At 69.5% G+C, this 57152-nt stretch carries 48 protein-coding genes and 6 pseudogenes (1 of these 54 running past the window's edge); 29 read left to right on the top strand and 25 right to left on the bottom strand.

The annotated features are described in order from the left end of the window. From JW592_RS25975 to JW592_RS25960, 4 genes are all read left to right on the top strand, one after another. A protein-coding gene (locus tag JW592_RS25975; RefSeq protein WP_209267661.1) for a hypothetical protein crosses the window boundary here: on the top strand, positions 1 to 586 show its 3' portion. Its footprint begins 782 nt before the window's first position; the window shows 586 of its 1368 coding nt (coding positions 783-1368); its start codon lies off the left edge, out of view; it ends in the stop codon at positions 584 to 586. Beyond that, the gene (locus tag JW592_RS25970; protein ID WP_209267660.1) at positions 573 to 2072 is read left to right on the top strand and encodes an SCO6880 family protein; all 1500 of its coding nucleotides are present in this window, start codon (positions 573 to 575) and stop codon (positions 2070 to 2072) included. The genes JW592_RS25975 and JW592_RS25970 overlap by 14 nt, the downstream gene beginning before the upstream one ends. 134 nt (positions 2073 to 2206) lie before the next feature. Then, entirely contained in the window at positions 2207 to 3691 is a 1485-nt protein-coding gene (locus JW592_RS25965) for a putative type IV secretion/conjugal transfer ATPase (protein WP_209267659.1), read from the top strand. Between the two features lie 97 nt (positions 3692 to 3788). Continuing rightward, positions 3789 to 5321: an RICIN domain-containing protein gene (locus JW592_RS25960; protein ID WP_209267658.1), complete on the top strand. Its 1533-nt coding sequence runs from the start codon at positions 3789 to 3791 to the stop codon at positions 5319 to 5321. 28 nt (positions 5322 to 5349) lie between these two features. Here JW592_RS25960 and JW592_RS25955 read toward each other — a convergent pair whose 3' ends face one another. Continuing rightward, a complete protein-coding gene (locus JW592_RS25955; RefSeq protein ID WP_209267657.1) occupies positions 5350 to 8241 on the bottom strand; it encodes an AfsR/SARP family transcriptional regulator in 2892 nt (963 codons plus the stop codon). 222 nt (positions 8242 to 8463) lie between these two features. Beyond that, positions 8464 to 8793, bottom strand: a complete 330-nt coding sequence (locus JW592_RS32970) for a DUF4913 domain-containing protein (protein WP_229376886.1) — start codon at positions 8791 to 8793, stop codon at positions 8464 to 8466. A gap of 421 nt (positions 8794 to 9214) precedes the next feature. On the opposite strand from JW592_RS32970, the gene JW592_RS25945 reads away from it, so the two are divergent. Continuing rightward, positions 9215 to 10657 carry a hypothetical protein gene (locus JW592_RS25945; protein WP_209267656.1) on the top strand — a complete coding sequence of 481 codons (1443 nt, stop codon included), beginning with the start codon at positions 9215 to 9217 and terminating at the stop codon, positions 10655 to 10657. A 124-nt stretch (positions 10658 to 10781) separates the two neighbouring features. On the opposite strand, the gene JW592_RS25940 is transcribed toward JW592_RS25945, so the two are convergent. Next, complete coding sequence (locus JW592_RS25940; protein WP_209267655.1) at positions 10782 to 12101, bottom strand: hypothetical protein; 1320 nt, start codon at positions 12099 to 12101, stop codon at positions 10782 to 10784. A 174-nt stretch (positions 12102 to 12275) separates the two neighbouring features. Between JW592_RS25940 and JW592_RS25935 the strand changes: the two genes are divergently transcribed. After that, on the top strand, positions 12276 to 13472 hold the full coding sequence (locus JW592_RS25935) for a DUF418 domain-containing protein (protein WP_209267654.1): 1197 nt from the start codon (positions 12276 to 12278) through the stop codon (positions 13470 to 13472). A gap of 21 nt (positions 13473 to 13493) precedes the next feature. Here JW592_RS25935 and JW592_RS25930 read toward each other — a convergent pair whose 3' ends face one another. The 8 genes from JW592_RS25930 to JW592_RS32965 all read right to left on the bottom strand — a co-directional run bounded on the left by JW592_RS25930 (position 13494) and on the right by JW592_RS32965 (position 22096). Further along, complete coding sequence (locus tag JW592_RS25930) at positions 13494 to 15524, bottom strand: type IV secretory system conjugative DNA transfer family protein (protein ID WP_229376872.1); 2031 nt, start codon at positions 15522 to 15524, stop codon at positions 13494 to 13496. Continuing rightward, on the bottom strand, positions 15521 to 16957 hold the full coding sequence (locus JW592_RS25925) for a putative type IV secretion/conjugal transfer ATPase (protein ID WP_372446578.1): 1437 nt from the start codon (positions 16955 to 16957) through the stop codon (positions 15521 to 15523). Before JW592_RS25925 ends, JW592_RS25930 begins: the two co-directional genes overlap by 4 nt. Positions 16958 to 17091: 134 nt before the next feature. Then, positions 17092 to 18588 carry an SCO6880 family protein gene (locus JW592_RS25920; RefSeq protein ID WP_209267652.1) on the bottom strand — a complete coding sequence of 499 codons (1497 nt, stop codon included), beginning with the start codon at positions 18586 to 18588 and terminating at the stop codon, positions 17092 to 17094. A 204-nt stretch (positions 18589 to 18792) separates the two neighbouring features. Continuing rightward, positions 18793 to 20109, bottom strand: a complete 1317-nt coding sequence (locus JW592_RS25915) for a hypothetical protein (RefSeq protein ID WP_229376869.1) — start codon at positions 20107 to 20109, stop codon at positions 18793 to 18795. After that, positions 20109 to 20978 carry a DUF8175 domain-containg protein gene (locus JW592_RS25910; RefSeq protein WP_209267650.1) on the bottom strand — a complete coding sequence of 290 codons (870 nt, stop codon included), beginning with the start codon at positions 20976 to 20978 and terminating at the stop codon, positions 20109 to 20111. The genes JW592_RS25915 and JW592_RS25910 overlap by 1 nt, the downstream gene beginning before the upstream one ends. 53 nt (positions 20979 to 21031) lie before the next feature. Continuing rightward, positions 21032 to 21304: a hypothetical protein gene (locus JW592_RS25905; RefSeq protein ID WP_209267649.1), complete on the bottom strand. Its 273-nt coding sequence runs from the start codon at positions 21302 to 21304 to the stop codon at positions 21032 to 21034. Positions 21305 to 21380: 76 nt separating this feature from the next. Then, on the bottom strand, positions 21381 to 21656 hold the full coding sequence (locus tag JW592_RS25900) for a hypothetical protein (protein ID WP_229376868.1): 276 nt from the start codon (positions 21654 to 21656) through the stop codon (positions 21381 to 21383). A 5-nt stretch (positions 21657 to 21661) separates the two neighbouring features. Next, a complete protein-coding gene (locus JW592_RS32965; protein ID WP_307805549.1) occupies positions 21662 to 22096 on the bottom strand; it encodes a DUF6668 family protein in 435 nt (144 codons plus the stop codon). Between the two features lie 644 nt (positions 22097 to 22740). On the opposite strand from JW592_RS32965, the gene JW592_RS25890 reads away from it, so the two are divergent. The 3 genes from JW592_RS25890 (at position 22741) to JW592_RS25880 (ending at position 25499) form a co-directional block, all read left to right on the top strand. Beyond that, positions 22741 to 23526: a transglycosylase SLT domain-containing protein gene (locus JW592_RS25890; protein WP_209267646.1), complete on the top strand. Its 786-nt coding sequence runs from the start codon at positions 22741 to 22743 to the stop codon at positions 23524 to 23526. 82 nt (positions 23527 to 23608) lie between these two features. After that, positions 23609 to 24559, top strand: coding sequence for a hypothetical protein (locus JW592_RS25885; protein WP_209267645.1), 951 nt, complete (start codon positions 23609 to 23611; stop codon positions 24557 to 24559). 367 nt (positions 24560 to 24926) lie between these two features. Then, positions 24927 to 25499: a sigma-70 family RNA polymerase sigma factor gene (locus tag JW592_RS25880; protein WP_209267644.1), complete on the top strand. Its 573-nt coding sequence runs from the start codon at positions 24927 to 24929 to the stop codon at positions 25497 to 25499. A 546-nt stretch (positions 25500 to 26045) separates the two neighbouring features. On the opposite strand, the gene JW592_RS25875 is transcribed toward JW592_RS25880, so the two are convergent. Beyond that, on the bottom strand, positions 26046 to 26894 hold the full coding sequence (locus JW592_RS25875; RefSeq protein WP_209267643.1) for a helix-turn-helix transcriptional regulator: 849 nt from the start codon (positions 26892 to 26894) through the stop codon (positions 26046 to 26048). A gap of 139 nt (positions 26895 to 27033) precedes the next feature. Here JW592_RS25875 and JW592_RS25870 point away from each other — a divergent pair, with 139 nt between their 5' ends. From JW592_RS25870 to JW592_RS25860, 3 genes are all read left to right on the top strand, one after another. Next, on the top strand, positions 27034 to 27300 hold the full coding sequence (locus JW592_RS25870) for an Atu4866 domain-containing protein (protein ID WP_209267642.1): 267 nt from the start codon (positions 27034 to 27036) through the stop codon (positions 27298 to 27300). Positions 27301 to 27419: 119 nt separating this feature from the next. Then, positions 27420 to 28178, top strand: coding sequence for an SDR family NAD(P)-dependent oxidoreductase (locus JW592_RS25865; protein ID WP_209267641.1), 759 nt, complete (start codon positions 27420 to 27422; stop codon positions 28176 to 28178). Between the two features lie 143 nt (positions 28179 to 28321). Next, on the top strand, positions 28322 to 29098 hold the full coding sequence (locus JW592_RS25860) for an SDR family NAD(P)-dependent oxidoreductase (protein WP_209267640.1): 777 nt from the start codon (positions 28322 to 28324) through the stop codon (positions 29096 to 29098). Positions 29099 to 29428: 330 nt separating this feature from the next. On the opposite strand, the gene JW592_RS25855 is transcribed toward JW592_RS25860, so the two are convergent. After that, positions 29429 to 30346, bottom strand: coding sequence for a carbohydrate kinase family protein (locus tag JW592_RS25855; RefSeq protein WP_307805548.1), 918 nt, complete (start codon positions 30344 to 30346; stop codon positions 29429 to 29431). A gap of 494 nt (positions 30347 to 30840) precedes the next feature. On the opposite strand from JW592_RS25855, the gene JW592_RS25850 reads away from it, so the two are divergent. The 7 genes from JW592_RS25850 (at position 30841) to JW592_RS25820 (ending at position 37948) form a co-directional block, all read left to right on the top strand. After that, entirely contained in the window at positions 30841 to 32190 is a 1350-nt protein-coding gene (locus tag JW592_RS25850; protein ID WP_209267639.1) for an ABC transporter substrate-binding protein, read from the top strand. A gap of 123 nt (positions 32191 to 32313) precedes the next feature. Continuing rightward, a complete protein-coding gene (locus JW592_RS25845) occupies positions 32314 to 33279 on the top strand; it encodes a carbohydrate ABC transporter permease (RefSeq protein WP_209267638.1) in 966 nt (321 codons plus the stop codon). After that, positions 33276 to 34172, top strand: a complete 897-nt coding sequence (locus tag JW592_RS25840; protein WP_209267637.1) for a carbohydrate ABC transporter permease — start codon at positions 33276 to 33278, stop codon at positions 34170 to 34172. Before JW592_RS25845 ends, JW592_RS25840 begins: the two co-directional genes overlap by 4 nt. Beyond that, positions 34169 to 35176 (top strand): zinc-dependent alcohol dehydrogenase family protein, encoded by a 1008-nt coding sequence (locus JW592_RS25835; protein WP_209267636.1) that lies wholly within the window; start codon positions 34169 to 34171, stop codon positions 35174 to 35176. The genes JW592_RS25840 and JW592_RS25835 overlap by 4 nt, the downstream gene beginning before the upstream one ends. Before the next feature lie 26 nt (positions 35177 to 35202). Next, entirely contained in the window at positions 35203 to 36237 is a 1035-nt protein-coding gene (locus tag JW592_RS25830; protein ID WP_209267635.1) for a zinc-dependent alcohol dehydrogenase, read from the top strand. A 170-nt stretch (positions 36238 to 36407) separates the two neighbouring features. Continuing rightward, positions 36408 to 37214, top strand: a complete 807-nt coding sequence (locus JW592_RS25825) for a DeoR/GlpR family DNA-binding transcription regulator (RefSeq protein WP_209267634.1) — start codon at positions 36408 to 36410, stop codon at positions 37212 to 37214. Beyond that, entirely contained in the window at positions 37211 to 37948 is a 738-nt protein-coding gene (locus JW592_RS25820; protein WP_209267633.1) for an HAD family hydrolase, read from the top strand. The genes JW592_RS25825 and JW592_RS25820 overlap by 4 nt, the downstream gene beginning before the upstream one ends. 205 nt (positions 37949 to 38153) lie before the next feature. Here the strand turns inward: JW592_RS25820 and JW592_RS25815 are convergent, their stop codons facing one another. From JW592_RS25815 to JW592_RS25800, 4 genes are all read right to left on the bottom strand, one after another. Then, entirely contained in the window at positions 38154 to 39785 is a 1632-nt protein-coding gene (locus tag JW592_RS25815) for a glycoside hydrolase family 13 protein (RefSeq protein ID WP_209267632.1), read from the bottom strand. Positions 39786 to 39830: 45 nt separating this feature from the next. After that, entirely contained in the window at positions 39831 to 40664 is an 834-nt protein-coding gene (locus JW592_RS25810; RefSeq protein ID WP_209267631.1) for a carbohydrate ABC transporter permease, read from the bottom strand. Beyond that, complete coding sequence (locus tag JW592_RS25805) at positions 40661 to 41578, bottom strand: carbohydrate ABC transporter permease (RefSeq protein WP_229376867.1); 918 nt, start codon at positions 41576 to 41578, stop codon at positions 40661 to 40663. The genes JW592_RS25810 and JW592_RS25805 overlap by 4 nt, the downstream gene beginning before the upstream one ends. Positions 41579 to 41738: 160 nt before the next feature. Then, entirely contained in the window at positions 41739 to 43040 is a 1302-nt protein-coding gene (locus tag JW592_RS25800; RefSeq protein ID WP_209267629.1) for an ABC transporter substrate-binding protein, read from the bottom strand. 600 nt (positions 43041 to 43640) lie between these two features. Between JW592_RS25800 and JW592_RS25795 the strand changes: the two genes are divergently transcribed. Beyond that, a complete protein-coding gene (locus JW592_RS25795) occupies positions 43641 to 44687 on the top strand; it encodes a LacI family DNA-binding transcriptional regulator (RefSeq protein WP_307805547.1) in 1047 nt (348 codons plus the stop codon). A gap of 337 nt (positions 44688 to 45024) precedes the next feature. On the opposite strand, the gene JW592_RS33650 is transcribed toward JW592_RS25795, so the two are convergent. Beyond that, positions 45025 to 45267: a DUF6126 family protein gene (locus JW592_RS33650; RefSeq protein ID WP_209267628.1), complete on the bottom strand. Its 243-nt coding sequence runs from the start codon at positions 45265 to 45267 to the stop codon at positions 45025 to 45027. Positions 45268 to 45347: 80 nt separating this feature from the next. Then, the gene (locus JW592_RS25785) at positions 45348 to 45998 is read right to left on the bottom strand and encodes a helix-turn-helix domain-containing protein (protein ID WP_209267627.1); all 651 of its coding nucleotides are present in this window, start codon (positions 45996 to 45998) and stop codon (positions 45348 to 45350) included. Positions 45999 to 46201: 203 nt separating this feature from the next. Between JW592_RS25785 and JW592_RS25780 the strand changes: the two are divergent. Further along, positions 46202 to 46511: pseudogene (locus tag JW592_RS25780) on the top strand (transposase family protein); the annotation flags it as partial. 126 nt (positions 46512 to 46637) lie between these two features. Here JW592_RS25780 and JW592_RS33700 read toward each other — a convergent pair. Next, a pseudogene (locus JW592_RS33700) lies at positions 46638 to 46786 on the bottom strand (ATP-binding protein); the annotation flags it as partial. Between the two features lie 183 nt (positions 46787 to 46969). Here JW592_RS33700 and JW592_RS25775 point away from each other — a divergent pair. The 3 genes and pseudogenes from JW592_RS25775 to JW592_RS25765 all read left to right on the top strand — a co-directional run. Further along, positions 46970 to 47581, top strand: coding sequence for an acyl-CoA-like ligand-binding transcription factor (locus tag JW592_RS25775; RefSeq protein WP_209267626.1), 612 nt, complete (start codon positions 46970 to 46972; stop codon positions 47579 to 47581). A gap of 81 nt (positions 47582 to 47662) precedes the next feature. Beyond that, on the top strand, positions 47663 to 49150 hold the full coding sequence (locus JW592_RS25770; protein ID WP_209267625.1) for an FAD-dependent monooxygenase: 1488 nt from the start codon (positions 47663 to 47665) through the stop codon (positions 49148 to 49150). Positions 49151 to 49482: 332 nt separating this feature from the next. Beyond that, positions 49483 to 49884 (top strand): annotated as a pseudogene (locus tag JW592_RS25765) (transposase); the annotation flags it as partial. Between the two features lie 285 nt (positions 49885 to 50169). Here JW592_RS25765 and JW592_RS25760 read toward each other — a convergent pair. After that, on the bottom strand, positions 50170 to 50682 hold the full coding sequence (locus JW592_RS25760; RefSeq protein ID WP_209267714.1) for a beta/gamma crystallin family protein: 513 nt from the start codon (positions 50680 to 50682) through the stop codon (positions 50170 to 50172). A gap of 326 nt (positions 50683 to 51008) precedes the next feature. On the opposite strand from JW592_RS25760, the gene JW592_RS25755 reads away from it, so the two are divergent. The 3 genes and pseudogenes from JW592_RS25755 to JW592_RS25745 form a co-directional block, all read left to right on the top strand. Then, positions 51009 to 51215 (top strand): class I SAM-dependent methyltransferase, encoded by a 207-nt coding sequence (locus tag JW592_RS25755; RefSeq protein ID WP_209267624.1) that lies wholly within the window; start codon positions 51009 to 51011, stop codon positions 51213 to 51215. Between the two features lie 34 nt (positions 51216 to 51249). Further along, positions 51250 to 51585: a class I SAM-dependent methyltransferase gene (locus JW592_RS25750; protein WP_209267623.1), complete on the top strand. Its 336-nt coding sequence runs from the start codon at positions 51250 to 51252 to the stop codon at positions 51583 to 51585. Further along, positions 51566 to 52058, top strand: a pseudogene (locus JW592_RS25745) (transposase); the annotation flags it as partial. The gene JW592_RS25750 and the pseudogene JW592_RS25745, both read left to right, overlap by 20 nt. A gap of 51 nt (positions 52059 to 52109) precedes the next feature. On the opposite strand, the gene JW592_RS25740 reads toward JW592_RS25745, so the two are convergent. The 3 genes from JW592_RS25740 to JW592_RS33645 form a co-directional block, all read right to left on the bottom strand. Further along, a complete protein-coding gene (locus tag JW592_RS25740; protein ID WP_209267622.1) occupies positions 52110 to 53087 on the bottom strand; it encodes a LysR family transcriptional regulator in 978 nt (325 codons plus the stop codon). 957 nt (positions 53088 to 54044) lie between these two features. Beyond that, the gene (locus JW592_RS25735; protein ID WP_209267621.1) at positions 54045 to 54539 is read right to left on the bottom strand and encodes a hypothetical protein; all 495 of its coding nucleotides are present in this window, start codon (positions 54537 to 54539) and stop codon (positions 54045 to 54047) included. Between the two features lie 34 nt (positions 54540 to 54573). After that, the gene (locus JW592_RS33645) at positions 54574 to 54972 is read right to left on the bottom strand and encodes a transposase (protein ID WP_209267703.1); all 399 of its coding nucleotides are present in this window, start codon (positions 54970 to 54972) and stop codon (positions 54574 to 54576) included. 153 nt (positions 54973 to 55125) lie between these two features. On the opposite strand from JW592_RS33645, the pseudogene JW592_RS25725 reads away from it, so the two are divergent. Next, positions 55126 to 55914, top strand: a pseudogene (locus JW592_RS25725) (IS110 family RNA-guided transposase); the annotation flags it as partial. A gap of 23 nt (positions 55915 to 55937) precedes the next feature. After that, a pseudogene (locus JW592_RS25720) lies at positions 55938 to 56223 on the top strand (transposase); the annotation flags it as partial. Between the two features lie 344 nt (positions 56224 to 56567). Here the strand turns inward: JW592_RS25720 and JW592_RS25715 are convergent. After that, a complete protein-coding gene (locus tag JW592_RS25715) occupies positions 56568 to 56936 on the bottom strand; it encodes a DUF6461 domain-containing protein (RefSeq protein WP_229376878.1) in 369 nt (122 codons plus the stop codon). Between the last annotated feature and the right edge of the window lie 216 nt (positions 56937 to 57152).

The following is a 57152-nucleotide window of genomic DNA, read 5'->3' as shown; positions in this document are numbered from 1 at the left end:
CGGTGTCGTCCTGCTGGTGCTGGCCTGCTTCACCCTTCCCGCGCTGCTGCGGCTGGCGGCCCCTGCCGTGCAGGCGACGGCCGCGGGCCTCGGCCGTGGCACCAGGTCCGGCGCCGGTGGCGGCCGGACCGTGGCCACCGGGGCGCAGGCCGTGCCGCAGTTGCGGGGGCCCGCCGCCGGCCGCTCGGTGTCCGGAGCGGCCCTGAGCCGGGAGCGGGCGGAAGCCACCGGCGCGTACAACAGGCCCCGCACTGCCGCGGGCGGCCGCCCGCCCGCGGGGAGCGCCGGCCTCCACGGCAGGACGTCGGGCTCCGAACACGCCCCCGCCGACGGACGACGGGCGGGCGCGGGGCAACCACCCCCGACGGCCTCGCGGACCCGGCCCGACGAGCCGCCACCGTCCGCGGTCTCCGCCGCCCCGGTCGATGCCGACCCCGCCCGAGCGGTCGCCCCGGCTCGTCCCGCCGACCCCGCCGACCCCGCCGACCCCGCCGACCCCGCCGAGGAGTTGATCTCCTCCGCGCTGTCGAAGACCGACCCGCACCGTTACGACGACCAGCGAGGAACATCCCGTGGCAGCGACTGAAACACACAGCCCGCGCACCTACGGCAACTTCCGTAAACCGCGCGCCTCCGGACTGCGGGGCCTGTCCCTGGGGGCGACCCTGCTGCTGTTCGGCGGCCTGATCGGCGTCGTCCTCAGCACGCTGATCTCTCTGTGGGTCGCGCTGGCACTGGCCGTGTTCCTCGCGGTGGTCATGGCCCCGCTGGCGCTGCGTGACCGGCACGGCCGAACGGTGATGCAGCGCGCTGCCGTCCGCCTGGCCTGGTGGCGCACCACGTCCTCGGGGGGCAATCTCTACCGGTCGGGCCCGTTGGGCCGGGCCGGAGGCGGTACGTGCCGCCTGCCGGGGCTGGCCTCGCAGTCCTCACTCAGCGAGGCGCAGGACGGCTACGGCCGCCCGTTCGCCATGATCACTGTTCCGGCGACCAACCACCACACGGTCGTCGTCTCCTGCGACGCCGACGGTGCGGCGCTGGTCGACGAGCGGCAGGTCGACAACTGGGTGGCCCACTGGGGCCAGTGGCTGTCGGCGCTGGGCACCGAGCCGGGGCTCGTCGCCGCGAGCGTCACGGTGGAGACGGCGCCCGATTCCGGCGTGCGTCTCCAGCAGGAGATCGGCGCCAACTCAGCCGAGGACGCCCCGGAGTTGGCGCGGGCCATGCTCCGGGACGTGGTTGCCGCCTATCCCAGCGGCTCGGCGCAGATCAGCACCCGGATCGCGCTGACCTATTCAGGCGCGGCCCGCCCCGGTGCGCCCCGTCGCAACGTCGAGGAGATGGCGGTGCACATCGGCACCCGGCTGCCGGGCCTGACCGCCGGGCTGTCCACCACCGGCGCGGGAACAGCCGTACCGATGACCGCGACCGAGCTCGCCGAGGCCGTGCGGGTGGCCTACGACCCGACCGTCGCCCAGTTGGTGGAGGAGGCCCGTGCCGCCGGCGGTACCGGACTGACCTGGGACGAGGCCGGACCCACCGCGGCCCAGGAGGCGTGGGACCACTACCGGCACGACGGGGTGCACAGCATCACCTGGGCCATGACGGAGGCACCGCAGGGCGAGGTGTTCTCCAACGTACTGACCGGCCTGGTGCAGCCCAACCGCGACATCGCCCGCAAGCGCGTCACCCTGCTCTACCGTCCGCACAGCCGCGCCGAGGGCGCCCGCGTCGTCCAACAGGACTACAAGAACGCCCTGTTCACCGCCCAGCAGTCGCCCCTCGGCCGGGCGAGCGACGACGCGGAGGTGGTCGCGGCCAGGAAGGCGACCGAGGAACAGGCCCAGGGGCACGGGGTGATCCAGTTCGGTCTGCTGATCACTGCCACCGTCGACTCGGCCGAGGAGCTGCCCAGGGCGACCGCCGCCGTGGACAACCTGGCGCCCGCGGCCCGGATCGCGGTCCGCCCCGTCTACGGCTCGCAGGCCGCGGCGTTCGCCGCGGCGCTGCCGCTGGGCCTGGTGCTGCCTTTGCACACCGCCCTGCCGCAGACGGTACGGGACGCGATGTAGGTGTACCGCGCCCCGTCAGTGGCGCGGGGAACTGCGCGACAAGCCACAACGTACCCGCAGCCCGCGGACGACGGGCAGCGGCACCCCTTTGCCGCGACAAGGCCCGCCGGAAACGGCCAGGCACAGGAGAATCGATGGCACCCAGGACAGACAAGACGCGGGCCCGCAACGCCGCCCCCTCCAGCCGGCCGCAGGCCACCGCGCGGGGCTGGCCCGGCCGGGGCGGCGGCATGGTCGGCTACATCGACGCCGCTCCCGAATGGCGCGGCACCTCCGTACAGGTCTGCGGGCTGTGGCCGTTCGGTGCCGGTGCCGGAACCCCGATGGTCGGGGTGCCGCTCGGCCGCGACCTGGACTCCGGGGCCACCGTGTGCTGCGACCCGGTGAGCTGGTTCATGCGGACAGGGCTGCTGGCCAACCCCTCTATGTTCGTGCTCGGCCGCCCCGGACTCGGCAAGTCAACGGTGGTGCGGCGGATGGCGCTCGGCCTGTCCGGCTACGGCGTCCACCCGCTCGTCTTCGGCGATCTCAAGCCCGACTACGTCGACCTGATCCGGGCGATCGGCGGACAGGTCATCAGCCTGGGCCGGGGACGCGGGCACCTCAACGTCCTCGACCCCGGGGAGTCCACGGCCGCAGCCGCGCGCCTCACCGGATCAGCACGTCGGCAGCTGCTCGCCGGTACTCACAGCCGCCGGCTGCACATGGTCTCGGCGCTGCTGACCATCCTGCGCTCGGAGCCGCCCAGCGACCGTGAGGAGACCATCCTCGCCGCCGCGCTGGACGTCCTCGACGACCGGCACGCCCGTGGCCGGACACCGGTGCTCGCCGATCTGGTGCAGGTCATCAAGGACGCCCCGGAGCCGGTGCGTGCCGTCGCCCTGGACCGCGGCGACATCACGCGGTACTGGGACATCACCGAGAACCTGGAAGCCTCGCTGACCGCGCTGCTCGGTGACGGCGTACTGGGGGACTCCTTCGCCCGCCCCACCACGGAGCCGATGAAACTCGACCGTCCGGTGTGCTTCGACGTCAGCCACATCGACGACAGCGAGACCCTGCTCCAGGCCGCCGCCCTGCTGTCGTGCTGGTCCTATGGCTTCGGCGCGGTCTCCGCGGCCCATGCCCTCGCGGACGCCGGACTGGAGCCGCAGCGCAACTACTTCCTGGTCATGGACGAGTTGTGGCGGGTACTGCAGGCCGGCCGGGGCTTGGTCGACCGGGTCAACGCGCTCACCCGGCTGGACCGGCAGCGCGGGGTGGGCCTGGCCATGGTGACCCACACCATCGGCGACCTGCTCGCCCTGCCCACCGAGGAGGACCGCATCAAGGCCAAGGGCTTCGTCGAGCGTGCGGGCATGGTGGTCTGCGCCGGTCTGCCTCCGGCCGAGATGCCGCAACTCGGCCAGGTGGTGGAGCTGACGGAGGTGGAGAAGCGACTGCTGGTCGACTGGTCCACACCCCCGGCCTGGGACAGTTCCCGCAACCGTCAGGGAGACCCGCCCGGCCTCGGCAACTTCCTGGTCAAGGTCGGCAGCCGGCCCGGCATCCCGGTCCATGTGGACCTGACTCCAAGGGAGTTGAACGTCAACAACACCAACAAGAGGTGGAACAAGTGACCGGGCGGCCGGTGCGGGTCTGAACCGATGTGCCCGAGAGCCCGTATCCATCCCTGAGTTCGTTCGTCGTAAGCCGAAGCGTCAGGAAGTGGTTCACATGAGCGAGGACGGGCAGACGCCGCCGGGCGCCCCGCCCGGGCCGTCCGCCGCCCCCTTCGAGGTGGTCATCGATGGTGACGGCTCCGCCACCATCGACGGCGAGCCGGTGCCGGTTATCGGCGACCAGCCGCTCGACACCGCGATTCTCGACACCCTGCACGGGTACGCGCAGATCCGCGAGTCCCCCGTCGCGGCGGCCATTTCCAACCCCGCCACGGGATACGCGGTGGGCGTCGAGGTCGGTCCGGACGGCTCCAGCCGGCTGCTGGGCCGGGACGCCGATGCCGCGGCGGCGATCACGAACGGCGCCACGGCCGGGGTCGCGCCCCCGGCCGCGAACGGCACGGCGGCTGCCCACGGCGGGGAGGCCGCGGACGCCGACGGGCATGCCGCAGCCGCGCGAACCGGCACCGGCAGCACCGCAGCCGCAACGCCGGCCGCAGCATCAGGCGTATCCGGCGGGCCGGTTCCCCCTGACGGGGGCGCTTCCGGCGCGGACAGGCGGCGGGTCCCGTCCATCCCGCGTCCCTCGCTGCCCCGGCCGTCCATCCCCTCGCTGCCCCGGCCCTCGCTCTCGAAGCGGTCATCCGGACCCGGCGGGACGGGACCACGCGGCCCGCGCGGCTCGGACGAGGAGTTCGAGCCGGGCAGCCTGCTCAAGAAGCCGTGGGTGGCCGCCACGACGGCCATCGCCGTGGCGGCACTCGTCACGACCCCGCTCGCGCTGGCCGGAGCCAGTGACGGCCACAAGGAGAACGGAGCGAGTCGGAAGCACCTGGAGGAGCCCAAGGCCGACGAGGGCCGTGGCCCGTCCGGCACCGTGCGCCCCTCCCCACCGGGCTACCCGACCGACCCGCCTTCCGGGAGCCCTTCCTCGAAACCGTCGGAGAAGGACGAGAAGGACGAGAAGGACAAGGACCCCGACAAGCCGAAGTCGTCACTGTCGAAGCCCGACGAGGCGTCGGACGACGAGGAGGACGAGGAGCCGCAGCACGAGACGGACTCGTCGGGCGGCGGTGACCACGACAAGAAGATCAGCCGCGGGAAGCCGTCGAAGATCCCCTCAGGGACGACCATGGTCGTCAACCGGAGGACGGGCAAGTGCGTGGACCTGCCCGGCACCGGAAAGGGAAAGCCGGACGGACGGGTCCAGCAGGGAGCCTGCGACACCTCCGCCGGGGCACGCGGCGGCAACCAGCGCTGGCACCTGGATCTGAAGAAGAAGGACGCCGGGCCCGGGGATGCCGACCTCTACCTGATCCGCAACGTCAAGGACGGCCTGTGCCTGGACCTGCCCGCCTTCGGTCCCGTCAAGTCCACGACACCGGTGACCGAGTACCACTGCCGTGCCAAGAACGACAATCAACTGTGGTGGTTCGACAAGCAGTCCGACGGAACCTACTGGATCCGCAATCACAAGAGCGGTCACCTGTGCCTGGACGTGGCGGACAGGAAGAAGGCCCACGCCCATCTGAGGATCGTCGGCTGCGAGGACAACTCCGTGCAGCAGTGGCGATTCCGCAAGCCGTGAGGCGCAGGCATGTGGAACGTTCGGCGGCTCAGTCGCCGGTGTGCCGGACGCCGGCGCCCTCGAGCTCGCGCAGCTTGTCGCGGATCTCTTCCGCGTCCGGGTGGTTGAACTCCTCCAGCAGTTGCAGCGCCTGCCCCCAGCCCGTACGGGCTGCATCCAGTTCGCCCAGGGCGAGACTGGTCTCGGCGAGGTGACTGATGCTGTGCGCCTCGGCCCAGCGGTTGCCGACGTCCCGATGCGCCTGGAGCGCGAGGTGGTAGTGCTCCACCGCGTCGTCGTGGCGCTGGAGCCGGGAGTACACGGTGCCCAGGAAGTCCAGTGTGATGCCTTCGACCCAGCGGTTGTCGGTGGCTTGCAGGGCTTCCAGCGCCTCCTCCAGGTAGGCGCGGGCCTCGTCCAGTCGGCCGAGTCGCAAGTGCGCCTCGCCCAGGTTGTTCAAGCAGATCCCCACACCCCAGCCGTGGCCGATGGCGCGGTCGGTCTCGAGGGTTTGCTCCAGATAGCCGATCGCTTCCTCGATCCGGCCGGCTCTCAGGTGAACGTCGCCGAGGTTGCCGATGATCCTCGATGTGCCCTGCTCGTCACCCAACTCCCGGAAGAGCGGGAGCGCCTGCAGATAGTGGTCGATGGCCTCATCGAGACTGCCGCCGGCCGTGAGGGCGTTGGCCAGACCGATCAGGCACTCGGCCTCGCCCATCCGGTCCCCGGCGGCACGGGCGGCGGCCAGGCCGACCCGGTTGGAGGCGGTCCAGTCGTTCGTATGGTTGCGTAGGTAGAAGAACCCCCACAGCGCTGCGGTCAGCCGCCACGACAGACCGGACCGGCCGTCAGCGGCGGCATGGTTGATCGCCGCGACGAGGTTGGAGCGCTCGGTGGAGCACCACTCCAGCGCCTCGTCGTAGGTCGTGAAGGTGAGGGGGCGGCAGTCGGAGGGCAACGGGACGAGCGGGACGCGCGGACGCTTCGGGGTGATGAACCGGGACGCGGCGTCGGCGGTGTGCAGATACCAGGTCAGCACCCGTTCGGCGGCCTGGTCCCGGTCGGCTGCGGCCTCCTCGCAGCCGGCACGCTCCACGGCGTAGATGCGCAGCAGGTCGTGGAAGACGTAACGGCCGGGGAAGTGCTCGCTGAGCAGATGGGCGCGGGTGAGTTCGGCGAGCAGGCCGCGTGTCTCGCGCTCGTCGAGGCCGGCCAGGGCGGCGGTTGCGGGTGCCGAGATGTCCGGGCCCGGGTGCACGGCCAGCAACTGGAACAGCCTGGCGGCCGGGGCCGAGAGAGCGTGGTACGACCAGGAGAACACCGCTCGCACATCGGTGCTGATGTCGCCGCCCGTGAAGGCGTCGAGGCTGCCGTGGCCGGCACGCAGTTCGTCGGCGACGGCCTGCAAGGGGAAGCTGGGATGCGTCGCGGCGCGCGCGGCGACTATGGCCAGCGCCAGCGGCAGCCGGGCACAGCAGGCGATGATCTCGTCCGCCGCCTCGGGCTCGGCGGCCATCCGGTCGGCCCCGATACGGCGGGCCAGGAAGTCCCGTGCCTCGGTGAGGGGGAGAGGATTGAGCGTCAGCGGATGCGCCCCGTCACTGGCGATCAGGCCGGTGAGCTGGTTGCGGCTGGTGATGATGGCCAGACAGCCGGGGCCGGAGGGCAACAGGGGCCGTACCTGCTCGGTGTCACGGGCATTGTCCAGCAGGAGCAGCACCCGCCGCTCCGCCAGCAGACTGCGGTAGAGCGCCGCGCGGGTGTCGGGACGGCCGGGCATCTGGCTCGGCGGCACACCGAGTGCGTCGAGGAAGGTGTGGACGGCCTCGTCGGCCGGCATGGCCGAGCCGGTCGGATCGAAGCCGCGCAAATTGACGTAAAGCTGGCCGTCGGGGAAGCGGTGGGCGATCTCATGCGCCCAGTGCACCGCCAACGTGGTCTTGCCGACCCCCGCCATGCCGCCGATCGCGCTGATCACCACGGCGGTCGGACGTTTCCCCTCCGCGGGCAGCAGGGCGTTGGTCTGGGCGAGTTCGGTGTCGCGCCCGGTGAAGACCGGCAGGTCCGCCGGCAGGTGTGCCGGGCGGGCCGCGGCCGCGGTGGGAGGTGCGCTCGGCGGGGGCGGGGGAGGGGCGGCCGGCTTCGGCGGTTCGGGTGCACGCAGCGACGGATCAGCGGCCACGATGCGGGTGTGGAGGTCGAGCACGCTGGGACCGGGTTCGACACCCAGCTCCTTCCTCAGGGTCTCCCGCAGTTGGCGGTAGGCCGTCAGCGCCTCGACCTGGCGCCCGCACCGGTACAGGGCCAGCATGAGCAGCTCGCACAGCCGCTCGCGCAGCGGGTGCTCGCCGACCAGTGCCGTCAGCTCGGCAGCCGCCTCCTCGTGGCGCCCGAGTTCGAGATCGACGTCCGTGCGGAACTCGAACGCACTGAGCCGCTGCTCGCCGAGCCGGTACCGCTCGGCCTCGGCCAGCGGACCGGGGAGTCCGGCGAGGGGCTTGCCCTCCCACAGCTCCAGCGCGGCGTGCAGCAGTTCCGCCGCCGCAGCGAGGTCACCGCCGGTGCGGAGCTTCCTGGCCTCGGCCACCCTCCGTTCGAAGACGCTCACATCCAGGGAGTCCTCGGGGACGCGGACGAGATAGCCGTCCGCCGCCGAGACGATCACCTGCGGCGCCTCACCCGCCTCCCGATGCGGCTCCAGGACCTTGCGCAGCCGCGAGACGTACGTACGCAGAACGGTCACCGCTCCCGACGGCGGTTCCTCCCCCCAGATCGCGTCGACGAGCTCGCCGATGGTCGCAGGGCGGCCACGTCGCAGCAGCAGCGCCGTGAGCACGGCGCGTTGCTGAGGTGACCCGAGGGCCAGTTCCTGCTCCGCGCGCCACGCCCGGACAGGCCCTAAGACGGCGATGCGCAGGGAGTTCGTATGACTCGCGTTCACAAGTTCGACTCTACCGAGGTGTGAATGATCCGGAGGGACCCCGTTCCATTTCTAACCAAGAGGTTGCTGCCCGGTCTTCGCGATGTCACACATCCGAGATCTGACCGACAGGAACCGGCCAGCCACTCGGCCGGAACCGGTGCCGAACGCCTGGTCGGGCGCCAGGAAGGGCCGACGGCCGGTCCGGCGGACGCGCCGCCGCCCCGAAAGTGGTCGGAGGTGTCACGCCGCCGGCGGCTCCGGCGGGGCCAGCGGCTCCACGGGCGGAACCTCCTTCGGCCGGTGGCTGCCGGGCTTGCATCCGGCGAACGGACCCGACGGATCCCGCAGTGCACCCATCACCGGGCCCAGGAAGTCACGGTGCCACGAGGCCGGGCCCGTCATATCCGCGTCGGGTCCGGTCAGCTCCGCCCAAGCCAGCCACAAACCGTGGAGCTGGGCCACCGCCTCCTGGTGCTCCCACCAGCGTGAGCACCACGGAGCTCCCGAGGTGACTTCCCTGCCGTAGACGGGCAGCAGCACGTGGTGCGTCCATTGCGAGAGCCGGTACATCTCCGACTGGTAGTCGTAGCCGTCCTTGTAGAGGATGAACCGCGGCGCGGCGGGCCCATCCTCTCCACGCACCGCCTGGGCCTGCTCCTGCGCCTGGGCCTGCTCCTGCGCCTGGTCCTGCTCCTGCGCCTGGGCCTGGTGCTGCGCCTGGGCCTGGTGCTGTGCCTGGGCCTGGTGCTGGGCCTGGTCGTCGTTCTGATGCCGGTTGGGGGTCCGGTTCCGGCTCTCGTCGGCCATGGGCATGGCGGGTTGCTCCTGCGGTCGCGGGCGGTCTCCGGCGGCGTCTTCGGAACCATCACGTGCGGGCACCGCGCTCGGTTCACTCGCCCGGACGGCCCCGTGCGGAACCGAGTGAACCGATCCCAGAAACCGTCCGTGTTCCCTTTGAGCATCGGTCGTCGACGACACGGAGGACGTTCCCATGCCTGAGCCGACCGGTCCACGCCGCATCAGGCCGAGGCGGCTGGCGCGACAGTTGCTCGACGAGGAGTTGAAGGCTGCCGCGCGGCAGAGCGGCGCGCGGCAGAACCCTGCGTGGGGGCCTGCTCCCCCACAGAAGGAGCAGGACTCGCTCGGTCGGGCCGCGGACGATGTGGCGGACGAGATGCTGCGGTTTCTCCGCGGCTTGTGGCGCCGCCTGCTGCGGAACCGGCAAGGACAACAGCGCGCGGAAGACCCCGGTGCGGGGCAGGAGTACCAGCCGCCACCTCCCGGGCAGGGGCAGGGCCCCGAGCCCCAGCACTTTCCACCGCAGTGGGCGCAACAGCCCTGGCACGGGGTGGCCCCCCAGCAGGCCGCTCAGGGGCCGGCCCGCCAACAGCCGTCTTCCGTACCCGGTTTCGTACCGCAGCACAGGACCGGCTTCGCTCCCCAGGGCCAGGGCTTCGCTCCCTACGGGACGGGCTACGCGCCGCCTCCGCCGGGAGGGGCCGTCCTACCGCCTCCGCAGCAGCCGGGCGGCCGGCGAAGGCTCATGAAGCAGCAGCCGGAGGGCAACCCGTCGGCCTTCGAGCAGTACGGCAGTCTCCGCGACCGCCCGGAGCAGCAGGCGGCGGTCCAGGACGAGGTGCGGAAGCTGATGAACGGCAGGACCCGGTACCGGGAGGCGGCTCGCCGTAACATGCTGCCTTTCGCCGCGTCACTGGCGGCATTGGCCGAGTCCAACGCGAACAACGCCAAAAGGAGCGAGAAGAACACCGAGGCGCCCAAGTCCGAACGGTCCTGGCTCTCCAGGCTCAACCCCTGGCGGTCGGCGAGGCCGGGCAACGCCCAGAAGCGCTCGGCCAAGGCGGACCCCGCCGCAGTCCCCGGTGCCCGTCTGGCCACGCCGCCGCGGCTTCCTCAGCTGTCCGACTACGCCTCCGGGCAGCTTTCCGGCCCCGGTCCCCAGAACGCCGTCACCCAGGCGGTCGCCCGCGCGGCGGCCCCCGCCCGGGGAGACTCCGCGGCGCACACCCCGGGACCGCCCGTGCCCCCGAAGGTGCCGAACGTGCCGCCGAAAATCCCGCTGGACACGCCCGGCGCCGAACCCGCTCGGAGCCGGAGTTCCTCGCCTGCCGACACCCAGCCGTCCCCTCCGTCTACCCCGGTGAGTCCCCCCGCGAGTCCGACGGTGCCACCCGTGAGCCCGGTGAGTCGGTCCGTGAGCCCGGTGAGTTCCCCGGCGCTCCCGGTTTCGCCGCCCTCCTCGCCCGTCTTCAGCCCCGCTGTGGCCGGTCAGTCGCTGGAACACCACCGCTCCAACAGCGAGGCGCGCGGGAAGGACACCTCGATGTCCCGGTCGTCCCGGCCGCAGTCGCCGCACCGCGCTCCCGCGGCGCAGCAGTCCGACACCGCGAAGCGGGCACCGTCCCGGGGCAGGTGAAGATCGATCGGTGACCCGCTGGGGGCGGCACGAAAACGGCCCGGCGATGCGTGAGCACCGCCGGGCCGTCATGTGTCATGGCTACTGTCGGAGGGCTGTCAGCCCTCTGCGGTATGCCCGGGAGTCACCGGCCCCCGCCGCCTCCCCTTCCGGGCGAGGGGGAGCGCCGCTGGTTCCCGTAGGGGTTCTGCCAGTTGCTGTAGCTGACGTTGTACTGCTGCTGGCTGTAGCTGACACCCCCGGGGTTCTGCGAGTTCCGGCGCTGGACCCCGCCCTGCTGCGCTTGCGCCGAGGTCTGGTATCCGCCGCCCGTGCTGGACTGCCCGCGCCCACTCGGCAGATAGCTGACCTGCTGCTGTGGCTGGTAGGAGTTCACGGCGGCTGCCGTCGTGTTCGCCCTCGGCGGGGCCGGGCGGTACGTCAGCGTGCTGGTCTGCCCGTACGCCGGGTAAGCGGGTGCGGCCTGCTGGGCGGGTAGCGCCAGGTTCGACCGGCCCTGTTGTGCCGCCGGCATGTTGTACATGGGAAGGACGTTCCCCTGATCCTGCTGCCGCGACTGCTGCCCCTGGGGAAGGTGGTTGTACGCCCAGGTGGCACCGGCCGATGTCAGCGCGCCGAAGCCCTGGGCCGCCCAGGCCCACCTGTTGCTCTGAATCAGGCCCGAGGCGCCCACACCGTAGGCCGTTTGCCCCGCCACGTTCAGCGCGGTCAAGCCGTAGTGCGCGTACGTCCTGTTCGGCGTCGCCGCCAACTGGGTTGCGGGCACCAGCGCGTTCACGGTGACGCCGCCGAGGCCGTACATCCTTGAGCCCCACGTGTTCGGCGGTGCGCTCGGGGGGTTGCCGAGGATGCCGATCCCCTGGCCCGCGAAGGCCGCCCCACCGATATCGGTGCCGATCGTGGTCGCGTTGTCCCTGGCCCAGTTGCCGATGCGGTTCGCGAGCCGGTTCGGGTCCACCTGTCGCCAGATGGCCTCCCCCGTGTTCCGGTCACGGTCCCGGGTGTAGGCGTTGGAGCCCCTCAGGTAGTGCCACGCCTGGGTGGCGGTGTGATACCACGGCATCTCCTGGGGCGCGTCCTGCAGCATCTCCGGCAGATCGTCCGCGGAACCGGCGCTCGATGTGGTGCCCGGGGTGCTGGGCAGGTCCGACAGACGGTCGACGGCCTCGTCCAGAGCGGGGATGTCGGTGCCGCTGCTGCCGCTGCTGCCGCTGCCGTCCGAGCTCGGTGACCCGCGCCCGCGGCGGCGGCGCTCGCTGGTCCCGCCACCGGAGCGCTGGCTGTGGCCGCTGCGCGAGGACGTCGTGGCCTCCGAGTCCCTGCGTGACGACCTGCTGGTGCCGGACGAACTCGCCACCGAGGCGGGGTAGCCGCCGGGCATCACGGGCTGTTCTTCTCGCTCCTTCTTCTTTTTCTTCTTGTCCTTCGAGTCCTTTGGTGCCATGCCGGATCTCCTCCAGGCTGACAGGGAGCCCTGTCGTGACCGATGGGCTCCGCGTTGAGAGTCGTCCTTCAATCACGGAATGCGGGTCGGGGCGGTTCATGGTCGAATCGGTCCTACCGGCGGCACGCGAGTTGAACCCTTCCGCCGTGCGCCCCGTGGTGGTGCTCGATGCTCATGCCGCACAGCGACCGTGGAGAGCGGACGGCACCTTCCACGCGTCCGAGAACGACGCATGCGACAGCGCCGCGCATCCGCGATGTGGATGCGCTGCGCGGTTTCGCGCTGCTCGGCATCCTGCTGGTCAACGTGCAGGTGATGGCCGATCCGTACGCGGGACAGGGGCCGTACGGATCAGCGGCGGAGCGGGTTGCCGCCTGGCTCGTCACCGCGTTGGTCAGCAGCAAGTTCTACCTGCTGTTCGCCTTCCTGTTCGGGTACAGCTTCACCCTCCAGGCCCGTTCGGCCGAGCGGGAGGGGGCCCGGTTCGCGGGGCGGCAGTTGCGGCGGCTGCTCTTCCTGTGGTGTCTCGGGTTCGCACACGCCGTTCTGCTGTTCCCGGGCGACATCCTGATGACGTACGCGGTGCTGGGGCTGGTGCTGTTCGCCGCGCGAGGCGTGGCGCCGCGCAAGGCCGTCGGCGGCGCGGTCGTGCTCGTCGTCTTCCTCGGCGTCCTGCTGATCGGCAAGGGCCTGCTCGCCCTCGCCGCCACCGCGTCGGGCGGCGCCGCTGTCCCCGAGGCCGTCTCCGTCGCGGCGGCCTATCGAGGCGATCCGGCCTCCGTCGTCCACGCCAATCTGCGTCAGTGGCACGACCTGCTCGCCGGGGACATGCTGTACGCACCGCACATCCTGGCGGCGTTCCTGGTCGGCCTGGCAGCGGGGAAGCGGCAATTGCTCGCCGACTGGGACCGGTGCCGCGTCCAGGTACGGCGGCTGGTCGGCTACGGGCTGCCGCTCGGCCTGGCGGGAGGCGTCTTCACCGCGGTATGCCGCAACGGGCCGCTGGACGCACGCTGGTACGACGTCGGTGACGCCGTCGGCGTGCTCACAGCGCCGGCCCTCACCGCGGCGTACGGCGGCGGGCTGCTGCTGGTGCTGCGCACGCGGCGCGGCCGGCGGCTCGACGGAGTGCTCGCAGCCGCCGGCCGGCTGGCGCTCAGCAACTATCTGGCCCAGTCGCTGGTGATGGCGCTGGTCTTCACCGGATACGGTCTCGCCCTCCATGGCCGCGTCGGCCTGGTGCCCGTACTCGTCGGGTGCTTCTTCCTCTACGCCATGCAACTGACGCTCAGCGCTTGGCTGGTACGCCGCTTCCGGCACGGGCCGGTCGAATGGCTCCTGCACAAGGTGACCCGGGGGCGCAGGGCCTGACCACCCGCCCGGCTCCGGCGGTCAAGACGTCGCTTCCCGGGTCCACTTGAGCCGGTGATCGGGGGCGGGGGGCGCGGTGTCCGCCACGCTTCCGCCGCCCTCGGCGGCTCCGGACCCCGCGGACTGCGCGTACCCAGTGGTCCCCCCGTGCACGGGCGCCCCGGGGTACGGGGCAGCCGCCGGGTGCGCAGCCTCCGCCGGATACGGGGCGTCCGCCGGATACGCGACGTCTCCCGCGTGCGCCCCCTGCTCCACGCCGACGCCCATGCCCGCGGGGGCGTCCGCGCCCACCGCGGGTCCTCCCGCCCACGCCTGTGCGGCCCGCTGGGTGATGGCCTCCGTCTCGGCCTTGGCAGCGGCGGAGATGGCCGCCGCGCCGGGCTCCTTGAACCAGGGGCGCAGCCGGATCATGGCGGGGCGGATGCCGGTGGCCAGCAGCAGGGCCGTGCCCTTGGGAAGGGCACGGATCTTGTCGGGCGGCAGGACCGGGTCCAGCCGGTAGGAGACCGAACGGGAGCCGCCGTCCTTGCCGCTGGAGTAGGAGGGCGTCTTGACATCCTGCTGGCCGACGAGTTTGGAGACCTTGTCCACGAAGTCGGCGTCGTCCAGCCCCGCGCCCAGGAGTTTGATGGTGGCGGCGCTCCACAGCGCGTCCATGCCCGCCTCCCCCCACACGCGGGAGCCCTGGCGGTAGCTCTGCAGCAGGGTCACCACGTTGACGCCGCGGGAGCCCAGGTGGCTGTAGAGGTCGGGAAGGTCGGAGATGCGGCAGACGTTGGCCGCCTCGTCCAGCACGGCCGTCATCGGGGGGTCGAGCCGGCCGCCCATCCGCTCGGCGGCCATCACCCCGGCGCGCAGGGTGGCATCGGCGAGCCCGGCGATGACGCCGGCCGCGGAGCCGCCGCCGTCCTTGGAGAGCAGGTACAGGGTGTCGCGGCCCAGGACATGCTCGTGCGGGCGGAACTCGGGCAGCCACGGGTCGGGCTGGACCCAGGCGGCGATCTCCGGGTCGAGGAGACAGGCCACGCACTGCCGTGCCGTCTCGAAGATGCCGTCCCGGGTCTCGACCGCGCCGCGCACCGTGCCCTGGAGCTGCTCGGCCATGGCGACCATGTCGGCGTCGCGCAGCAGGTCGACCGGGGTGCGGTCGGCGGGGTCGGCGAGCCAGCCGAGCAGGTCGGTGACCGTGGCCCCGCCGCGCGCTGCGGCGAGGAACAGCGCCGTGAGCGTGTTCTGGGCGGCCGAGATCCAGAAGTCCTTCTTGGACGCGTCGTCGTTGACGGAGGCGACGAAGTGCCCGGACAGCCGGCGGGCGCCCTCGATGGTGTGGCAGTCGGCCAGCATGTTCCACCACATGCCGCGCGGGGTGTGCGCGATGCCCTGCGGGTCGAACGTCCACACCAGCCCGGTTTTCTGCCGTTCGGCCCGGGTGACCGCGTAGACGTCCGACTTGTTGGAGGTCAGCAGCACCGCGCCGGTGGCCCGCAGCACCCGGGGGACGGCGATACCGGTGGACTTACCGGCACGCGGGGCCATCAGGTCGAGCTCCACATCCTCGAACGAGGAGCGCAGCTCGGGCCCGTCGGGCTCCAGATTGCCCAGCAGGTTGCCGGTCTGGTCGGGATGCAGCTCGGGCTCGTGCTTGACGGAGGGCCGCAGCTCCCGGGCGCGCTTCTCGACGGCGGCGGGCAGCATGGCGGCCAGCTCCCGCCGCCCGGCGAGCCCCTTGGTACGGGAGCGGGAGCGGGCCGCCAGCTTCCAGCCGGGGACGACGACTGCGGCCGTGGCCGCTGCGAAGACCAGCACGATGCCGCAGTACACCGCGACGGGTGACGCCTGCGGCCACAGCGTGCCGGAGCCCTTCGTGACCAGCGTGGCGAGCAGCGTGACGGAGAACGGTGGCGGCTGCCAACCCGCGCCGTTCAGCGCGGCTCCCAGCGTTCCGCCGAGCCACACGCCCGCGGATGTCGTCAGGCCCAGCGCCGTCACTCCCACGATGGCCCAAGGCCACAGGTCGCGTCCGTGCATCCCCCCTGCCGCGCTCGGACTCATGCGATCCTCCTGTCCGGCGCCGGTCCGGCATCGGCCTCGACGGCCGCGCCGGTCTCCTTCGCCGGCGACTGCGCGTTCTGCGCCCAGCGGGTGTTGGTGTCGTGCAGGTGGCGCTCGGTGTCGGTGATGCTGACCCTGATCGGTAGGCCGGGGCGGCCGCCGACTTTGACCAGGAAGCGGCCCCGGCCGGGCGGTTCCTCACGCTCGCCGGTCATCGCCCAGCCCGGCGGTGAGGACCAGGAGGAGACCAGTTCGATCTCCCGCTGGGACAACCCGACGATCTTGCCCAGCTCCTCCATCTCCGCCCGCGGGAGTCCCGCGCAGACGACCATGCCCGCACGTTCGACGAAGCCGCGCGCCTTGGCCTTGTCGGCTTCGGTACCGAGCGACTCCGCGTCCTTGAGCGTATGCGTGATCTTGGCGTCGCCCAGGCCGAGCGTGCGGTTGAGGCGGGTGAGCGCGTCGATGCGGTCGACGATGCCGGACGCGGCGCGCAGCGGACGCCACAGCTCGTCGAGCACCGTGAAGAACCAGCGCCGGGGCGTCAGGCCCGCGTCGGCCAGCGCGTGGGACGCGGCGACCGAGCCGAGCCCGTCGGACCACGCCGCCAGCATCGCCGCCGCCGTCAGTTGGGTGTCCGCCTCGCCGATCCGGGAGATGTCGATGCACACCGCCGGCGTGTTCAGGTCGATACGGGTCGAGGTCTCCGAGGCGAAGGTGTCACCCAGCGGCCCGTCCAGGATGCCCAGCAGTGAGCGGTGCAGGGGGTCGACGGCATCCCGGTACCGGGACTCGTCCCCCCGGTCCAGCGTGACCGCCCGGACCCGGTCCGGCCCTTCGCTGAGCACTCTCAGCACGTCGGGCAGCACCGGCGTCCGGCCCGGGGGCGTCCGCTCGCGCAGATGGTGGAGCACGGCGGAGAGGACGGCCTGCTCGTGGTCGTCCATGGGACTGTTGCGGACGATGGTGACCAGCGCTGCGACCATGTTCAGCACACGCCCGTGCGCCTCGGCCTCCAGCGCCTGCCCTGCCGAACCGCCGATCTTGGCCGCCGCAGCGCCCATGGCGCCCGGGTCGAGCAGGTTGATGCCCCCCATGCCGCGCCCGATGGAGATCACCTGCCCGCCCAGGGCCCGTACCGTGTCCGCGTAGTCGGGCTTGAGGTCGCCCAGCACGAGCGGCACCACGCCGGTCGCGGACAGTCCGATCAGCATGCGGTTGACCAGGGTGGACTTGCCGAGCCCCGGCATGCCGAGCATGAACAGAGACGGGTTGGAGATGTAGCGGGCCCGGGTGAACCACGAGAGCGGGTCCCCGCACACCGTCGCGCCGGTGTGCAGATGCTGGCCCAGCGGGACGCCGGACATCGGCGCGCCCGAGCCGGCCGCGAACGGCCACAGACCGCATGCCTGCACGGTCGTCGCCCGCCACATGGTGGGCGGGTCCATGCCGCCGACCTGCCCGCCGCCGGGCCCCGGCCAGCCACGGGAGGGCGCCATCGGCTCCCTGCGCGGCGTCTTCCTCTTTCTCTGCTGCTGCTTGGCGTTGCTCTTGCTGTCGCGCGGGCTCACAGCGCCTCCCGCAGATCGCGCGGAATCAGCGTCAGCTCCCACGGGAGGATGCCGACCGGAAGGGTGCAGCTGAAGGCCGCCGCCTGCATCCGGTCGGCAGGGCGCATGGACAGCCGCGCCGCTCCCTGCAGGTTGCGCATGGCCGAGCTGGCGTCGGCCAGTTCCTCGACGGAGTCGACGGTGACGGTCAGCATCAGCGAGAACTCCACCAGGCCGGCGCCGGTGGCCTCCTCCTGCGCTGTCTGCTCGGCCGCGCGGACCTCGGTGGCGGCTCGGGCCTGGACCATGCCGCGCCCGGAGGTGGCCATGAACTGGGCGGCGCGCCGGTCGGCCTCCACGATCCGGGCCGAGGTCGCAGGGTCGATGGGCCGGTAGAGCAGCGCCACCCGCTTGCGGCGAGTGCCGGGCGAGGCTTCCAGCAGGCCGCGCAGCACGTTGGCCCGCACCGTGCCGCGGGGTGCGAGGGTGAGCATCCAGGTGCGGGAGACGCCGGAGTCGTGCTGGTAGGAGGCGACATCTTCGACACAGGCCGCGGGGCCCGCGTCGTCCCACTCCAGACCGGTGCCGCCGTACTGGGTACGGACGTCGAGGACTTCACCCGCGACTGCCGGGTCGTAGGCCACCCGGACGACCTCGGCGATGCGCTCGGCGGAGAGCGGGTAGGCGACGCCGCCGCCCGCTCCGACGAGCCCGGAGAGCAGCCCCGGGATGCGGGTGGCGAGATCGGTGATGAGTTCCTCGTGCTTGGGCTTCTGTCCTGCCTGCAGCCCGTAGGTGAGTGTGATGTAGGTGTGCATCTCGGAGGATGCCTGCGGGTACCGCTCGACCACCTCCTCCATCACGGCACGCGCCGCGGCCGGGGCGTCCGGGGACAGGCGCGGCAGCACCTCGTGCGCGAGCCGGGTGCCGGAGTCGGGGGCTGTCTCGACGATGACCGAGGCACCGCGCAGCCCCGGTTCGTGCGCCAACCGCGCCAGCCACCCGCCCCATGAGGCGACCCAGTTGTCCACCTGGTCCGGGTCGACCAGGGAACCGCCGTCGGGTTCGCAGCACAGCACGATGGTGTAGAGGTTCCGGCTGCGGTGGAACAGCACGCCGAAGTCCCGGTCGTAGGCGTCCCTGCCCTCGCGCATCTGCATCCGTCCCAGCAGTCCCGGAGGCTGGAACCGCCCGGCGGCTCGCCGCGACAGCGGGCCGGAGACATAGGTGGTCGACCCCTTGGACTTGCGGCGCATCCAGGCGATGCGGACGGCGATCAACTGATACAGGTTGCGCCCGTCCTGAGTGCGCATCATCAGCGGTGCGATGAGGACTGCCGTCGGCACGAGGATGACCATCGCGGCGGCCAGTGAGAACAGCGAGGCCAGCAGCGTGACGACGAGTCCGCCGAAGACGCCCGCGGTACCGATCATGCCGAAGGGCCCGAGACCTGGCCGCCGCGGTCGGCGCCAGTTCCCGTACGTGGGACTCGACGATGCGGCATGGGTTGACATGGGTATGGCTTCCTTCCGTGTCCCGCGAGGGGGAGGGGGTGAAGTCCTGGTACTCGGAGGGGCTTTGGTGAGGGTGTGCGGTGAGGGGCAGCGGGGCGTACGCGAGGTGCAGGCGAGGCACACGGTCGGGCGGGCGCCGGCGAGGCCCGGGGTGTGGCGGTGTCCGGGGCCGGGCGGAGTGCCCACCCGGCCCTGGACGGCCGCTCATTGGTTGCGGTCGTGGTTGCCGCTCGGCCCGTTGTGGCCGAGGTCTCCGTCCGCGTCGTCCACCGCGCCGCTGACGAGGTTCCCGGCGCCCTTGGCGGCGCCCTTGGCGGCGGACGCCGCTGCCAAGGCGACACCGGCCGGCCCGGCGCCGGCACCGCGTGCGGCGCCGCTGGGGCCTCCTCCGCCCCGGCCGCCCCCGCCGCCGCCCGAGCCGCCCCCGCCCGAGCCGCCACCTGACGGGCCTCCTCCGCCCCGGCCGCCGCCTCCGGAGCCGCCGCCCGACCGGCTGCCGGTGGCCGCTGCGGCGAGGCCGCCGGGCCCGGACCGGCCGCCGCCGCCCGAGGGCCCGGTGGCTCCGGAGGCCCCGGACTTACCGCCGGAACCCGACTTGCCGCCCCCGCCCGACGCCCCCGCGCCGGCGACCGACTTGGCGCCGGAGGCGATCCCGCCGGCGGCGCCGGTGACGGCGCCGGAGTAGGCACCGCTGCCACCGAGCGCCGCGGTGGCGGGCACCACCAGTTTCAGCAGCGCGGGCAGCGAGATGGCCGACAGGAGCATCACGCAGATGCCGGCGATCTTGACGTGGATGTTCGCGGTCTCCGCCCCTTCGTACTCGCCCGTGGTCAGCGCCGTGCCCGCGTAGATGACGAGACCCGCAGCGGGTTTGTAGAGCACCCAGGCGACCATCCAGCCGATGTGCTTGCGCCACCAGCCGCCGCCCCAGTCGAGCATGGACGCCGCGGCGGCCAGCGGAAGGGTGCCGAACAGCACGATCATGACGCCGAGCCGGACATAGAGCAGGATGCCGTGCACGACGGCGGCGATCAGCAGCAGGAACGCGAGGATCAGATAGAGGAACGACGGTACGTCGTCCGAGGAACCGCATCCCATGTTGTTGATCTGCGCGTTCACGGCGCCTTCGAACAGGTAGTCGGCGTAGCTGTCACCGACTCCGGCGGCGGCGGCCATGATGGTCGTTCCCCCGCCGGCCACCACGATCAACCGCACCATGCCCCGCAGCGCGGTCTGCCCGGCGTCGGCCCGGCGTTCCGCGGCCATCCGGACGCAGGCGAAGAGCAGCGAGCCGATGGCGAGGTAGACGACGATGTACTTCACCTGGTTGTGCACCGGACTGGACGCCGTGGTGGAAAAGGTGGGGATGGCCTCGGTCACCGCGGTGAACGCGGACAGCGCCCCGGTCATGATGGCGTTCGCGATGCCCTTGATGATGGTGCCGATGGGGTCGCCCAGGAAGTCGAAGAATCCCTTGGCGATGTCCAGGATCGGATTTCCCGTGCTGCCGCATGCCGCCATCAGGCAGCCCCCCACTTGACGTATCCGCCATTGCTCATCGCGGAAGTCGGGGAGGAGAAGAGGGAACCGTTCGACCGAGGCTCGACTTTCCAGTCGCCGCCGTCCCATCGCATCGAGACCGTCGTCGCGCTCAGGCTCCCGCTCGCGCTCTTGATGAGAATCCGCACCTCGGCGGCCTTCTTCGAATACGAGGGCACCGAGAAACCCGAGTAGACCCCGGGCTCCTGGCCTTCCACATCCGCCTGGGAGACCGTGGAGCGCTGGGAGATGAACTGCTTCTTGCCGTCTCCTGGGACGAGCTGCTGCTCGGCGACGGTGCGCCAGTCGGCGCTGCTCATGTGCGTGAGAATGCCGTGTGCTGCCATGACGGCGCCCATGGGGGTGTGGGCGTAGCACCACCACACCGGCCCGTTGAACCGTGTCGGTCCGGCCGATGGCGAGGTGGGCACACTCGTGCGGTCGAGCGTCTTCCAGGCGACGTCCTTGGGCGGGGAGGTCGGACGGGACGGATTCGCCCCGTCCGCCGTCGGCTCCTTGCTCTTCTCTTCCGTACTTCCGGTGTCCTGCTCTTCCGTACTTCCGGTCTTCTTGTCCGTCTTCGGAGTTCCAGCGTCCTCGTCCTCGGTGTGGCAGCCCTTGGGCCGCTCGTCCGCCGCCGGTCCGTCCTTGTGCGGGCGGTGCGAGGTGAGCGGCCCCTTCATGGCCTTCCGGGGCGCGTCGGCGCCGTCGTCGGCCCCGCCGGAACCCGTGACATAGGAAACGGCCGCGATGACCAGCGCGGTCGCCAGGAATACGGCCGAGAACACCCACCCGCGCTGTTTCCAGAAAGGCGCGTCAACCGTGTCGTCGTCCTGCTTGCGTGAGAACATTGCTACTCATTCCCGCCTCGGTGCCCCTCGGTGCCCCGGAGTTGCCCGTCTCTTCAGAAGATCCAGTTCGCGAAGGGCCCTGCGGAGGCCACGAGGCAGCAGCCGCCCAGCACCATGCCGAGCCGGCTCATGTGCTCGGAGCTCTCGCCGCGCTTCAGGGAAATGCCCATCATGGCGCCGGTGATCACGATTCCGAGTACGCCTGCCGCGGTACCGGCCCACGCGGCCAGGCCGAGCATCTTGTCGATCTTCGGCCCGAGGCCGTCGGGGGCCTGGCGCTTGGGCTGCGGCACCGCCAGGTAGAGGCTGAGCAGAGTGGTCTTCATCGGAGTCTCCTGTGAGGTGATGTAACTGGGATGTGTGTGTGGCGAAATGCCGTACCGGAGCCGAACCGGCGGTGTTTCAGGGGGTCAGAGGGCCGAACCACTGCACGAGCGGTGCCGCCGTGGTGGCGATGACCGAGGCGACCAGCACGATGAAGAACCCTCGGAAGTACGTGGCGCCTTCGCCCATTTCTCCACGCCGCAACTGGAGGGACATCTGGGTGCCGACGATGATGAGCCCGAGCACACCCGCCCCCGACGCGGCCCAAGCCAGCCAACTGAGGATCTGATTCGCGTCGCCCCCCGGTTGGTAGGGGGCGAGTTCTTCCGCCAGCAGTTGGGGCATCTGGTTCATGACGGTCACCGTGTCTTCTCCCGCTTCTTGGAGTGGGCGAGCCGGGTTCCGGCCAGCTCACCGAGCGTGCGGATGGCTCTCGGTACGGGCCCGGTCCGCTTCTCCCCCCGCCACGCCGGAACCCAGGGCACTCGGTGGACGTCCGCGACGGAGCGCAGGACACGGACGCGCTGCGCGAGGTGGAAGGGCAGCCGCCCGGGTGCGTCGGCGACGAGGACCACGGCGAGCAGGTCCACCCCCGCCGGGTGCTCTCCCGAGTGCAGGACTTCCAGCGCCCGGGAGGCCGCCCGCAGCCCTGAGGCGTGGGTGCGCGCCACCAGGAACACCCGGCCGGGCTCTCCCTGGGACGGGTCCGGCCATCGGCGCCCCAGGTCACGTCCGCCGACCAGGTCGGCGAGCGTGGTGGTTCCCGCGCCGCCATGAGCACCGACCCAGCTCACCGGACCGCCGTCGGATGCGACGGGCTCCCCGAGCACCGGAGGGCGCGGCGACCGGCTCCCGGGCACGGCCGTGGCCGGGCCCGTCGGCACCGTCGGCCCGGCGGCCGGGTCGGCCGGCACCGTTGGCCCGGCGGCCGGGTCTGCCGGATCGACGGCGATGGCGTGCTGGCCGAGCGGGGCCGGTGACGGAGCGGCCGGTGCGGTCGGCGCCCTTCGTACCGGTTCCGGACCCGGCGACGGCGCAGCCGGTGCTGCCGGAGCCGGAGCTGCCGGGTCCGCGGACCGCCCTTCCTGACCCACCGGTTCCCGCGCCTCCGTGGCCGGTTGAGGTTCCGTCGGCCCGCGTACCCACATGTGCGGGCCGGCGGGTGCCTGGCCGGCTGACGCCGGTGGGGGGACGCTCATCGCGTGTCCAGCCTCCTCTCCTGCGATCTCCTGGGTTTCAGTGCTGCGGCTGCCCTGCGCCCTCACGGGGCCTGGCGGGAAGTCGAATTGAACTGATTCGCCCCTGTGCCCGTTCGGATCTGCAAGCGCGTTGCCCTCCGTCGGAGAGCCACAACGGGACTTCAGCGGAAGTGGTTCACCGCTCTTGGTCAACGCGGCGACGTTCGGTGCGGAGGGAGGAGGAGGCGGGTGATGGGCCCATGAGCGAGAACGAGGGGATGTCCGGCAAGGCGACGCTGATCGGCCTGGTCGGAACGGGCTGCGGATGCATGACACTGCCGGCGGCAGCGGCCGGCCTGATCGTCCTGTTGATCGTCTTCGGTGGGCTCGGCGTCCTCTTCGCGCCCATCATCGCCCTCATCCTGTTCTTCGGCGGTGGAGGAGGGGGTGACGACGTCTCGCCCTCGGACATCGACACCGACGAAGTGTCCGAGTCGGTCCAGGGTGACGGGAAGGGCGAGCTGCACCACGACACGGTGCCCGCGGAACTGGCGGACACCATCGAGGAGGCCGGGGGCATCTGCGATGTCATCGGACCGGTCGTCATCGCGGCACAGATCGAGCACGAGTCCTCGTTCAACGAGGACATGCTCGGCCCCAACGGGGAGAAGGGCATCTCGCAGTTGCCGCCGGACAAGTTCGAGGAGTTCGGCGAGGACGAGGACGACAACGACGAGACCTCGGCAACCGATCCCGAGGACTCGATCATGGCTCAGGGCCGCTACATGTGCTCGCTGGCCGAGAAGGTCAAGCCGCTCGTCGACAGCGGGCAGGCCCCCGAGGGGCAGAGCGTTCTCGACCTCACTCTCGCCGCCTACGACGTCGGGCTGAAGGCGGTGCAGGACGCCAAGGGCCTTCCCCGGTCCGGCACGGCGCAGGGCTATGTGATCACCGTCAGGTCGCTCTTCCCACGGTTCGAGGGGATCGGCGGTGCCGTGTCGCCTTCCGAGTTCCCGACCCCACCCACGTCTGCTCCCGATTCCTGACCGAGGCCACGGCACGGCCCGACCCCTTACGAGAATGGAAAGGCAGCGCCACATGCGCCACACGCATCCCGCAGGAGTGACGGTGAACCAGGCGGTATCGGCAGGCGCCGAAACTCCGCAGCTCGCCCCGACTCCTTCCCGGTTCGAGGTGCTCATCGCCCGGGACGGCTCCGTGGCGCTCAACGGTGAGCGCATGCCGACGGCGGACGGCGAAGAGGTCCACGTCGCGGTACTCGACGCCATACACCGCGCGGCGCAGGAGCGGGGCGAATCCGTCGAGGCGACCATCCTCGATCTGCGGGAGAACGGCAGCGCGACCTACATCCAGGTCGCTCCGGACGGCTCGAGCCGGCTGCTCGTACCCACGGGCGACGAGGCGCCACCGGTCGACGACGCGCAGCCTGCCGACACCGACCCGCACCCTGAAGGGACATCCGTCCAGGCTCCCGTCCCCGCCCCGGCTCCCGTCCCCGGCCCCGCTGAGAATCCCGCCCCCGCTGAGAACCCCGGCCCCGACGCCGAGCAGCCGCAACCCGCTCCGGCTCCGGTCCCAGGCGAACTGGCGGAGGCCGTGGCGCACATCAACAGGGCGGCGAGCGGCGGCGAGCCGCAGCGCGCCATGGTGCTCGCCTTCCGGCTGCGGGAACACGCCGTGCGCAGCTACGGCGAGGAGCACCCCTACACCCTGGAGGCGCGCGACCTGGAGGCGTTCGTCGCACGCCTGGGCGGCAACTACGCGAAGGCCGTGGGGATATACCTCGAACTCGCACGGGTCTGCCATCGGCAGGGCAGCCCCCGTGCCTACGGATACCTCAAGCGTGCCGCTGGCAACTGGCAGATGCTCACGGATCCGCAGTCGCTACTCGCGCATGGCCGGGGGCTCCTGGCCACGTGGGCCGCGCTCGCCTCGGAAGCCGGACCCGCAGCCGACGACACGGTGCTGCCCTGCCATGTCCGTCAGCGTCTGCACGCCCTCGCCGGTGTCGGGGGCGCCGGCGTTGCGGGCGGCCGTGGCGGATCTCATGACGGTTGAGCCGCCGGATATACGCCGCTGACCTGCGGCATCAACATCGGATTGACGCCGGAGAGCCGACGCAGCGGAAAGGAGCACACCAGGGGCTTTGTGACGCGCGTCACCGAATGTTGTTGGTTCCGGTGCGAACTTCCGTCGCTCAAGGCGCATCTAATTCCTCGTTAAACGCGCTAGAGGCTGATTTACCGGGATAAGACCGATCCAAGCCTTATGTGTTGGCTCAATACCGTGCCGCTCCGAGGCAATCGGTCGTCAACGTCACGTGGATCTCCCCTCAGAAAACTCTCTGCCTCGTGAGGGGGCCGCTGTGCGAGTCCCGAGGCCAGTCCCGCCGTCGTCGACGGCGCGAATCGAGGGGGTATCAACCGTGAGCTGGACCGTCTTGGGGTCAGGAGGAGCGGTCAGCGCCCAGGAACGAGCGACCCGTTCCCTGTACGAGCAGCACGCACGGCCCCTACAGGGTTATGTGCTCCAACTGCTCGGTGGTGATCTGCAAAGGGCCGAGGACGTGGTGCAGGAGACGCTGCTGCGCTGCTGGCGCAATCAGCAACTGGTCGGCGACGGGCAGGACTTGCGTCCCTGGTTGTTCAAGGTGGCGCGCAATCTCGTCATCGACGACTACCGGCTGCGCAGGGCGCGGCCCAAGGAAGTCGACGGCAACGCCTGGCTGGAGGATGTGCTGGCCGACAACGACGATGTCGACCGGGTGCTCTCCTCCCTGGTGCTGGTGCAGGCGTTCCAGGCGCTCTCGCCCGCGCATCGGGAGGTGCTGTACGAGACGTACTACACCGGCAGGTCGACACGCGAGGTCTCACTCGTCCTCGGCATACCACCGGGGACCGTGAAGTCGCGGCTGTACCACGCGGTGCGCAAGCTGCGGCTGACCCTGGGCGTGACCGAAGCCGCCGAGGGCCAGAAACCCACCGCTGCGGTCAAGTAGCCCATGCGCGCCCCTTCCTGGGCGCTCCGTACGCACACCAGGCACTGGAAGCCGGTGTCCGGCCGTACGGCCTCGCTACGGAACCCCAGCCGCAGCACGGCCTCGACCGACAGGCCGACGGACGCCCATCCACACGGCTGCTCGTATGCCGTGGGGATGGGCTGTCCTCCGGTCTCCGGGGGTGATCCCGGCGAGAACTGCGGCCCTGTTCCGGGCCGCCCTGCACCGGGTCCTGGCGACGACGCGCCCGCCATACTGGCGTACCTGGTCCCGGCCCCGTCGAAGGATTCCGGACGGCGAAGTGCCGTTCAGGGCGATGAAGCCGTGCATGGCCTTCGCGGAGGGAGAGGTCGTCACAGCCATGGCCTCCTGCCTTTCCTTGCGCGTGGCCCCACACTTGCGGGTCATCCGCACACGACGCCAACATGATCACCACAGGTGACCGTCCGTGCGGCCGGGTGCTTCATGAGCGACCACCAATGAAACACGCGGGGGCGAGGTCGACCGGGCACTATTGCCGACCTATCACCATGTTCCGTCGGCTGATCAGCGGTGGGGCCGGGTGGCGGGTCGGCGCCGGGTGGCATGGATGGAACCGAGCAGATTGAGGGACTGGGCACTGAGGCTGCCTGGCTCGGCGTGGTAGATGACGAGCTGCTGGCCGGGCGCTTCGCGTACGTCGAAAGCCTGGTAGGTGAGGGTGAGGGGGCCGACGTCCGGGTGGAGGAAGTGTTTGGCGTCCTGGGTCTTGCCGCGCACGGTGTGGGTGTTCCAGAGGCGGGTGAAGTCCGCGCTGTGCTCAGTGAGGGTGCGGACGAGTTCGCGTAGCCGTGGGTTGTCCGGGTCGAATCCGGTTGCCTCGCGAAGGTTGGCGACGGTGGCCTGTGCCGCCCGGTCCCAGTCCGTGTAGAAGTTGCGGCCCGCGGCGTCGAGGAAGGTCATGCGGGCCAGGTTGTCCGCCGGCTCGAACGGGGCGTAGAGGGCATCGGCCAGGGCGTTGAGGGCGAGGAGGTCCAGGGTCCGGCTCATGACGAACGCCGGAGTGTTCGGGTAGCCGTCCATCAGCTGTCGCAGCGAAGGGCTGACCCGCTCGGCGGCGTGGACGGAGGGCTGGTCGTTCGGCGTGGCCCCGGCCAGCCGGTACAAGTGCGCGCGTGCGTCCGCGTCTAGGCGCAGCGCGCGGCTGAGCGCATCGACCACCTGGGGTGAAGGATTGCGCTCGCGGCCTTGTTCCAGGCGGGTGTAATAGTCGGCGTTCACTCCGGCCAGGACGGCGACCTCCTCGCGTCGCAGTCCGGCGACTCTGCGGGCCCCGTAGCTCGCCATGCCGACGTCCTCCGGCCGCAGGCCGGCGCGGCGTGCGCGCAGGAAGTCTCCCAGGTGGTTGTCGTCCATGTGCGCAGGCTAGACGACGGCCCGGTGCGCTGCCTGGGTGTGCCGCACCCAGGCAGCATGCGTCCTGGTTGATGGCCGCTGACCTGCCCAGACTCGGTGGAGCGGGAAGGACCGCACCATTCGAGGAGAGGAGTCCGCCATGGCCGGGACCGTTGAGGGCGACCACGTCGACGTGGCTGGGATGTGGGTGACCGCGGATGGTCACATCCGTCAGGAGCTGCTGCCGGACGGCCGCTACGACGAAGCCCGCGGCGAGCGGCGCAGCGCGTACACCGGTCGGTACACGGTGACCGGCAGCCACCTGGACTACGTCGACGACACCGGGTTCACCGCCACGGGCGACATCCGGGACGGAGTGCTCTACCACGAGGGCCTCGTGCTCTACCGGGAGCAGAAGTCGTCGTAGCGGAGGCCGGGCCACGGCCGCCCTGGCACCGGGGGCGAATCCGCCGTCGGGGGACCAAGAAGCCCCGACACAGCAGCCAGTCAGTCAGCCAGCAGCAACGAGAACCAAGGACCATATCCATGACCGGACAACGACTTGACGGCAAGGTCGCGCTGATCACGGGTGCGACCGGCGGCCTCGGCACAGCGACCGCCGAACTCTTCGCCCGCGAAGGCGCCCGGATAGTGATCACCGATATCGCCGAAGGCCCCTTGCGGGACCTGTCCCACCGGCTCGGGGCACTCGGCGCGGACGTCGTCACCGCCCGCCTCGATGTCTCCTCCGCGCGGGAGTGGGACGAAGTGATCACCGTCGTACGCGACCGGTTCGGAACGCTGGACGTGCTCGTGAACCTCGCCGGCATCCTGGACTGGCCAGGTATCGAGGACACGCGGGAAGAGGCGTGGGACCGCGTCATCGACGTGAACCAGAAAGGCACATGGCTCGGCATGAAGGCGGCGATGCCGCTCCTGCGCGCGAGCGGCAACGCGTCGGTGATCAATACGTCGTCAGTACTCGGCCTGGTAGGAAGCGGTGCGGCTGCGGCCTACCAGGCGTCCAAGGGGGCCGTGCGCCTGTTGAGCAAGACCGCTGCAGTCGAGTACGCCCGGCAGGGAGTACGGATCAACTCGGTGCATCCCGGGGTGATCGCCACGCCGATGATCCAGGACCTCCTGGACGACCGAGGCGACCAGCAGCCGGACATCCAACGCACCCCCATGCGCCGAGCCGGCCGCGCCGACGAGATCGCACCCGCGATCCTCTTCCTGGCCTGCGACGACTCCTCGTTCGTCACCGGCGCGGAGCTGGTGGTCGACGGCGGGCTCACCGCGTACTGAACAACCCAGCCGTACGGCGTCCACATGGGCCTGCCGTGAATGGGTCAACGGCGCGGCCCACCCGGTCCGCGCACCGCACCCCTGCACAGCACTTCAGATGCCCTGCACCGGCACCTGCACTCACCTTCTCCAGGGACCGCACCATGACACCTGCAACCGCATCCGCCGCAACATCCGAATCCACCGAGTTAGCTGGGAAGATCGCCCTCGTCACTGGAGCCGCGCGAGGGGTGGGCCGGGAGACCGTGGCGCTCCTCCTCGCCCGCGGCGCCCGGGTCGTCGCCCTCGACCTCCGCCCCGACGTCACGAACCTGGCGAAAGAATTTCCCGGCGTCGTCGCGACAAACGGTGACATCACCCAGGAGGAGACCGCCCACCGCGCGGTGGGAACGGCTCTGGACGCCTTCGGCGGGCTGGACATCCTCGTGAACAATGCCGGGCGCACCCAGAACAAACCCGTCACCGAAACCACGGCCGAGGACTGGGACACCGTGATGGCGGTCAACGCCCGCGGCTCCTTCTTCTGCGCCCGCGAGGCGTTCCGGGCCATGAAGAGCCGCGGCGGCGGCGCCATCGTCAGCACCGGCTCGTACGCCTCCACCGTCGCCCTGCCCGAAGGCGTCGCCTACAGCGCGTCGAAGGGAGCTCTGGCCCAACTGACCAAGGTGCTCGCCGTCGAGGGCGGCCCACTGGGCATCCGCGCCAACCTCGTGGCCGCGGGCGTCATCGAGACGGACTTCCTCGACACGATCCGCCCCGACAGCCGCGCCTACCTGGCGTCCTTCGCCGCCGCGCAGCCCCTGGGACGTGTGGCGCAACCCGAGGAGATCGCCGAGGTCCTGTGCTTCCTCGCCTCGCCCCGCTCCAGTTTCGTCACGGGAGCCGTGGTCGCAGCTGACGGCGGCTTCACCGCGATCTAGCGACGCATCAGACAGCACATATCTGGTGACCACGGCTTCACCGAACTGTTCAACTGGACCGCCTGCTGCCGAGGCTGATCGCGGGAGTGCAGCGGGGGAAGGCCGGGGGCGCGCCCGAAGCGCACCCCGGCGCGATTCCCCGATGTCTGTGCGCAGACAGCCGAGACTTCTGCGCGCCAAGTGCAGAGCAGCAGCGCGATTGAGCGGGCACGGTTTCGAGGAGTTCTCAGGGACCAGCGGGCGCACTGCGCACCTTCGCGGGGGTTCCGACCCTGCGCCGTGACGGGTGTTCCGTCGCGGTGGTGGCGGGCCCGCAGGGCCGGAACCCTGTCACGCCGCGATTTCAGTGCGAGTGGGTGGTTCGGCACCCTGCCGTGTGCAGGTGATGCCCGCGATGACGGTTGCGGTGCGCAGCAGGTCGCTCAGCGCCCTGCCGTCGAGGCCGGCCAGCTCTCCACGCCGGGCTCCGCCGAGCAGGCCGGCCCGGCCGAGCCAGTCGAGGACGCCGGCGGTGAAGGCGTCACCGGCGCCCACAGTGTCGACCGCCTTCACCGGGGATGCTGGTTGCCGAGCCTCTCCGGCGGCCGTCACGGCCCAGGCGCCGGCGGCGCCGCGGGTGACCACGACGAGTGCCGGTCCCGAGGCGAGCCAGCGGCGGGCCACTTCGGTGTCCTTCTCTCCGGGGTGGAGCCAGGCGACGTCCTCGGAGCTGACCTTGACCACATCCACCATGGCCACCTGCCGTTCGACCCGTGCGACCACCTCGGCCCGTGGTGGCAGCAGGGAGGGGCGGATGTTGGGGTCCAGGGAGAGCGTCACGGCGCCGCGCGTGTGTTCGGCGGCCATGAAGGCTTCGAGGACGTCCGCTCCCGGCGCCAGGGTGGTGGCGAGTGATCCGGTGTGCACAGCCTGGCAGGAGCTGTCCAGCACGGGCAGCTCGTGGAGGTCCCAGGCGATGCGGAAGTCGTAGTCGGCGACCCCCTCGGTGTCGAGGGTGGCGATGGCCAGGCTGGTCGGTTCCTTCGGCCCTGGGAGGATGCGGACGTCGGCACCGCTGCACTCCAGGTGCTCGCGCACCAGCCGGCCGAAGGTGTCGTCGCCGAGGTGTGTGGCCAGCGTGACCTGGTTGCCGAGTCGGGCGAGGCCCACGGCCACGTTGGCCGGACTGCCGCCGGGCAGGGACGCGAATGTGCGCCCTGCGGCGGGTCCGACCAGGTCGATCAGGGATTCGCCGACGACCGTGATCACATCTGCTCCTTCGTTCGGGGCCGCCGGCCGCGGAGGCGTGCCTGCCGTCGGGTACGTCGAGCACGTCGAGCGGCGCGACCGGGGGCGCGACCGGGGGGGCGGGCGCCGGGACGGGGTGTGAGCCCGGAGGGCGCGGGACAGGGCGGGGAAGTGGAGCAACGATAAGTGGCAGAAGAAAATCTCGCAAGATGTGTTAACAAAGGCGTGGTCTGCTGCTAATAATTCAGCCATCGATACCGCGCTCGACACCCCCGAGCCTCCTTCGCACTGCCGTACCCCGCCCTTCTCGGTCGCCTCCCGACCGCACTGCCGCTGAGTCGCATCCCCCGACGTGCGGTGCTGCGGCCGCGGAGCCCGGTCTCCCCTCGCTGGACGGGCGGAGACGCCCCGCCGTCACGGAACCTCTGGGAACCCCGGGTGTTCCGGGAGACCCGAAAGCAGACCCCCACCCGCCGATTCCCCCTCGCCACCACCCGCACGAGAGGTCCCTCGCCATGCCATCGATCAGACGTGCCCTCATCGCAGGCGCAGCCGCCACCGCCCTCCTGGCCACCGCGTGTTCGGGCGCCGGAGCAGGCGGCTCCTCGGGAGAGGCGAAGAGCATCAATGTGCTGATGGTCGGTAACCCGCAGATGGAGGACATCGCCAAGCTGACGAAGGACACGTTCACCAAGGACACCGGCATCAAGGTGAACTTCACGATCCTTCCCGAGAACGAACTGCGCGACAAAGTCACCCAGGACATCGCCTCCCAGGCCGGCCAGTACGACGTCGCCACCGTCGGGGCCTACGAAGTACCCATCTGGCACAAGAACGGCTGGCTGCAAGAGCTCGGCTCCTACGCGGACAAGGACGCGAGCTTCGACAAGGGCGACCTGCTCAAGCCGATGGTGCAGTCGCTGTCGGGCAAGGACGGCAAGCTCTACGCTCTGCCGTTCTACGGCGAGTCGTCCTTCCTGATGTACCGCAAGGACGTCTTCGCCGAGAAGGGCCTGAAGATGCCCGAGCGCCCGACCTGGCATCAGGTGGCGGACCTCGCCGCCAAGGCGGACGGCGCGAAGCCGGGAATGAAGGGCATCTGTCTGCGCGGCCTGCCCGGCTGGGGCGAACTCGGAGCGCCGCTGACGAGCGTGGTCAACACCTTCGGCGGCACCTGGTTCACCAAGGACTGGAAGGCGAAGGTCAACAGCGGCGGTTTCAAGAAGGCCACGAAGTTCTACGTGGACCTGGTCAGGAAGCACGGTGAGGCGGGGGCACCGCAGGCAGGGTTCACCGAGTGCCTGAACGCGATGAGCCAGGGCAAGGTCGCGATGTGGTACGACGCGACCAGCGCGGCCGGGTCGCTGGAGGACGCCAAGTCCAGCAAGGCCGCGGGCAAGATCGGCTATGTCTACGCACCCGTGGAGAAGACCGAGAGCAGCGGCTGGCTGTGGTCCTGGGCGTGGGCGATGCCGAAGACCACCAAGAAGGCCGACGCCGCCTCGAAGTTCATGCTCTGGGCGTCCAGCAAGAAGTACGAGAAGCTCGTCGGCGAGAAGCTCGGCTGGTCGCGGGTCCCCGCGGGGAAGCGGGCCAGCACCTATGAGATACCCCAGTACAAGAAGGCTTCCGCCGCGTTCGGCGACGTCACCCTGAAGTCCATTCAGCAGGCCGACCCGACCGACCCCGGTGTCCAGCCGCGGCCCACCGGCGGCATCCAGTTCGTCGCCATCCCTCAGTTCCAGGACCTCGGGACCAAGGTGACCCAGGAGATCTCCGCCGCAATCGCCGGCAAGACCAGCGTGGACAAGGCCCTCAACGACGGCCAGAAGCTCGCGGAGGACGTCGCGAAGAAACAGAAGTAGGCCGCTCCACAAGCAGGCCGCTTCGCCCCGGCCGGCCGCCCGGTCGGCCGGGGCACCGTCCCCGACCAACCTCCCTCGGTGTCCTCAGAGCCCGGGAGGTGTCCCCATCGGCGAGGAAAGCCCATGACCACGTTCGTCCCTCCCCCCACGAAGACCGACCGACCACCCGCCCGTCCCCTCGCGCTCGCCGGTGCGAAGAAGTGGCGGCGGCGCTTCCCGCTGCTGCCGGCGCTGATCTTCACGATCATCGTCACGCAACTGCCGTTCGTGGCCACGCTCGTCATCTCCGCCTTCCAGTGGAACATCCTGCAGCCGGGCGACCGCCACTTCACCGGACTGTCCAACTACGCCTTCGTCTTCAGCGATGTGCGGCTGCGCTCCGCGGTGCTCAACACCGTCGTGCTCACTGCCTCCGTGGTGATCCTCAGCGTGCTCATCGGTCTGGCACTGGCGCTGCTGCTCGACCGCCGCTTCCTCGGCCGGGGCCTGGCGCGCACCCTGCTCACCGCGCCCTTCCTGGTGATGCCGGTGGCCGGTGCCCTGCTGTGGAAGCACGCCCTCTACAACCCTGACTACGGGCTCTTCAACGGCATCCTGAACGCCGTCTACCGGTTCTTCGGCGCCGACAACGGCCCCTCCGTCGACTGGGTGTCGAACCTCCCCATGCCCGCACTGGTGATCGCGCTGGTGTGGCAGTGGACTCCGTTCATGATGCTCATCCTGCTGGCCGGCCTGCAGGCCCAGCCCGGTGATGTGCTCGAGGCCGCCCGGGTCGACGGGGCCTCGGCGTTGCAGACCTTCACCCACATCACGCTGCCCCACCTGCGGCGGTACATCGAGCTGGGCATCGTGCTGGGCAGCATCTTCGTGGTGCAGACCTTCGACGCGGTCTTCACCATCACCCAGGGCGGGCCGGGCTCCAGAACCACCAATCTGCCCTACGAGATCTATCTGACCACGTTCCGCAAGTTCGAGTACGGCCAGGCCGCTGCGGCCGGCGTCGTCGTGGTGATCGGCTCGATCGTCATCGCGACGCTCGCCCTGCGCACCGTCGCCTCCCTGTTCCGTGAGGAGGAGGTGTCCCGATGACCGCACAGGCGACCGCCCCGGCAGCATCCGGCACCGTTGTCCGAAGAGTTCTGCGCCGTCGCCGTCATGACGATCCCGGCCAGGACCCGCGCCTTTCACCGCTGTGGACCTTTGTCGCGTGGCTCGCCACCCTGGCCTTCTTCGCCCCGGTGGCCTGGATGGTGCTCACCTCCTTCCACCAGGAGGCAGACGCCGCGACCAACCCGCCCAGCCCCTTGGCGCCCTTCACCCTGGACCAGTACACGCTCCTGCTGGAGCGGGACATCACCCCTTACCTGATCAATTCGGGCATGGCCAGTGTCTTCTCGACCCTGCTGGTGCTCGTTCTGGCGGTGCCCGCGGCCTACGCGCTGTCCATCAAGCCGGTCGAGAAGTGGACCGACGTGATGTTCTTCTTCCTGTCGACGAAGTTCCTCCCGCTGATCGCGGCGCTGCTGCCGGTCTACATGATCGTCAAAGACGCCGGGATGCTGGACAACATATGGACGCTAGTCATCCTCTACACCGGGATGAACCTGCCGATCGCCGTCTGGATGATGCGGTCGTTCCTCGCCGAGGTACCCAAGGAGATCCTGGAGGCGGCCGAGGTGGACGGTGCCGGACTGCCCACCGTGCTGCTGCGGGTCGTGGCCCCCGTCGCCATGCCCGGACTCGCCGCCACCTCGCTGATCTGCTTCATCTTCAGCTGGAACGAGTTCATGTTCGCGGTCAACCTCACCGCGACGAAGGCGTCCACCGCGCCCGTGTTCCTGGTCGGCTTCATCACCAACGAGGGCCTCTTCCTGGCCCGGCTGTGCGCGGCGGCCACCTTGGTGTCGCTGCCCGTCCTGATCGCCGGGTTCGCGGCACAGGACAAGCTGGTGCGCGGCCTGTCCCTGGGAGCCGTCAAGTGAGGGCCGCCGTGATCGCCGCGCCCGGCAAGGTCGAGCTCGCAGTCGTCGAGGACCCGGCACCCGGTCCCCGCGAGGTCGTCATCCAGGTGGCCGCGACCGGGCTGTGCGGCACCGATCTGCACATCCTGCGAGGCCGGCACGCGCCCCGCCTGCCCCTCGTTCCCGGCCACGAGTTCGCCGGGCAGGTTGTCGCGGTCGGTACGGCCGTCACAGAGGTGGCCGTGGGAGCGCGGGTCGCGGCCGATCCGAACCTGTACTGCTCCGAGTGCCGCTACTGCCGCCTCGGGCGCAACAACCTGTGCGAGCGGTACGCGGCCATCGGCGTCACCCACTCCGGCGCCGCCGCCGAGTTCGTGGCCGCGCCCGTCGCCAACTGCGTCATCCTGCCCGACGGCGTACGCACCGAGGACGCGGCGCTGATCGAGCCGCTGTCCTGTGCGGTGCACGGCTACGACGTGCTGCGCACCCGCCTCGCCTCCCACGTCCTCGTGTACGGCGCCGGAACCATGGGTCTGATGATGCTCCGACTCGCCCAGACCACTGGTGCCGCACGGGTCGACGTGATCGATGTCAACGCAGAACGCCTGGCTGCAGCAGTGCAGTTGGGCTGCTCCTCCGCCGCCCCGTCCGCCGACGAGCTCGACCCGCCGCCCTGCGGCTGGGACCTGGTCGTCGACGTCACCGGCAACGTCGAGGCCATCCAGGACGCCCTCGGGCGAGTGGGCAAGGGCGGTACCTACCTGCAGTTCGGCGTCGCCGACCACACGGCGCGGGCGACCATCGAGCCGTACCGGATCTGCGACCAGGAGATCACGATCACCGGCTCGATGGCCGTCCTGCACAGCTTCGAACGTGCAGCAGACCTGTTCGCCACCGGCGTCATCGACCCGGACGTCTTCATCAGCGACCGTCTCCCCCTGACGGGGTTCCCGGAAGCGATCGCCCGCTTCCAGGCGAGCACCGGCCGCAAGATCCTGATCCAGCCCGGTCTCGCCACCACGTGAACTCCCCAGCCGAACGGAAGGCCATCATGTCCCAGCACATCCGCCGCGTGCTCGTCCGCTCCCTCGACGACATCACCATCGAGCAGGTGTCGGCGCCCGTACCGGGGAGCGGCGAACTTCTGGTCCGTACGACGGTCGTCGGCGTGTGCGGCTCCGACACCCATGCCGCGGCCGGTCACCACCCGTTCATCGACCTGCCCTACCGCCCCGGCCACGAGGCGGTCGGCGTGGTGGCCGGTGCGGGGGAGGGGGCACAGGGTTTCGCCCCGGGTGACCGGGTGATCATCGAACCGAACCTGTACTGCGGTGCATGCACTCAGTGCCGCTCCGGCCGCTACAACATCTGCCAGGAGCTGAAGGTGTTCGGCTGCCAGACGCCCGGCGCCATGACGGATCTGTTCACCATCGCCGCCGGCCGAGTCCACCGCGTACCCGACAGCATGACCGACATCGAGGCCGCGCTGGTCGAGCCGCTGGCCACTCCTGTGCACGCCGTGGTGAAGGCCGGCGACCTCACCGGCCGCACCGTCGCCGTCCTCGGCGCCGGCCCCATCGGTCTGCTCACCCTCGTCGCCGCCCGGCACGCCGGAGCAGCCGCGATCGCCGTCACCGACCCACTGGAGACCAAGCGGGACCGGGCGCTGCGCCTCGGTGCCGCAGCGGCCCTGCCCGCCCACGCCCCCGACCTGCCCGTACGGGTCCGCTCCGCACTCGGCGGGCCCGTCGATGTCGTCTTCGATTGCGTGGCCCGGGAGCAGTCCATGGCCCAGGCCGTCGACCTGGTGGCCAAGGGTGGCCATGTCGTCGTCGTGGGCGTGGGTGCCGCAGGTACGACCCCGATCCGCCTGGACCTGGTCCAGGACCGGGAGATCCGCATCGAAGGGACCCTGATGTACACGGCCGAGGACTACCGCACCGCCATCTCGCTCATCACCTCCGGCGCCGTCGACTCCGATGAGATCGTCACCGCCACCTACGGTCTGGAGGAGGCGGGCAAGGCGTTCGCCTCCGCACTGGACCCGGAACATGTGAAGGTCCTGGTGACCGTGGCGGGCCGGTAGCGGTGCACCGGCACCCGGGCCGGTCTCCCCGGGCGGGGAAGACCGGCCGCGGGCTCGCGGCCCTGTGCGAGACTGCGAAGCCGTAATCGTCCGCCCGGCCCGGCCCGGCCGGAGCCGGACGCATACGCACACGCACAGGCGCTCCACAGGTGAAGGGAAGGGGGACCGCAGTGCCCGCCAGGACACGGCTGTCGCAGGCCGCTGTCGAGAAGCGACGTCAGGCCGTTCTGCGGTACGTCGTCGATCACGGTGAGATCCGCATCGACGACCTTGCCGAGCACTTCGACGTCAGTCTGATGACGATGCACCGCGACCTCGACGACCTCGCCAAGCGCGATCTGCTCCGCAAGGAGCGGGGCAGGGCCGTCGCCTTCCCCGCGCTCACCATGGAAACCGCCACCCGTTTCCGTGAGGGCGCCGCCCTGCAGGACAAGACGGCCCTGTGCGCGGCGGCCGTCGACCGCATCGAGCCCGGCAGCACGGTGCTCATGGACGACTCCACCACCCTCTACCCCCTGGCCGCTGCCCTTGCCCGACTCGACCAGCTCACCGTTGTCACCAACTCGGTGGGCCTGGCGCAGCGTCTGGGGGCCGCACCCGGGGTGGACGTGACCCTGCTCGGCGGGCGCTTTCACGGGGACTTCAATTCCTGCACCGGCCCCGCGGTCACGCGTGCCCTCTCCCGGATAAACGCCGACCTGGCCCTGATGTCCGCCACCGCCATCCGCACCGGCCAGCTGTTCCATCCCTTGAACGAGTACGCCGAAGTCAAGCTGGCCATGCTCGACTCCGCGGAGCGGGCCCTGCTTCTGGCAGACCATTCGAAATTCGGTAAAACCGCCACATACGGCTACGGCACCGTGGCCGACTACGAGACGGTCATCACCGACTCCCGAACCCCTGAAGCGGAGGTCGCGGCCGTGCGCGGATTCGGAGTCGCAGTCGAGGTGATCGACCGCGGAGAACCCGGCACGTGATACGGACACTTTTCGAAACGCCCAGCACCTACCGCCCCACCGCTGCGGAGATGGCCGCTCCGCCCCCGGAGGTCGAAGCGGTGCTGTTCGACTTCAGCAACACGATCTTCCAGATGATCGACCTGGAGACGTGGCTGCGGCGGGTCGGGGAGACCTCGGGCCGCCTCGCCTTGCTGGACGAACCCGGCGCGGTGGCAGAGATATCCCGGCAACTGCGCGAGGCGTTCCGGCTGCCCGCCGTCGTCGCCCTCCAGGAAGGCCGGGACCTGTCTCCCGAACGGCACCGCCTCGCCATGATCGGATGGTGGCGGCACGCGGACTTCCTGCGCGGCGCGGAAGAGGACGCCTACCGGCAGCTCACCGCGCCGGACGCCTGGATTCCCTACCCCGACACCGGACCCACCCTGTACGCGCTGCGTGATCGCGGCCTGCGCATCGGCATCGTGAGCGACTTCGCCTGGGACCTGCGGACCCACCTCGCCCACCACGGGCTGGAGGACCTGTTCGACGGCTGCGTCATCTCCTACGAGCAGGGCCGCGAGAAACCCGACGCCCAACTGTTCCTCAAAGCGTGCGCCGGCCTCGGAGCCGACCCCCGCGCCACGCTCATGGTCGGCGACAATCCGGTCCGCGACGGCGGCGCGGCCGCCTGCGGACTGCGCACCTACATTCTCCCCGCCGAGAACCGCACCGGCGAACGCGGTCTGTCCGACGTCCTCCGGCTCGTGACCTGACAGCCACCTCCGCCCGGTCGCCACCGCGCGGTACAGCCCCCACGGGGCAGCGCAGCCGTCCGGTGGGCCGGTGGCGGTCAGGCCGATCAGGGTCGCCACGATCCCGCAGCACGGTCCGGTTGCGTCCCTCTCCCCGCCGCCGTCTTCGCAGCCCCGTTGCAGGGCTGCGAAGACAGCAATCGGGGGCGTCTGCCCCGCACTTCGGCTACCGCCGCAGCCACACCGCCTGGTCCGGGGCCAGCCTGCCCGCTTCCAGATCGCCGCTGGCCAGCAGCACGGCCTCGTGCTCCGGCAGAGGGCACGGCTCGGACGAGAGGTTCACCACGCAGGCGAAACCCGGCTCACGGCTGAAGGCGAGCACCCCCGCGGGCGCGTCCAGCCACCGCAGGTCCCCCTCGCCGAGTGCGTCGTGCTCGCGCCGCAGGTGCAGCGCCCGGCGGTACAGCTCCAGCATGGAGGAACCGTCACCGGTCTGCGCCTCGACGCTGTAGCTCTCCCACCCCGTCGGCTGCGGCAGCCAGGGCTCGCCGGTGGCGTCCCGGGGGCTGAAGCCGTACGGGGCGCTCTGCCCGGCCCACGGAATCGGCACGCGGCAGCCGTCCCGGCTGATGCCGGAGCGCTTCCAGCTGGGGTCCTGGAGCGCCTCCTCGGGCAGGTCCTCCACTTCGGGCAGGCCGAGCTCCTCACCCTGGTAGATGTAGGCGCCCCCGGGGAGGGAGAGCATCAGCAGCGCCGCCGCGCGGGCGCGTCGGGTACCGAGTTCGAGATCGAGCGGCCCCTCGGGCCGGTAGGGTTCATTGGCCACCCACTGCTTCACCACCTTGCGGCCCAGGCGGCTCGGGTGGCGCATCACATCGTGATTGGACAGGACCCAGGTGGTCGGGGCGCCGACGGCTCCGAGCGAGGCGAGCGAAGTGTCGATGACCTCCCGCAGCCGGCCGGCATCCCAGGGGGTCATCATGAAGTCGAAGTTGAACGCGGTGTGCAGGCCGTCCTGGCGGACGTAGCGTGCGAGCCGCTCGGTATCCGGGGCCCAGGCTTCGGCGACGAACTTCCGTTCGCCGGGGTACTCCTCGGCCACGCGCCGCCAGGCGCGGTAGACCTCGTGCACCTCGTCGCGATCCCAGTAAGGGTGGCCCACCGGCTGCTGCCCGGCCTCGGCGCGCGGCTCCTGGCCCGGCTGCAGGTCGGAAAGTTCGGGGTCCTTGATCAGACCGTGCGCCACATCGATGCGGAAGCCGTCCACGCCGCGGCTGAACCAGAACCGCAGCACGTCCTCGAACTCGGCCCGTACCTCGGGATGCTCCCAGTTGAGGTCCGGCTGCTCGGGTGCGAACAGATGCAGGTACCACTGCCCGTCCTCCAGCCGGGTCCAGGCCGCTCCGCCGAAGCAGGACTGCCAGTCGTTGGGCGGTTCGGCGCCGTCAGGGCCACGTCCTTCCCTGAATATGTAGCGCTCCCGCTCCGGACTGCCGGGGCCGGCGGCCAGCGCGGCCCGGAACCACTCGTGCCGGTCGGAGGTGTGGTTGGGCACGATGTCCGGGATGACCCGGAGCCCGTGCCGGTGGGCCTCCTCGATCAGCTGCTCCGCCTCGGCGACGCTGCCGAACAGCGGGTCGATCTTCCTGTAGTCCGCCACGTCGTATCCGTGGTCGGCCATCGGCGAGACGTACCAGGGGTTGATCCAGATGGCGTCGATGCCGAGCGAGGCGAGGTAGGGCAGCCGGGAGCGGATGCCGGCGATGTCGCCGACTCCGTCGCCGTCGCCGTCGGCGAAGCTGCGGATGTAAACCTGGTAGATGACGGCGTCGCGCCACCAGGGCGTGTTGCGAGGCATGCTGTTGCCTACTCCTTGGTTATCAGGGAATCGGTGCGGGCAGGGCTACTTGGCCGCACCGGAGGTGAGTCCGGCGACGATCCGGCGCTGGAAGACGATGACCATGATCACCAGCGGAATGGTGACCACTACGCCTGCTGCCATCTGACTGCCGAACGGTGTTTCGAACTGAGTGGCCCCGGAGAACTTGGAGATCGCCACGGGGGCGGTCTGCATGTCCGGTTCGTTGGCCATCGTGAGAGCGATGAGGAACTCGTTCCAGGCGCAGATGAAGGTGATGATCGCGGTGGTGAACAGACCGGGCGCGGCCAGCGGCACGATGACCTTGCGGAAGGCCTGGCCGCGGGTGCAGCCATCCACCATGGCGGCCTGTTCGAGCTCCATGGGCATCTGGCGGAAGAAGGTGGTCAGGTTCCACACGGCGAGCGGCAGCGCGAAGGACATGCTGGGCACGATCATCGCCTGGTAGGTGTTGATCCAGCCGATACCGGTGAACACCTTCAGCAGCGGGACCACGATCGACACCACGGGGAACATCGACGTGGCGATGATGACAGTGAGTACCAGGCGCTTGAAGGGGAAGGACAAGCGCGCCATCGCGTAGGCCGTGAAGGTCGCCAGAACAAGGGCCAGCAGGGTGGTGGTGCCGGCCACGACAATACTGTTGAGCAGGGCCCGGGTGAACTCCTGGGAGGGATCGAGGATCGCGCGGTAGTTCTCGAAGGAGATGCGGGTGGGAATCGGCGTGTTCTGGAAGATGTCGGAGGTACGCCGCAGGCTGGAGACCAGCATCCAGTAGAACGGTGCGAGGCAGTAGCCCACGACCAGGATGATCCCCGCGTACGGCAGCCACTTGCGGACCCGTGCTGTGACCGTCATGCCGTCAGCCCCTTCCGGCGCCGTACCGCCCACCTGCGGCCCCGCTTGGGAGCGTCGCTCTCCCCGACGAGGTCGGTGCCCAGCAGCCTGACGAAGGCCATTGCTATGAGGAAGACGTAGAGGAACAGCAGCACCGCGTAGGCCGAGGCCGGTCCGAAGTGCACATTGGCGGCCTCGTCCTGAGCCAGCATCGACAGGGTCTCCACCGAGTGTTTGTGAGCGCCGATCAGAACGTACGGCAGGTCGAACATGCGCAGCGCGTCCAGGGTGCGGAAGAGCACTGCGACCAGCAGTGCGGGCCTCACCAGCGGCAGGGTGATGTGCCACAGTTGGCGCAGCGAGTTGGCCCCGTCGATCCTGGCCGCCTCGTAAACCTCCCTGGGGATCACCTGCAGTCCGGCGAGTACCAACAGGCCGATGAACGGTGCGGTCTTCCACACTTCGGCGATGATGACCGCGACCTGGGCGTGGAAGCCCTCGGTGGTCCACAGGATCTGCTGCCCGAGGATCTCATTGGCCACACCGTGGCTGTTGAAGATCCAGCGCCACAGCAGACCGGAGATGGCCGTGGGGATCGACCAGGGGATCAGAATGCTGGCCCGTACCAGGAACCGTCCCCTGAACGCCTTGTGCATGATCAGCGCCATCGCCACACCGATCACCGTCTCCAGTGCGACCGTGGTGACAGTGAAGAAGGACGTGTTCCAGAAAGCGTTCCAGAACCGCTCGCCGGCGGGCGAGAAGATGTCGGCGTAGTTCTGCCCGCCCACGAACGGCGCGGTCTTGTTCAGGAAGCCCGTCTCCGGGTCCAGGCCGGCCTTGCCGTAGAAGGATTCCTTGAAGGCCACGATCGTCGGGTAGAGCACGACGAGGGCCAGCACCAGCAGGGTGGGGGAGATCAGGAGCGCCGCCATCCCGCCGGAGCCCGCTGTGGCCCGGGGCCGGCGCCGTCGGCAGCGCGACGGGCCGGCGGATCGGTCTCCGCGCCGGCCCGCGGAGGGCGAGCGTGCGCCTTGCTCCTCCGTCCCGGCAGGCCCTCCGGGGGCCGAGTGGGTCTTCACCATGACCGGCACCTCACTGCGCCACGGCGTCGCGCAGGGACTTCTGGAGATCCCTCAGGGCCTGCTTGCTGCTCTTGTTGCCGGTCATGGCGGCGTAGGCCTCGCGCTGGATGGCCGCGGTCGCGTCGCCGTACTGCACCACGCGGGGGCGTGGCTGCGCGTGCAGGATCGAGCGCTTGAGCGTGGGCAGGTACGGGTACTTCTTCACCAGTGCCTTGTCGTCGTAGAGCTTCGCATAGGGCGGTGCGAGAGAGCCGTCCTTGAGAGCCAGGCGGGCGTTGGCCTCGCTGGTGTAGAACTTCATGAAATCGATGGCTGTGGCCTTGTTCTTCGCGAAGGAGGACAGGGCCAGATCATGGCCGCCGAGGCTGGAGGTGCCGGTGGCATTCAGGCCGGGCAGCGGAGCGACGGCGAACTTCCCGGAGGTCTCGCTCTTGCTCTTTTCCACGAGGGAGTACATGTAGGGCCAGTTTCGCGCGAAGATCAGCTCACCCTTCTGGAAGGCACGGCGTGCGTCCTCCTCCTGGTAGGTGGTGGCCTCCTTCGGGATCGTTTTGTCCTTGACCGACGCGGCAAGGAAGTCGAGCCCCTTGCGCGCCTTCGAGGTGTCGACGTGGGGCTTCCCGTGCGCGTCGAGGATCTCGCCGCCCGCCGAGTGCACGGCTTCGGCGAAGTTCACCGTCAGACCTTCGTACTTGTGGAACTGCCCCGCATAGCAGGACATGCCCTTCGCTCCGGGGAGCTTCTTGACCTTGGCGCAGTCCTTCTTCATCTGGGCCCAGGTGGTCGGGGGCTGGGCTATCCCGGCCTTCTTCAGCAGGTCGGTGCGGTAGTACAGCATGCCGCCGTCCGAACTGGCCGGGATCGCGTACTGGCCACCGCGGTACTTACCCGTCTCCACGATGGGCTTCACCATCTTCCCCAGCGGAAACTCGTCGGCCGGGAGCCTGTCGATCCACCGGTGTGCGGCGAACTCCGAGGTCCACACGACGTCGAGGGAGAGCACCGTGTAGGCGTCGGACTTCGTCTGCGCGTTCTGGATCATCTGCTGCCGCTGCGTGTCGGGGTCCGTGGGCAGCTGGATGAAGGTGACCTTCTCCTTGGGGTGGTTGGTGTTCCAGCGGTCGATGATCTTCTTGGTGACGCCTGTCGAATCCTTGCCGGCGACGTACGTGATCGGGCCGCGGCCGGTGAACTCGGGCTCGTCCTGCGCTGCGGAGCCGCTTGCCCCGGATGAGCCGCAGGCGGTTGCGGCGAGGCCGACGGCGAGGAGTAGGGACGAGCACTGCAGGGCTCTGGCGGTACGGGCGTTCACGGTGTTTCTCCTGACGCTGCTGAGCGGAAAGGCTTGCCGACCGCCGGGGAAGAGCCGCGGCCGGGTTCGGGGAAGAAAGGGGCGGAAAGGGGTACGCGCTGCAGGGGGGAACGCGCAGGCCGGCTGGCCGGCATTGGCGGAACCCGCCGATGGCCCGTGACGACGGACGCGTTGCGCCGGTCGGTGTGGTCAGCGTTCTCCGCCCTGATGGCGATTGGTAACCAACCCATTACCTGTGGTGGTCATGTGGAGTCTCTTCTTGTCTTCGGCTGGGAGCCGGGTGCTGATGCCGTCGAGGATGAACGGGCGTATGCATGCGCTGTCTTGAGCGTCTGAGGAGTTAAAGCGCAGGTGAATGGGGTGGTTACCTGGCGCTGGGGACTGGTGTCAGCTTCCTCAGGAAAGCGATGCCACGCTAGGAGTGGGATCAGATGAAGTCAATGCGCTACGTCGTAGTAACTGAACGACTCATAAGTCCAGAATTGCCCAATTACAGCCATGGGCAGACGATCAATCGGGGAGGTCTTCGCGGCAAAGAGCTCTGACAGCGCTGTCATGAGCTCTCGTATCCGCCCTTGTCCTCGTGCTAGCGTCCTGACCATGCCCTCAGTGCAACGGCACCCCACCATGGTCGATGTCGCCCAGCTGGCCGGGGTCTCCCCCTCCACGGTCTCGCGTACTCTCCGCGGACTGACGAACGTCACCCCTGACGTGCGGGCGCGGGTCGAGCAGGCCGCGAGGGAGCTCAACTTCGCCGTCTCCCGTCAGGCCGCCAGCCTGGTGACGGGCAAGACCGGGGCGGTGGCCGTCCTCGTGCCCACGCTCAACTCATGGTTCATCGGCACGGTCCTGGACAACCTCGGGCCCATGCTGCGCGCCGCGGGCATGGAACTGGTCGTCTATGTCACCCCGAACATGGCCGAGCGCGCCTCCTTCTTCGAACGGCTGCCGGCCAGGCGGAACGCCGATGCGCTGCTGGTCTTCTCCTTCGACCTCACCGACGAGGAGGCGACCCGGCTGGACGACCTGGAGATGCCGGTCATATACGTCAGCCAGCACGCCAAGGGCCGGGCGAGCGTGTACGTCGACGACGTGGACGCCTCCCGGAAAGGCACCCAGCACCTGATCAACCTGGGGCACCGGCGTATCGCCTTCTTCCAGACGATCGGCCCCAGCGGTTTCGTCTTCAGCACGCACGAGCGGCTGACGGGCTACCGGCAGGCGCTCGCCGAGGCGGATCTCGCATTCGACGAGGAACTGGTGGTCGCTTCGTCGGCCGACGACGAACGCGGCATCGTGGAGGCGGTCGGGCAACTGCTGACCCTGCGGGAGCCGCCTACCGCGATCTTCGTGGACCAGGACCAGGTCGCGGTCTCCGTCCTGTGGTCCCTGCGCAGGGCCGGTATCGAGATCCCGAACCATATGTCCGTGCTCGGCTTCGACGACCACGAAACCGCCCGGTGGGCGGACCTGACGACGATCGCCCAGCAGCCGGCCGACATCGGGCGTGCCGTCGGCGAGCTCTACCAGACCCTCGTCAACGACCCCGAGGCGGACCGGGAGCAGCACATCGTCCTTCCCACCCGCCTGATCCCGCGGAACACCACGGCCCCGCCACCGCGCGATGCGCCGGCTCCCGGTGTCTGACAGACAAGATCTCCCGGCACACCTCGTGTCGTTGTGTCGTTGTGTCGTTGCCGTTCCGTGGTCCGGCGCCCCGTACCACGCTGCAGGTGGGTGCCCGCGCCACTGCGCACTTCCGGCCACGGTCATGCCGTACCGGGGTGAAGGACGTCTGCCGATCGTCGAACCTCGGCGGAACAGGGACTCTCCGTCCGCAGCGGCGATCAGGGCGAGAGCGCGGGCGGGCGCCAGGCTCACCCAGGTGGCGGTCCGGCCTGAGTCTCCGCCAGCGATACCTCGGCCCGGACGGTTTCGAGCCGGCAACGCCTGACGGCCAAGGGCCTACCGGAGCTTCCCTCGCTTATCGGCTGCCGCCCAATTCGAAGAGCAGGAACAGAAAACCGGCCATCAGATGGCCCGCCACCACGTAGACGAACAGCCGCAGGGCCAGACCGCGAGGAAAGCGCCCGTCACCGCGCTCCTCGCCCGGTTCGTCCCTGCGTCTGCGCTGGGCGGGCGGTGGGACGGAACCTGGGGAGGGCTGCCCGGAGACGGACGTGCCCGACGCCGGAGGCTGCGGCTGGGCGGGCTGTTCGGTGGTCATGGTCGGAAAGCCTTCTGCTCGTTTGCGGCCAGGACTCGCACATGCGGGGGCCGGGAGTCCTACGGGGTGGGGGTCGGGGCTCAGCGTTGCGGGGTGCTGCCGTGTGCGGCGTGGCCGGGCAGGCCGTTCACACAGAGGTCGGCGGTGGGGGACTGGAGGAGCGTGTGGACGAAGAGCAGGTCCACGCCGTTGGCCGAGACGGCTTCCAGACGGTGCGGGGTGAGGGAGTCGAAGTGCGCCGAGTCCCCTGGTGCAAGCGTTTCGGTGACCTGTCCGAGAGCCAGCCGCAGTTCCCCGCGCTGTACGTGGATCCACTCCTCGCCGGGATGGACGCGGACCAGATCGCGCTGCCTGCCGCGCGGCACATGGACGCGGAGCGCCTGCATGGCGTGCCCGGACCTGCCCGCCTGCCAGTAGCGCCACCCTCCGGCATCGACGGATTCCATCTCGGCGCCCCGGACCACGGAATGGGCGGCCGTGGCCGTCTCGCCCAGGAGCTCGCCGACAGTCGTGCCGTAGACACGCGCGAGGGTGAGCAGGAGCGGCAGAGATGGCTGTCGCTTCCCGGTCTCCAGCCGGGAGAGGTGGGCGGGGGAGAGACCGGCCCTGTGCGCCGACGCCTCCAGAGTCAGCCCGCTGCGCCGCCTCAGCAGGCGCATCCGGGGCGCGAACGCGGGGAGGTCTCCCGCCTCCGGCCCGGCTGACTCATCATGGGGAGGGTTCGGACGCATACCCTGATTAAGACACGACTCCTCCCGCTGGGCAAAAGTCTTGCCTCCCAGGCAAAAACTCGGCAATGTCGTCCAGCCCGTGAACCGATTCGTCCTGGGCCGCCGCCCCGAACCGGGGCCGCCCTCCTCCCTGCTTCCTCCACGGCTCGCCGGACTTCTTCGACAACTCGCCGAGCAGCCTCAGCAACGGCCGAAGCTCTCCACTGGTGCACCTGCGCGAACACATCACTGTCGCGAAGATCGCCACCGGGTTCGGAATAAGCGAGCACCGCCCACGCCTATACCAGCGCGCTCGTCGCCCTGCTCGCCGCGCGTGCGCCGGGTCCGCTGAAGATACTGCGCGAGCACGAGCCCGACTTCGTCCTACTCGACGGCGCCCTCGCCGAGTGCGACCGGGTCGGCGACGGCCGGGCCGACTACTCCCACAAACACCGGCGCCGCGGCGTGAACGTGCAGGTCGTCACCGATCCCGGTGGCCTGGCGGATCTTCCGCGGATCCCGCTGCAGCCCCATCCGCATGACCTCAATCGCCAAGGCGGTCCTCACGCTGGAGCTGCAACGCCGAAGAAGCTCAGTACTCCTTGCAGCATCCGAACCTCCTTGATGTTGGTGTCGTGAGACCAACTCTCGCCCTCCGAGGCGTTTGTTGGGTCGATAGCCGGGGCGCCGTTCATGACGACCTGGTGGCTGGCGTTGATCAGCCGGTACAGCAACGACTCGGCGACAACGGGGTTGGGGAAGAGGGGAAGCCTGTCGCTGGGCGTCCGGTTGCTGATGACGACCAGGGCAGCAGCATGAACCCTCCTGTGTCTGATGTGCGACAGGTGTCGTGCACGGAGGTGGCCGGATGCCGCTCGAGTGCGCATCGGGCGGTCACTGCCTCATCCAGTCCGAGCCGGCAGACCCTTGAGCAGAAAGTTGCGTGGCGCGAATATTTGCGTGCCACGCACTCTCTGCTAGCGTGAATGGCTATGAGTGGTCTTCGGGAACGGAAGAAGGAAGCCACGCGCACAGCGCTGAGCTGGGCCGCAGTCCGGCTCACCGTCGAGCGCGGGTGGAGTGCGGTCAAGGTCGAAGACATCGCTGCGGCGGTCGGTGTGTCTCCGCGCACCTACAACAACTACTTCTCCAGCAAGGCCGAAGCGATCGCGTTTCGCTACCGTGAGCGCTCCTTGCGGCTCGCGGCCGAGCTGCGACAGGGACCGTCCGGCGAGCCCTTGTGGGAGGCAATCACTCGGGCGGCACTACGGCAGCTGGAGCCTGGCCCCGAGGTGGAGCACATGCCACCCCAGGAGCCCGATGAGTGGGCGGCCGGTCTCCGGGTGATGTTGGCCGAACCCGCACTGGAGGCCGAGATGCTGCGTGCGAGCAAGATTGCGGAGAAGGAGCTTGCCGCAGCGATCGCTGACCGCACGGGCACGGATCCCGGGGCCGATCTCTACCCTCGCCTGGTGGCCGCGAGCGTGATGGCCGCGAACAATGCCGCCCTCGAGCTGTTCGTGCAAGGCGGTACGGGTGAGCCGATGGAGGTTCTGCTGCCCCGGGCTCTGCGCATGGTGGCCACCGGACTTCCCACTCCGTAGGCCCCTCCTTTCCGCTCTGAACAGGGGCTGCTGCTTGCAGCCACCCCTACCCCCTCCATTCCTTAGATGCGGAGAAATGTCATGCTTGATGTAGTAATCGTCGGTGGCGGCCCGAACGGGTTGATGCTCGCCTGCGAGCTGGCACTGGCTGGGGTGCGTCCGGTCGTGCTGGAGCGTCTCGCCGGCCCGAAGACCGAGCCCCGGGCGAACGGTCTGGTTGGTCAGGTGGTGCGGATGCTCGACCGACGTGGTCTCTACGCACGCATCAGCGGATCCAGCGAACCGCCCCGACCCGCGCCCCGCTACATGTTCGGCGCGTTCACGCTGGACCTCACAGGTCTCAATGACAACCCCGTGAGCCTGCTCCCGGCGCCGCAGGAGCAGATCGAAAGGGTTCTCGCCGAACGCGCCGTAGAACTCGGCGTCGACCTCCGCAGGGGGCAGGAGGTGGCCGATCTGCACCAGGACGACGACTTCGTCCGGATCACCCTTGCCGGCGGTGAGACTCTCACCGCCCATTACCTGGTAGGGGCTGATGGGGGACACAGCGTGGTACGACGCTTGTCCGGCATCGGCTTCCCTGGCGTGACCACCGACGACTTCGTCACCCGCTCCGCGAACGTGTCCGTGACAGACGAATACCTGGGTCCGGACGGCAGCCTGCACGTTCCCGGCTACGGCAGCCTGCCACCCCTGCTGTACGTGCGCACGGAGCGCGGCACGATCGCGTGGGGCCTGCTGCCTGGCCGAGTGCCTGTCCTCAACACCACCGAAACCGGCAGGCCGGACGAGCACACCACTCCGATGACCTTCGAAGAGATGATGGCGAGCGCCGAACGTGTGCTGGGTGTGCCCGTCCCGCTGGGTCCGCCGGAGGGAGAGGGACCGCACTTGCTTCGACGTCTTGTCGGCGGAAACACCCGACTGGCAGAGCGCTACCGGGACAGGCGGGTACTGCTGCTGGGCGACGCGGCCCACGTGCACTCGGCGATCGGCGGCCCGGGACTCAACCTCGGCCTGCAGGACGCGGTCAACCTCGGTTGGAAGCTGGCCGCCACAGTGCGAGGGTGGGCCCCCGAAGGTCTGCTCGACACCTACGACGAGGAACGCCGGCCTGTCGCAGAACACGTCGTGGCCTCGACCCTGTCCCAGTCGGCACTGATGCGTCCCGGACCGGAAGTCAGTGCCCTGCGGACCGTCTTCGGCGACCTGCTCGCCTCACCCGGCGGCACCGAATGCATCGCCCACCTGCTCGCTGGAACCACCGAGGGCTTCGCGCCCGACCTCGTGGTCCACACCGGCGCAGGCCCCCGCCGGCTGGCCGACTTGACAACCACCGCCCGGCCCTTGCTGCTGGACCTGTGCGGCGACTTCGCCGAGGCCGCGAAGCCCTGGCACGACCGGGTCGATGTCATGAGCGGCAAGGCAGAGGGCACGAACGCGACCGGCCTGCTGCTGCGCCCCGACTGCCACATAGCATGGACCGGACACGAGCCGAACGACGTCGACGGTCTGCGAGCCGCGCTGCACCAATGGTTCGGCGGACCGCTGAGCGACGCCCGCCCGTGAGCTGGAGCAGGTCAGCGGTTGAGCTGGGTCATCAACTCGCGGTTGGTGACACGAGTCGCGTACTTCGCATCGGGCGAAGGCGCACGTCGTTACGGCGTCCCTGCTCCGCGTGCTCGAAAGCAGGGAGCCGGAGTCCAACGATGCCCGTACCTGATGCCATCGGCTTCCTGAGCCAGTGACGACGAGGCCCGCCACCTGACGGGCCTCATCGTCTCACTCGCGCTGACACGGGGCTCCCCGCAAGCAACGCAGAAACCTCACCGCGCTTCTTCGGCGTGTCAACTCCAGTGTGAGGACCGCCTTGGCGAGTGAGGCCATGCGGTTGGGGCTGCAGCGGGATCTGCGGATGCTCGGGAGTTACGGCCTGGCGCCGACAGCGGGACTGGACGGAAGCCGGCCCCGCCCCGGCTCCAAGCACCATCTGATCGTCGACCGCCACGGAACCCCGCTCGCCGTGACGCCTACCGGCAGCAACCGGCACGATGCCACCCAACTCATGCTCCTGTTGGATGCGGTCCCGCTGATCCGGGGTGTGCGGGGACGCCCCGCCACAAGCCCCGGCGGCTGTACGCCGACCGGGGCCACGACTTCGACAAGCACAGTTCCTACTGTGGAAGCGCGGCGGCAAACCCGTGATCGCCCGACGTGGCGTCGCCCCAGGTTCCGGACTGGACAAGGTGCGCTGGGTGGCCGAACGCTCCTTCGCCCGGCTCCAGCCGAGACGGTCACGGACGATCTCGCTCGCTGCTATCCGCCGCGTCAGGAGGGGCTCGGGCTCGAACTGCGGGCTCGGGCTCGAACCGCGGTATCCGGACTGGCTTGCGAAGGACTTCGTAGCCCTCACTCTCCCCGGGCACATGGTGGCCTACCCCGAGCAGGACCGGGCCAGGCAGCCAGGGTCCACGCTACGGCCTGCGGCCACCGCGCGAATTTTCAGGAGTCCAACCCCCGATGATCACGCGGTGGCCGTACCCGTTCCCAGCCGGGCTCGACACAAGATCGCGAAACGGGCTGGAGTACTAGCTGTGCCAGACCGCGATCGAGCTGACGCGATCGTTGAGGTAGCCGAGGTCGGACCGGTAGTCGTTGACCCGCGTCACCGCGCCGCCCCAGTTCGCGTGTTCGTGGACGTTGGCCGTGTTGCAGGCACCGTGCAGCCGAATCGACCGCGCAAAGTCGTTGTACGACCAGCCCAGCGTGGGGTACCTGTAGCCGGCAGGGTCACAGTCGCCGTCGTAGCCGTAGATGGTGTACGAGCGGCCGGCGAAGTTGCTGTCGTCGTACAGTGTGAACAACGGTGCCGGCGGGGCTGCGGTGCCGGACGCCCTCACGTTGAGCGCCGACGCGCTGTCGGCACACTGTTCCGAGACGACCTTCGACTCCGCCTGCCCCGGCTCGACTTTCTTGATGACGATGGCGCAGTGCTCCGGGCCGCTCGCGGCGTCGGCCGTGCTCCACGCTGAGGCCGAGCCGGTGGAAAGTGTTCCCGCCGCCAGCGCAGCGACGCCGACAGCAGCGATTCGTGATCCCACGTGCAATGGTCTTCTCTTCCAGTTGGTCGATTCGAAGTCTCATCGAGTACACACGGCACCGGTTGCGAAGCCGGGGCATCGAATACCGCCGAACTCATCGGGAAAATGCCGCAGTCCGATGCTTGCAGGAGAGCCGAAGCCCACTCAAGGCTGGGCCGATAGGATCTCGACCGGATCGATAGTGAACTCTCTATGGGTGGTTCACCAGCGCCGGGACCCCCGTATGCGTCGGCGAGGGCAGCGGAGCTGGGTGATCCATCCCGCGATCCACCGCCCGAGGTCAGAAACCTCGTTGATTGCCCTGCGGCCGACTGTCAGCGTGCCGAGTGACGGACACGGAAGCTGTTCAGCGGCTGTTCGACGAGTTGGCGCAGGAATACGGTCAGCATATTCCGTTCTTCAGTACGTCGTTCGGTCGCGGTCTCGTCGCCTGGTGCGAGCTGCGGCCTGGTGGTCGGGTTTTGGACATTGTTGCCGGTCGTGGGGCGATCACTGGGCCGGCAACCGTGCTGTGGGAAATCGCGATGAGGTGATCGCGATCGACAACGCCCCAAGATGCTTGCTGCTTTGGCCTCCGATCACTGGACGCCCGCAGTTGGGCTGCCGTGTCATGGACGCCACCAGCTTGATCTCCCCGACAACTACTTCGATGTCGTCACCCGTTGGTTCACCCTCCATTTCCTCGACGATCCGGAGACGGCGATCAGCAAGGCCCATCGGGTGCTGCGCCCCGGTGGCCTGTTCGCCTTCTCAGGCCCGCCGACGAATGGCCCAGCCGATGAGGAACCCGAAGGGCCCAGCACGCCGCACGACGACTGTTGGGCTTTCTACCGCGAGCTGATCAGCGACATGGCTTCCCGAACAAGCGCGTTGAAGAAACCTGATCCGTTCACGTCGCCATGAGCTTTCGGATGCCGAGTGGGAGTTGTTGCAGCCTTTGCTGCCCCGGCCTTCCAAGGGGGCGTCCGCGGGTGGATGACCGGCAGGTTCTCAACGGGATCGTGTAGAAATTGCGGACCGGTTCCGCCTGGCGGGACGTGCCCGACCGGTACGGGCCCCACCCACGTCATGGAGGCGATACGGGTGCCCGCTCCGGACCGGGACGCCCCCGGACGCGGCCCGACCATCTCATCGGCGACAAGGGCTACAGCTCCAAGGCGATCCGCGCCTGGCTGCGGAACAGGAAGATCACGTACACCATCCCCGAACGCGCCGACGAGATCGTCAACCGGGCCCGGCGAGGCCGCCTCGGCGGCCGTCCACCCGCCTTCGACAAGCAGATCCACAAGCAGCGCAACGTGGCGGAACGGTGTTTCAGACGACTCAAACAGTGGCGCGGCATCGCCACCCGCTACGAAAAGACCGCCGAGACCTACTAAGTAGCAGTCACCCTCGCATCACTCCTGAGGTGGCTTTGACGACAACTCCTAGCGGCGCCCCTCCTCCTGAATGGCCGAGTCCCGTACGACCATCGCCGCGATGGTGCGGATCAGGGCGATGTCGGCGCGGTCCCGGTTGCTGGCGGCCCATGCGAGGGCCATCGTGCACGAGGGGGCGTCCACCAGGTCGCGGTAGACGATGCCGGGGCGGGGATAGAAGGTGCGGGCGGAGGCCGGGAGGAAGCCGATGGCCTGGCGACGCGAGACCACGTGCAGCACACCCTCCACGTCCACGGCCAACGGGCCGAAGCGCGGGGGCGATCCGTCGGGGCGGGGGTTCATGGCCCAGTAGTCGCGCCATTCCCGGGGTGACTCGGGCGGCATGGTGACCATGGTGTGTCCGGAGAGCTGATCCAGCCTCAGCCTGTCTTCGGCGGCCAGGGGGTCCTCGGCCGGGAGGCAGACGACACGGGGTTCCTCTGCCAGTTCCAGCACTTGGATGCCGTGCGGGGCGGGTGGGCGCAGAAAGGCGGTGTCCACCTCGCCGGAGGCCAACGCCTCGTATTGGTTGACGAAGTTGAGGCTGCGCATCTCGACGGTAAGCCCAGGCTGCCGCTTGTTCAGCTCGTCGAGGATGGCGTGGGTGTGCGGCATCGCAGGCTCGGCCGAGAGCGTGCCGATCACGAGGCGCCCGGAGACCTGCCGCGACCGGGCCTCGGCCGCGCGGCGCAGCTCGGCCATGGCATCCGTCACCGCGCGCGCCCGGGGCAGCAGCGCACGCCCCGAGGAGGTCAGCTCCACGGTGCGGGAGGTACGGTCGATCAACTGGAGCCCCAGGCGCCGCTCCAAGGACCGGATCTGCTGGCTGAACGCCGGCTGGGTCATGAACAGCCGTGCGGCGGCCCGCCCGAAGTGCAGTTCCTCCGCCAGGGCGATGAAGAGCCGGAGCTGATGGACGCTCGGGTCCGCGTTCCCGCTCGACGGTCCGGTGGGCGGGGGCACGGCCCCGTTGCCACGTATTGCCATGGGAAGAACCTAGCGTCGACTCCCTTCCGGAACCAGCTCACCTGCGGCGATCGAGGCTCGGGCCGGCTCGCGCGCTGACGCGGCAGCCAAACCTGCTTACCGAGGGAATGCCCTCACCATGGCCGCCGACTTGGAGGTGGGCTTTCGGCTGTCCTCGGTAACGGCAGTCACGCATGCCGTGCCCGTGAGCGAACTCGTTGATGGTGCCCCCGCCCCGGAGCGGACCGCGTAGCGGGCTTTTCGCGGGGGTGCGTCACGGGGCGACCGGCACTGCCGCGCTGGCCTGGGCAAAGTCCCTTCCCTGTGCGAGGAAGGGGCGGGAGCGTGTCAGCCGCAAGATCGTAGCGGCCCGGCCCGCCCTCCCCGTGCGGTCAAGGGGCTCTTGTGCCCCCTCGGGAATACTCGTCCACCCGCCGGGGCGTGTCGGTACCGCACCGTTGACGACGGTGCGCAGCAGCGGCGGCACTGCTGACGGCTGGGAGCGTGGGAGCGCGAGTGCTCCCGGAGGGCTCCCATCATGGGAGCAAACGCACGTACGCAAGAAGCCGTCCCAGCAAACGCTGGAACGGCTTCCGATCTGCGATCTTCGCAGTCGGGACGGCGGGATTTGAACCCACGACCCCTTGACCTCCAGCTGCGCGTCAATTCCGTGCCACGGCTCGCATCGAGAGGTACCGGGCAGTACGGTTCCGTAACCGATTGTCACGCCAGGTACGAGCCTCGGGGTGAGTCAAGTGCCCCGGGTGAGGCCGGATCTGCTGGCCTCACCGATCACGGGCTCGGTCAGGAGTCGGCTGATGCCAGCCCCTGCGCTTCATCCGCCACGAACGCCAAAGCCAACTCAGGCGGGTCCAATTACCAGGGCATAGAAGCTCAGTGCGCGTTTGAGATCTGGCCAGCGCCGTGTTGAGAGGTTGCTGTTGCTGCCCGTCGGTCGAGGGTCCGAAGCGTCACTGGTCAGTTGAATCCGATCTCGGTGAAGGCGTAACCCCCACGCTCTGTGTATGGCAGTGCCTGTTGAGCGATGAGCGTCGGAGCCTGCCGGAAGTACTGGCGGTATCCGGACGCGCGGAACTTCAATTCGAACGCATGGCCCTCGATGTGCCAGAGCGGCAGATCTTGTCGGCCGTCGTCAGGCACCAGACGGTGCAAACCGTTGATCTTCAGGTCCGGGATCGTGCGCTTGAAGTCAAGGTCCCCCTCAAGGTCCCAGACATCTTCGAAGACGAGCGTTGCGGGGGACACCCAGAAGGAGAAATGCGTCGCCGGTGGGACCGGGTGGACCCAGCGGACGATGTAGTCGAGGTCAAGGAGAAGCCGTGGCAGAATCTCCTCGGTTTCCTGCACTGACAGGCCGTGGATGGTGGCGTCGTGCCAGCCCATCTCCTCGAAGTCGGCATCGCTCCACGCGCTCTTGGAAAGACCTGATTCCTGGTGGCCGCCGTTGTCCATATTCGTATCCAAGCAGACCGCTTGCCGGTACCCGTCATGGGCTGGGGACGCAGGAGAGGGGCCAAGGTCCTTGTCGTGTCACCGGTCGGCCTCGCGCGAGGCGGCGGACCATGATGCCGATCATCGCCCAGCGGATCATGGTCTCCGACCTGGGCGGGCTGGTCTCGTGGTCCCGGGCGAGGCGACGGTGAGCGTTCATCCGCGAGAATGTGCGCTCAACCGCCCATCGCTTCGGCTGGACCTGGAAGTCCCGCTGGTCAGGGGGCTTGCGGACGATCTCCAGTTCGCGGCCGAGGATCGTGGCGGTCCAGTCGACCAGGCGGTCGGCGAAGCCCTGGTCAGCCCAGATCTTCGTGACACTTGGGTGGTCGAGGCGCGTCCACAGCGGTGAGCGTTTCGCGCCGTCGCGGTCCTGGACGTTCGCGGCGACGATGCGGGAGAAACGCCTAGTACATCTGCCGTGTCGGGTCCATGTCCACGGTCCGTTGGCGGGTCAGCAGGCCCGCAATGGCTTCTATGGTGTCGCCCGTGCTCGCGGCTGCCAAGGTGACGGACCAAGGACTCGCCAGTTCTTCATGTGGGCGATGCCGTGCTGACCGCTGGCCGCTCCGGCCTCGTGGCCGATCGGGTGCAGCTGATCAACCGCCTGCGTGACGTGCTGACCGGGGTCTTCCCCGCGCTGGAGTGGGCCTTCGACTACTCGGCCCGCAAAGGTGCGCTGGTCTTGCTGACGGGCTACCAGACCCCGGCCGCGATCCGGTGCTGCGGCCGGTACCGTCTGACAACCTCGCTCGCCAACCGCGGCGTGCGCGGCGCCGACGCGGTCGCCGCGACCGCGCTGGATGCCGCCCAGGCCCAGCAGACCGCGCTGCCCGGCGAGGACGTCGCCGCACAGATCGTCGCCGACCTGGCGGCACAGATCCGGGCCCTGGACGACCGTCTGAAGCGTATCGACAAGCAGATCCGTGAGACGTTCCGCAGCCACCCGCAGGCCGAGATCATCGAGTCCCTGCCCGGCATGGGCCCGATACTCGGGGTCGAGTTCGTCGCCGCCGGGGACCTGTCCGCCTACGTCGACGTCGGCCACCTGGCCTCGGCGGCCGGGCTGGTCCCCGTCCCACGCGACTCCGGATGCAGGACCGGCAACCTCCACCGTCCCAAGCGCTGCAGCTGCCGCCTGCGACGGGTGCTCTACATGTCCGCGCAGACCAGCATCATCCGCGAGGGCCCGAACTGGGACTTCTACCTCAAGAAGCGCGGCGAGGGCTGCAAACACGTTCAGGCCGTCATCGCCCTCGCCCGCCGACGAGCCAGCGTGCTCTGGGCACTGCTGCGTGTCGGACGAGTCTTCACCCCCGCCCTGCCGGTCACGCAGCGGCTTGGCTTCGTCATTGAGACTCCTGGCGCGACTACCGCGACCTGCTCATCGCTGCTCACCAGCAGCTCGACGGCCCGATCGTCCTCGCCTGGGACGACCTGAGCGTCCACAAGGCCGCCGATCTGCGGCAGTGGGAGGCAACCCGCGAATGGCTGACCGTCGACTACCTGCCGCACTACGCGCCCGACCTCAACCCGGTCGAAGGGATCTGGTCCCTGCTGCGGCGCGGCTGGCTGTCCAACGTCGCCTTCACCACCCCGAACACCTCATCCAGCGCATCCGCGTGGCCTACGCCAGGTCCAGTAGCGCCGCGACGTCCTCGACGGCTGCCTCACCGGAACCCGACTCGTGCTCGCCCCACCATGACGACATCACGCTTTCAAAGTCAGTAGTACTCTCCGGGGAGGCGGATAGCCAACAGGCGGGGGCAATCTGCTTCCTGAGGTACAGCACAGCCGAGTTCGTATTGGATCTTCTGTAGCGCGTTCTGGTGCGCCTTTGCGGGGGCTCCGCGCTCGATCGCCTCTCGATACCCGGTTATATTGTCGAGTACATCCGGTCGGATTCCGCTGTCGCACTGAGGAAGGAGGGGATCGAAGGAAGAGAGGATATCCCCGTCTTCCGCGTAAGATATCCAGGCGATTCCTGTCTCACTTTTCAGGGCCGAGAGAGCAACCCGTGCCTCGCGATACGGACTGGATGATCTCTTTCTTGGCTAGGTAAGGTCCCTCCGACTCAATGACGAAGCACCAGTCATCGTGAGTGCCGGCACGCAACAACGGGCCGTCGGCGCAGATCATCCCGCTGCTGCGCAGTTCATCGATATCCAGCTCAGGAACGTCCTCCTCTTCGAGATCCTCCCCGGCCATTTTGATGGCCTCGGCTTCCATCCGGTCCACAAGGACGGGGCGATACTCATCGCCCGATATCTGGGAGAGAATGTCAGTGGGTGAAATCCCGCGCACGAAGAGAGCACAATAGCCGGTGTCATACAGCTCCGAGTTCGGCAAAAGCTTCATGTTCACGATGCTGCCTCACTTGTCAGCTCTTCACTGTGTGGCCTGGTTCCCCGGCCGGCGAACCAGGCCACAGGGGACTGCCGTGCTAGCCGTTTCCGGCACCGGCATCCACCCAGTAGGGATCATTCTCTAGCAGGCGCCACTGCACGGTCTTCCGGCCGAGGTCACCACCCACACCCGTATTCTGGTCGTTCGGCATGCTAGCGCGACCGCACT

It is taken from the genome of Streptomyces spirodelae, assembly GCF_017676385.1.
GTDB lineage: Bacteria > Actinomycetota > Actinomycetes > Streptomycetales > Streptomycetaceae > Streptomyces > Streptomyces spirodelae.
The sequence above is the reverse complement of the archived record's forward strand: the minus strand, read 5'-3'. Positions and strand labels throughout refer to the sequence as shown.

Coding starts and splice junctions, on each gene's coding strand:
- JW592_RS25915 (WP_229376869.1), bottom strand. CDS start 20,109: ATGGCGGCATGCGGCAGCACGGGAAATCCGATCCTGGACATCGCCAAG.
- JW592_RS25875 (WP_209267643.1), bottom strand. CDS start 26,894: ATGGACGACAACCACCTGGGAGACTTCCTGCGCGCACGCCGCGCCGGC.
- JW592_RS25735 (WP_209267621.1), bottom strand. CDS start 54,539: ATGGACAACGGCGGCCACCAGGAATCAGGTCTTTCCAAGAGCGCGTGG.
- JW592_RS25850 (WP_209267639.1), top strand. CDS start 30,841: ATGCCATCGATCAGACGTGCCCTCATCGCAGGCGCAGCCGCCACCGCC.
- JW592_RS25775 (WP_209267626.1), top strand. CDS start 46,970: ATGAGTGGTCTTCGGGAACGGAAGAAGGAAGCCACGCGCACAGCGCTG.
- JW592_RS25925 (WP_372446578.1), bottom strand. CDS start 16,957: ATGTGGCGGGCGACGACCGTGCAGGCATGCGGTCTGTGGCCGTTCGCG.
- JW592_RS25860 (WP_209267640.1), top strand. CDS start 28,322: ATGACACCTGCAACCGCATCCGCCGCAACATCCGAATCCACCGAGTTA.
- JW592_RS25805 (WP_229376867.1), bottom strand. CDS start 41,578: ATGGCGGCGCTCCTGATCTCCCCCACCCTGCTGGTGCTGGCCCTCGTC.
- JW592_RS25845 (WP_209267638.1), top strand. CDS start 32,314: ATGACCACGTTCGTCCCTCCCCCCACGAAGACCGACCGACCACCCGCC.
- JW592_RS25940 (WP_209267655.1), bottom strand. CDS start 12,101: ATGGCACCAAAGGACTCGAAGGACAAGAAGAAAAAGAAGAAGGAGCGA.
- JW592_RS25785 (WP_209267627.1), bottom strand. CDS start 45,998: ATGCGTCCGAACCCTCCCCATGATGAGTCAGCCGGGCCGGAGGCGGGA.
- JW592_RS25910 (WP_209267650.1), bottom strand. CDS start 20,978: ATGTTCTCACGCAAGCAGGACGACGACACGGTTGACGCGCCTTTCTGG.
- JW592_RS25840 (WP_209267637.1), top strand. CDS start 33,276: ATGACCGCACAGGCGACCGCCCCGGCAGCATCCGGCACCGTTGTCCGA.
- JW592_RS25715 (WP_229376878.1), bottom strand. CDS start 56,936: ATGAAGCTTTTGCCGAACTCGGAGCTGTATGACACCGGCTATTGTGCT.
- JW592_RS25920 (WP_209267652.1), bottom strand. CDS start 18,588: ATGTCAACCCATGCCGCATCGTCGAGTCCCACGTACGGGAACTGGCGC.
- JW592_RS25930 (WP_229376872.1), bottom strand. CDS start 15,524: ATGAGTCCGAGCGCGGCAGGGGGGATGCACGGACGCGACCTGTGGCCT.
- JW592_RS25795 (WP_307805547.1), top strand. CDS start 43,641: ATGCCCTCAGTGCAACGGCACCCCACCATGGTCGATGTCGCCCAGCTG.
- JW592_RS25810 (WP_209267631.1), bottom strand. CDS start 40,664: ATGACGGTCACAGCACGGGTCCGCAAGTGGCTGCCGTACGCGGGGATC.
- JW592_RS25865 (WP_209267641.1), top strand. CDS start 27,420: ATGACCGGACAACGACTTGACGGCAAGGTCGCGCTGATCACGGGTGCG.
- JW592_RS25815 (WP_209267632.1), bottom strand. CDS start 39,785: ATGCCTCGCAACACGCCCTGGTGGCGCGACGCCGTCATCTACCAGGTT.
- JW592_RS25960 (WP_209267658.1), top strand. CDS start 3,789: ATGAGCGAGGACGGGCAGACGCCGCCGGGCGCCCCGCCCGGGCCGTCC.
- JW592_RS25965 (WP_209267659.1), top strand. CDS start 2,207: ATGGCACCCAGGACAGACAAGACGCGGGCCCGCAACGCCGCCCCCTCC.
- JW592_RS25890 (WP_209267646.1), top strand. CDS start 22,741: ATGAGCGAGAACGAGGGGATGTCCGGCAAGGCGACGCTGATCGGCCTG.
- JW592_RS25870 (WP_209267642.1), top strand. CDS start 27,034: ATGGCCGGGACCGTTGAGGGCGACCACGTCGACGTGGCTGGGATGTGG.
- JW592_RS25740 (WP_209267622.1), bottom strand. CDS start 53,087: ATGGCAATACGTGGCAACGGGGCCGTGCCCCCGCCCACCGGACCGTCG.
- JW592_RS25900 (WP_229376868.1), bottom strand. CDS start 21,656: ATGAACCAGATGCCCCAACTGCTGGCGGAAGAACTCGCCCCCTACCAA.
- JW592_RS25770 (WP_209267625.1), top strand. CDS start 47,663: ATGCTTGATGTAGTAATCGTCGGTGGCGGCCCGAACGGGTTGATGCTC.
- JW592_RS25905 (WP_209267649.1), bottom strand. CDS start 21,304: ATGAAGACCACTCTGCTCAGCCTCTACCTGGCGGTGCCGCAGCCCAAG.
- JW592_RS25945 (WP_209267656.1), top strand. CDS start 9,215: ATGCCTGAGCCGACCGGTCCACGCCGCATCAGGCCGAGGCGGCTGGCG.
- JW592_RS25830 (WP_209267635.1), top strand. CDS start 35,203: ATGTCCCAGCACATCCGCCGCGTGCTCGTCCGCTCCCTCGACGACATC.
- JW592_RS25935 (WP_209267654.1), top strand. CDS start 12,276: ATGCCGCACAGCGACCGTGGAGAGCGGACGGCACCTTCCACGCGTCCG.
- JW592_RS32970 (WP_229376886.1), bottom strand. CDS start 8,793: ATGTACCGGCTCTCGCAATGGACGCACCACGTGCTGCTGCCCGTCTAC.
- JW592_RS33650 (WP_209267628.1), bottom strand. CDS start 45,267: ATGACCACCGAACAGCCCGCCCAGCCGCAGCCTCCGGCGTCGGGCACG.